Source organism: Providencia sp. UF-183 (assembly GCF_058246155.1).
Genome location: NZ_JBSICD010000015.1, coordinates 57,672 through 115,342 on the forward strand (window position 1 = coordinate 57,672; position 57,671 = coordinate 115,342).

Below are 57,671 nucleotides of genomic sequence, written 5' to 3' on the forward strand. Positions count from 1 at the left end.
CATTATTTTTCCTCTTTGTCACTAACATCCGCACGACGTTTTTCATCATCACGGATCACGTTTGACACTAAATTTGACATCCGCATACCGTCAACAAGGGAATTGTCATATTCAAACGTTAACTCAGGAATAATACGTAAACGCATTGCTTTCCCAATTAACGAGCGAATAAAACCGGCAGCTTCATTTAAGGCTTTAATGCCATCTGCGACCATTTCTTCTTCGCTTTTATCATTAGCGATATTGAAGAAGGTCACAAAGACTTTACCGTATGCAAGGTCGCGAGATAACTCAACGCCTGAAACGGTCGCCATGCCAATACGTGGGTCTTTAATCTCACGTTGTAAGATGATCGCAATTTCTTTTTGCATCTCTTGCCCAACGCGCTGAGAACGACTGAATTCTTTTGCCATCGTTATGTCTCCTGACAATAAAGGGGGCAATCGCCCCCTTATTAACACTATTTTGTAGTCACGATACTTCGTGGGCTCTCACAAAATTAACCGTCGATAGAACGTTTAACTTCAATGATTTCGAAGACTTCGATCATATCACCGACGCGAACGTCGTTGTAGTTCTTAACGCCGATACCACATTCCATACCGTTACGAACTTCATTGACGTCATCTTTAAAGCGACGCAGTGATTCTAACTCACCTTCGTAGATAACGACGTTATCACGCAGGACACGGATTGGGTTGTTACGTTTGATGGTACCTTCAGTAACCATACAACCAGCAACTGCACCGAATTTCGGTGATTTAAACACATCACGAACTTCTGCAAGTCCAATGATTTGTTGTTTGTATTCAGGTGCTAACATACCGCTCATTGCTTGTTTGATTTCATCAATCAGGCTATAGATGACCGAGTAGTAACGTAAATCAACGCTTTCGCTGTCAATAACACGACGAGCCGATGCATCAGCACGGACGTTAAAGCCAAGGATGATGGCGTTAGATGCCGCAGCCAGTGTTGCATCTGTTTCGGTGATACCACCAACGCCAGAACCGATGATTTTCACTTTAACTTCATCTGTTGACAGTTTCATCAGAGAGTCAGTGATCGCTTCACAAGTACCTTGGACGTCAGTTTTCAGTACGATATTCAGTTCAGAAACTTTACCTTCTTCCATGTTAGCAAACATGTTTTCCAGTTTAGATTTCTGCTGACGTGCTAATTTAACATCACGGAATTTACCTTGACGATACAGGGCAACTTCACGGGCTTTTTTCTCGTCACGAACAACGGTCGCTTCGTCACCTGCAGAAGGGACGCTAGACAGACCTAAAATCTCAACAGGCATTGATGGACCCGCAGATTGAACCTCTTTGCCCAATTCGTTGCGCATTGCACGAATACGGCCATATTCAAATCCACACAGTACGATGTCGCCTTTGTTCAGCGTACCTTCTTGAACAAGGATAGTTGCCACAGGGCCACGACCTTTGTCTAAGTAAGACTCAACAACCACGCCGCTTGCCATGCCTGTATAAACCGCTTTCAGTTCTAAAACTTCAGCTTGCAGTAACAGTGCATCAAGTAAATCGTCAATACCGGTACCCACTTTCGCAGATACACCGATAAATTGCGTATCACCGCCCCACTCTTCAGAAATAACACCGTACTGAGACAGCTCATTTCTAACACGGTCAATGTCCGCTTCTGGTTTATCAATTTTGTTCACAGCAACAACAATCGGCACACCCGCTGCTTTCGCATGCTGGATAGCTTCGATAGTTTGTGGCATTACGCCATCGTCCGCTGCAACAACCAGAACAACGATATCCGTTGCCTGAGCACCACGAGCACGCATCGATGTAAACGCGGCGTGACCTGGGGTGTCTAGGAAGGTAATCATACCTTTGTCAGTTTGAACGTGGTAAGCACCGATGTGCTGAGTAATACCACCCGCTTCACCTGATGCCACTTTCGTTGAACGAATATAGTCAAGTAAAGAGGTTTTACCGTGGTCAACGTGACCCATGATGGTGACAACAGGTGCACGTGGCTCTTGCGCCGCAGAGCCAGTATCACGGTCATTCATTACCGATTCTTCTAACTCGTTCTCACGACGCAGAATAACTTTATGGCCCATTTCTTCTGCAACTAGTTGTGCAGTTTCTTGGTCAATAACTTGGTTGATGGTTGCCATTGCGCCCATCTTCATCATCGTTTTGATGACTTGAGAACCTTTAACCGCCATTTTGTTAGCCAGTTCGCCAACAGTAATGGTTTCACCGATAACCACATCGCGGTTTACGGCAGCGGCTGGTTTAGTAAAGCTTTGCTGTAAAGAACTACCTTTACGCTGTTTACCTTTTGTACGGCCTGAACGACCTGCTGCACGCTCTTCTTCGCGGTCAGCTTTTTCAGACAGTTTGTTACCTTTTTTCTGACGAGGTGCTTTTGCTGTACGATTACGTGAGCGACGGCCTTCTTCTTTCTCATCACTTTCATCTTCAGCTGCACGAGCGTGCGTAGAAGTGGTGGTGTGATAATCGCTGTCTTCTTCAGTTTTCGTTTCAGCAGTCCATTTTTCGCCGTTTTCTTCAGCCATTTTACGAGCTTCTTCAGCAACGCGGCGCGCTTCTGCTTCAACTTTACGCTGAGTTTCTTCTTCCGCTTTGCGTTTTAATTCCGCAGCTTCGGCGTCACGGCGTTGTTTGTCGGCATTGCTTTCTGGCGCTTTGCCTGCTTTTTGTGGATTTTCGCTTGGTTTCACTTTTTCTCTTTCCGCTACTTCGCGCGTCGCTTTATCTGCTGCTTCACGTTTTGCTTTCTCTTGGGCATCACGTTTTGCCAATTCATCCGCTTCACGTTTTGCAGTTTCTTCTGCTAAACGCTTAGCTTGTGCTTCACGTTGTGCCAGTTCTTCAGCTTCGCGCTGTGCCTGCTCTTCCGCTTCACGCTGCGCCTGTTCTTCCGCTTTAGCTTCTTCAGCATCACGGTTCACATAAGTGCGTTTTTTGCGGACTTCAACATTTACCGATTTGCTTTTGCCACCGGTGACGGGGACGCTCAGCGTACTACGAGTTTTACGCTGTAGCGTCAATTTGCCTGGCTGACCCGCTGCTCCGCCTTGTTCGCGATTTAAGTGGTTCAGTAAAGCTTCTTTTTCTGACTGACTAACAGAGTCATTCTCACCTTTAGTGATCCCTGCTTCAGCAAATTGCTGTACCAGGCGATCAGCGGTGGTTTGAATTTCCGTTGCCAATGATTTTACAGTTTCTGTCATGCCGTTCCTTCCTGCTACAGTGTTTACGCATCGTTACCGAACCAGCAAATATTACGTGCGGCCATAATGAGCGTACCTGCTTTCTCATTATCCAGACCTTCGATATCAATCAGGTCGTCGATGCCCTGCTCAGCAAGATCTTCCAGTGTACAGATACCACGAGTTGCCAAATTATAGGCCAAGGTACGATCCATACCTTCAAGATTCAACAACTCTTCTGCTGGCTGATTATCACCGAGGCTCTCTTTTTGAGCCAATTCAATGGTGGTGAGGGCCGCTTTCGCTCTTTCACGTAGAACTTCAACGGTATCTTCATCAAGACCGTCAATTTCCAGAAGTTCATTAATAGGCACGTAAGCCAGTTCTTCTAACGTCGAGAAGCCTTCTTCTACAAGTGTAGTGGCGAACTCTTCATCAATATCAAGATGCTTGGTGAATGTTTCAATAGAAGCGTGCGCTTCTGCCTGATGTTTTGCATGCAGCTCTTCTGCGGTCATGACATTCAGTTCCCATTTGTCATCACCACGGTGTATTTTCAGCAACTGAGCGGCTAAACGTACGTTTTGTCCGTTACGTCCGATTGCTTGAGCTAAGTTGCTGCTTTCAACGGCAACATCCATCGTGCAGTTGTCTTCATCGACCACGATAGATGCAACATCAGCCGGAGCCATTGCATTAATAACGAATTGAGCTGGGTTATCATCCCATAACACAATATCAATTCTCTCGCCGCCTAATTCGCTCGAAACGGCTTGAACTCGCGCACCACGCATACCAACACAAGCACCCACTGGGTCAATACGCTTATCGTTGGTTTTTACTGCGATTTTGGCACGGGAACCTGGGTCACGGGCAGCAGCTTTGATTTCAATAATTTCTTCGCCAATTTCTGGCACTTCAATGCGGAATAATTCAACCAGCATTTCCGGGCGAGAACGCGTAACGAAAAGTTGTGCGCCACGAGCTTCAGGACGTACATCATACAGGACTCCGCGAATGCGGTCACCTGGACGGAAGTTTTCGCGTGGCAACATATCTTCACGCAGAATAACCGCTTCCGCATTGTTACCTAAGTCTAACGTGATGTTTTCGCGGTTAACTTTCTTCACTTGAGCAGTGATAATTTCACCTTGGTGCTCGCGGAATTGGTCAACAACCATCGCACGTTCTGCTTCACGTACTTTTTGTACGATAACTTGTTTTGCTGTTTGTGTTGTAATACGGTCAAACACAACAGATTCAATTTGATCTTCAACATAACCGCCTAATTGCAGTTCTGGATCTTCAAATTGTGCTGCTTCAAGCGTGATTTCACGCGTTGGCATTGTCACTTCGTCGACAATTAACCAACGGCGGAACGTATCGAAATCACCTGATTTGCGGTCAATTTCAACACGTACATCAATTTCTTGCTCGTATTTCTTTTTGGTCGCCGTCGCTAATGCAGTTTCCAGAGCCTCGAAGATTTTTTCACGAGGGAGGGATTTTTCGTTAGAAACCGCTTCTACAACAGCCAGAATTTCTTTATTCATCCTAGTTGCCTCATTGAACTTTATTAAAAGTGGGGTACCAAGTTAGCTTTCTGGATGTTGCCGAGGGCGAACACCTCATCCTTACCATCTACAGTAACCGTAATCATTTCACCGTCTACGGACTTGATAATACCTTGCCATCTACGGCGGTTCTGCATCGCTATACGTAAAGTCAGAGCCACCTCTTCACCCATAAAGCGCTCATAGTGAGCAACGGTGAATAAAGGACGTTCAAGCCCTGGTGACGATATTTCCAGGTTATAAATCACGGAGATTGGATCTTCGACGTCCAATACTGCGCTCACCTGATGGCTGACATCAGCACAATCATCAACAGTGATGCCTTCTTCACTATCGATGAAGACACGCAGTGTCGATGTGCGACCACGGATAAACTCTAAGCCAACGAATTCAAAGCCTAGCGCCTCCACCGGTGCTGAAATCATCTCTGTTAATTTCTGTTCTAATGTGGACAAGCCCACCCCCAGACATAAAAAAAGGGCATATAGCCCAGTTAATTCGATTGTCAAATAACAAAAAACCCCGAAATTCGGGGCTTTTGTAACTGGACCCTGTAGTGCACGGGTTCACCATGTTCTTATTATACCTGTAAAGTCTAGAGAAATCGATGAGAAATTTTGAGAGCTAGGTTTGATAATAAACCTGATTACTGCATCGGATAACTGCTATTGACTACGATAATGACAAGGTATGTAAATAAGAAATGGTTGCGGGAGCTGGATTTGAACCAACGACCTTCGGGTTATGAGCCCGACGAGCTACCAAGCTGCTCCATCCCGCGTTCGAAAACGTGACATATTCTACACAGATAACCTGTAGATCACAAGCCATCTAAAATAATGGTGCCGAGGACGGGACTTGAACCCGTACGCCCGTTTTGTAGGCACTACCACCTCAAGGTAGCGTGTATACCAATTTCACCACCTCGGCACTGAGGCGAAGTTATCAATGTAATATCAATAACCTCAAATTTTTAACTTCTCACTCATTTCTGAGCTTACTGCTTAATGATGGCATAACTGCCTTCATTCGGAATCTCTAACACTTAACGAGGAATGTCGCTCGTTGGTGTAGCTGGTGCTGCCGGAACGTCTGTTGGTTGCTCGACTTTAGTAGGTTCACTAATGTTTTCCCACTTACTACCACTACCAGTTCCATACTTATTTGCAGTCATATTGCCAAGTATTAAACTGATGATGAAAAACACCGCAGCCAAGATCCCAGTCATACGGGTCATGAAGTTACCTGAACCCGATGAACCAAACAGTGTTGCAGAAGCGCCCGCACCGAATGATGCACCCATGTCAGCACCTTTACCTTGCTGTAACATAATCAGACTAATCAGGCTGATAGCTGCTATCAAGAGGATAATTAAAAGAGCTACGTACATTTGAGTTACCTATTCAGTTGCGGTGCATAGCGTTTGCTATGACCTCTATTACTGCACACCCACTCATTCACTGCGATAAAGGGAAGCCCTTACAGGATTGAGCAGGTGCGAATACTAACCAAAGCTGAGCCGACAAGCAAGTCTATTTTGAGCTCATTTGTTTATTTGCAGAAAAAAACAACAAATGTTCGAAATATTGGCCCAGCTTTTACTTAACAGCAATTAACCCGCTGCTTTTACCGCGTCAGCAATGCGATTTGCCATCGCCGTTACGTCAGCTTCATTTTCGCCTTCAACCATGACACGAATTAATGGCTCAGTTCCTGATTTTCTCAGTAATACGCGGCCTTTACCTGCCAATTGTTTTTCAACTTCTTCATTAGCTGCAACCACCGCATCACTTTGCAGAGGGTCATGCTTACCTTTAAAGCGTACATTGACTAACACCTGTGGCAGTAATTTCATGCCGCTGCATAAGTCGTGAAGGCTCATGTGGTTACGAACCATTGCGCTTAACACTTGTAAGCCTGCAACAATCCCATCACCTGTGGTCGTTTTATCCAGCAAAATCACGTGGCCTGAATTTTCCGCACCCATGCGCCAGCTTTTTTCCTGTAATTTTTCCAGTACATAGCGGTCACCCACTTTTGCACGTTCAAATGGGATCCCAAGCTGCTTCAGAGCGATTTCTAACCCCATATTGCTCATCAGCGTACCAACAACGCCACCTTTTAATTGGCCTTGGCGCAGCGCTTCACGGGCAATAATATACAGAATTTGGTCGCCATCGACTTTTTCGCCAAGATGGTCAACCATGATGATACGGTCACCGTCACCATCAAACGCTAAGCCAACATGGGCTTTTTCTTCTAATACTTTTTGTTGTAACTGACGAACGTCTGTTGCGCCACATTCTTCGTTGATGTTGATACCGTTAGGATCGCAACCAATCGTGATAACTTCAGCACCTAGCTCACGAAATACGTTCGGGGCAATGTGGTAAGTTGCACCATTGGCGCAGTCGATAACAATTTTCAAGCTAGAGAGGCTTTGTTCGTTCGGGAATGTGCCTTTACAGAATTCGATATAACGCCCTGCCGCATCCACGATACGGTTTGCGCGGCCTAACTCTGCGGATTCAACGCAGGTAATTGGCTTTTCCATTTCGGCTTCGATTGCTTCTTCCACTTCATCTGGCAGTTTTGTGCCATCAATAGAGAAAAATTTGATGCCGTTGTCGTAGTAAGGGTTATGGGAAGCCGAAATGACGATGCCCGCTTCAGCACGGAAGGTACGAGTCAAATAAGCCACCGCAGGGGTTGGCATTGGGCCCGTAAAAGAGGCTGATAAACCTGCCGCAGCTAAGCCTGCTTCCAAGGAAGATTCCAACATATAGCCAGAAATACGCGTATCTTTACCGATGATAATCTTACGTGAACCGTGGCGAGCCAGCACTTTACCAGCCGCCCAACCTAATTTTAAAACAAAATCAGGGGTAATTGGGCTATCACCCACTTTGCCACGAATACCATCAGTACCAAAATATTTACGAGAGCTCATACGCTTATTTTTCCTTTTCTGACAGAGTCATCTGCACCACTTGCATCGCTTGTACGGTTTCTTTCACATCATGGACGCGAATGATATGAGCGCCTTGCATTGCTGCAATCACTGCACAAGAGAGGCTACCCGCGAGGCGTTCTTGCGGTGGAACATTCAATAATTGTCCAATCATAGATTTACGTGACATCCCTGCCAATAGCGGTAGTCCGAAATTATGAAATTGTTCTAAGTTTGCCAATAATTGGTAATTATGCGACAAGTTCTTCCCAAATCCAAAGCCTGGATCAAGGATTATTTGCTGCCGCTCAATACCCGCAGCCACACAACGGGTAATTTCGCCTTCAAGATAGGTTTGAACTTCGCGCACCACATTTTCATAATCTGGCGCTTCTTGCATGGTTCTTGGCTGGCCTTGCATGTGCATAATGCACACAGGCAAGCCCGTTTGCGCGGCCACGCTTAACGCATCGGGTTCATGGAGTGAACGAATATCATTGATGATATGCATACCGGCTTTCGCCGCTTCGGCCATCACCTGCGCTTTTGAAGTATCAACAGAAATCCACACATCAAACCGCTTAGCAATGGCTTCCACGACAGGCACAACACGGTCTAGCTCTTCACTCACTGAAACCTCAGCGGCACCAGGACGTGTTGATTCACCACCGATATCGATAATCGTCGCGCCTTCTTGCACCATCTTAGCGACATGCTCTAACGCATCATGATAACGATTATGAGTGCCACCATCTGAAAATGAATCAGGAGTGACATTCAAAATCCCCATCACTTGTGGGGTAGATAAGTCAAGGAGGCGGCCTCTGGCTTTGATATGCATATTTATTTTTCCTTAACGAAAAAAACCCCAGCGAACTGGGGCTTTATGATTTATTTTAACGACAGCTTATTGCGGCTTGTTATCGTTATTATCCGATGGATTAGATTCATCAGAAGTATTGCTTGGCTCTTCAGCACTGTTCTGAGGTTCTTCAGATTGAGGTTTTTCAGCTGTTTTCTCAACATTTGATGGACCTTTACCAAATGTTCCTGTCACATTGCTGACTTTTTTGTCCTCATCCCAACCCGCAGGTTCACGCACTGGACGACGATTCATTAAATCATCAATCATTGGCATATCGATAGTTTCATATTTCAGCAATGCATCTTTCGTTGCATGTAGAATATCGATATTGTCTTCCAGCGTTTTGTAAGCCAGTTGGTAACAGTGGTCTAAGATTTTCTTGATTTCTTCATCAACGATGCGTGCTGTTTCATCAGAAATTCCAGAACCATTACCAGAAGAACGACCTAAGAATGCAGGACCTTCTTCTTTCGAGTATTGCATTGGTCCTAAGCGGTCTGAGAAGCCCCACTGTGTCACCATGTTACGTGCTGTATTGGTTGCAAACTGAATATCGGAAGAAGCACCTGTAGTGACTTTTTCACGACCGTAAATCAGTTCTTCGGCAATACGACCTGCATATGCCGTTGCAATCATACCTTCGAGTTTCAAGCGGCTACGGCTCACTTCATCACCTTCTGGTAAGAAGAACGCCACACCCAATGCTTGACCACGAGGAACAATGGTAACTTTATGAACAGGGTCATGCTCTGGCATTAAGTGACCGATAATCATGTGGCCACCTTCGTGGTAAGCCGTTGATTCTTTTTGCTCTTCGGTCATCATCAGAGAACGACGCTCTGCACCCATCCAAATTTTGTCACGCGCTTTTTCAAATTCAACCATGGAAACGACACGCATATTTGCGCGAGCGGCAAACAGTGCAGCTTCGTTAACCAAGTTTGCTAATTCAGCACCTGAGAAACCAGGTGTTGCACGAGCAAGAATGAATGTGTCTACGCTTGGGTCGATAGGCACACGACGCATATGCACTTTCAGGATTTGTTCACGGCCACGTACGTCTGGTAAACCAACGACGACCTGACGGTCAAAACGGCCTGGACGTAATAACGCAGGGTCAAGAACGTCTGCACGGTTGGTTGCCGCGATAACAATAATCCCTTCGTTGCCTTCGAAACCGTCCATCTCAACCAGCATCTGGTTCAGGGTTTGCTCACGTTCATCGTGACCACCACCTAAACCGGCACCACGTTGGCGACCCACGGCATCGATTTCATCGATAAAGATGATACAAGGCGCTGCTTTTTTCGCTTGTTCGAACATATCACGAACACGCGAAGCACCCACACCCACAAACATTTCGACGAAGTCGGAACCCGAAATGGTGAAGAATGGCACTTTAGCTTCGCCTGCGATAGCTTTCGCAAGTAAGGTTTTACCCGTACCTGGAGGGCCTACCATCAGGACGCCTTTAGGAATTTTACCGCCAAGTTTTTGGAAGCGAGCCGGTTCGCGCAGGAACTCAACAATCTCACCTACTTCTTCTTTGGCTTCGTCACACCCAGCAACGTCTGCAAATGTTGTTTTGATCTGATCTTCTGTCAGCATGCGGGCTTTACTTTTGCCGAATGACATTGCCCCTTTGCCGCCGCCGCCTTGCATTTGGCGCATAAAGAAAATCCAGACACCAATCAACAGAAGCATTGGGAACCAGGAAATGAAAATAGATGTCAGTAAGCTAGGTTCTTCTGGTGGTTCACCAACGACAGTTACATGCTTGTTCAGCATGGTGTCTAACAGCTTCTCGTCCTGCATAGGAAGATAAGTTGTATAGCGGCTATTATCAGCCTTTCTGACGTTCAATTCACGACCTGTGATACGAACTTCACGTACCTGATCCTGGGCTAACTCATTGATAAACGTTGAATAATCAACTCTGCGACTATTCGAATCGCTTGGGCCAAAACTCTGGAACAAGGACATCAGAACAACTGCGATGACTAACCAGAGAATCAGGTTTTTCGCCATGTCACTCAAGGGATTAACCTCATATTACAACTGTGTTAACAAATAACGCTCAGGGTACTATAGTTTTAGTCCTGTCGCTACAATGTATACTTCACGCGATCGAGCCCGCGAAGATTCAGGTTTACGAACTTTTACTTTCGTAAACAGGGAACGGATATCCCTAAGGTAGTCGTCAAAGCCTTCTCCCTGAAACACTTTAACAATGAAACTTCCTCCAGGTGCCAATACTGCACGGCACATATCCAATGCTAATTCAACCAGATACATAGAGCGAGGTATATCAACAGCCGGTGTCCCACTCATATTTGGCGCCATGTCAGACATGACCACCTGTACTTTTTTGTCGCCTACTCGTTCTAGCAAAGCGGCGAGCACTGCTTCGTCACGAAAATCCCCTTGCAGGAAATCAACGCCAACGATTGGGTCCATCGGTAATAAGTCACATGCAATCACTCGACCATTATGACCTATTTGACTAACAACGTATTGTGACCAGCCCCCCGGGGCGGCACCTAAATCAACAACGGTCATACCTGGTTTAAAAATTTTATCACCTTGCTGGATTTCCTCCAGTTTAAACCATGCACGTGAGCGTAACCCTTTCTTTTGTGCTTGCTGAACATATTTATCACTAAAATGTTCTTGCAACCAGCGACTTGAGCTTGCCGAACGTTTTTTATTGGCCATTGTGCTTTCCAACTATACTAAAAGATCTACAACGATATTGCTGCTTCTTTACCATCGAACAGATATAATTGATGGTGATAGATATCAGATGGCGGTAGAATAAGCCATTTTCAATACTAACCAAGCAAAAAATCGATGAATCTTAATAAAAAACAAATTCAGCACCTAAAAAGTCTCGCTCACCACTTAAACCCTGTTGTTATGATTGGCAACAACGGCTTAACCGAAGGTGTCTTAGCCGAGATTGAACTTTCATTAGCCCATCATGAGCTTATCAAAGTCAAAATCGCAGGCGAAGATCGTGATACCAAAAATTTGATCGCTGATGCGATTGTTCGCGAAACTGGTGCAGTAAATGTACAAATTATTGGTAAAATTCTTGTCATCTATCGCTCGTCGGCAGATCGCAAAATCATTTTACCTAAATAATAACCCATCATTTATATAAAAATGCCATTGAAAGCACGTTTTATATGAAGAAAAAGGCCGCCTGCGGCCTTTTTCTTTAAATCAGGGAAATAATATAGCTAATTCAGGGAAATAGGAATCAGATATACTCAACTTTAAGAATTTCGAACTCGACATCTCCGCCTGGGGTTTTGATTGAGACCGCATCATCGACCTCTTTCCCAATCAAACCGCGCGCTATCGGCGAGTTAACAGAAATTAAATTCACTTTAATATCCGCTTCGTCATCACCCACAATACGATACGTCAGCTCTTCATCAGTATCAACATTCAATACCGTTACTGTTGCACCGAAAATCACGCGACCATTGTTGACCATTTTGGTCACATCAATAACTTGTGCGTGTGAAAGTTTCCCTTCGATTTCTTGAATACGGCCTTCACAAAAACCTTGCTGCTCACGAGCTGCATGATATTCCGCATTTTCTTTCAAATCACCGTGTTCACGCGCTTCGGCAATGGACGCAATGATTTCTGGGCGGCGGACAGATTTCAGGAACTCAAGTTCCTCTCTTAGTTTGTCCGCACCAAATACCGTCATCGGGATCTGTTTCATTAATAAATACCTCGGTTTCAATCCTATCTAAAAACAAGTATCTTCCTGATTTTGTAACAACAGTACACCGAACACCTCTGAAAATCAGGGGGGCTCTAAGTAAATAACTCAATCAGACTCATGTACTCATTTATCTTATCATAATGTACGTTATTTTAACTGAGACTTAATAACGGGTCATCGTTTACTTTATAAGGCATTACACTTTAGTATGTGCAGTATGTCCACTTTAATGCGTGAAATCTATGTCATTACTTAACTTAACCAGAAAATGGATACTCACTTTTGGGATTACCTTAGCCAGTAGCCAAGTTTTTGCTATCCCTATTGATGAGTACAAGCAACACTTGCCAGACGGCACTAACCTCGCTCTGGTCGCGCAGAAAGTGGGAAGTAATACCCCATTGATTGACTATAATGCACAACAAATGGCGCTCCCTGCAAGTACACAAAAAGTCGTTACTGCTCTCGCCGCGTTGCTGCAACTAGGGCCAGACTACCGTTTTGTCACCAATTTCGAAACCAGCGCCAAACTGAATAATAATACGCTATCGGGGGATTTAGTGATTCGCTTTAGTGGCGACCCAACCCTCACCCGCCAACAAATTCGTAATATGGCAAATGCGCTGAAGCAAATTGGTATCCACAAGGTCGAGGGTGACTTAATTGTCGATATTTCTGCCTTCGCCAGCCACGATAAAGCGCCTGGTTGGGTGTGGAATGATATGACCCAGTGCTTTAGTGCCCCACCAGCCGCTGCAATCATTGACCGAAATTGCTTTTCAGTTTCGCTTTATCCAGCCGAACGCGCTGGGGATATGGCGTTTATCAAAACCGCCAATTTTTACCCTGTGAATATGTTCAGCGAAGTTAAAACACTCGCGAAGGGCTCGCCAGAAGCACGTTACTGTGAATTAGACGTCGTGCCTGGGGAATTAAACCGCTATACCTTAACAGGCTGCTTGACCCAGCGCAGTGAACCGCTTCCTCTCGCTTTTGCAGTGCAAAATGGGGCGAGCTACTCAGGGGCGATTGTCAAAAATGAATTAAAAACTGCTGGCATTGAGCTCACTGGCAATGTCAAAAAACGCACACAGCCAACCGCACAATCACAAGTGTTGGTTAAAACAGAATCTAAACCACTCCATGACTTACTTAAAGTGATGCTGAAAAAATCCGACAACATGATTGCTGATACTGTTTTTCGGACAATTGGTCGTGAATATTATGGCGTTCCGGGAACTTGGCGATCAGGATCCGATGCTGTCCGGCAAGTGCTGAAACAAAAAGCGGGGATCGATCTTGGTAATACCGTAATGGTGGATGGATCTGGGCTTTCGCGCCACAACTTGATCACGCCAGCAACGATGATGGAGATCCTCCAGTTTATTGCCAAAAATGATCAACAGCTTGATTTCATTTCCATGCTCCCTCTCGCAGGTCACGATGGCACATTGCGCTACCGCGGTGGCTTCGACGAAGCGGGTGTAAATGGGAAAGTTTCAGCAAAAACAGGGGCATTGCAAGGGGTATATAACCTCGCAGGCTTTATTACCACCGCAAGCGGGCAACGCGTTGCATTCGTGCAGTTTATCTCTGCTTATGCGGTTCCACAAAGCCAACAACGTAGCCGCAGAGTACCCTTAGTTCGTTTCGAAAGTCGGTTATATAAAGACCTGTATAAAAACAACTAATTGCTAAGTTTCATTCATTAAAAAAGGCGCTTTTGCGCCTTTTTGTATTTCTAAGATAAATTATTTTTGGTAAATGATTTCGACACCTTCGTCGTCATCTTCATCCCAATCATCATCCCAGTCATCATCAACATCTTCAGCGCCAGAAAGTTGCTCTTTGTGGTAATCATCCCACATGAATTCAACTTTCTCTGGTTGCTGCATATCTTCAGTCGTTGCCATATCACGTGGTTGAGTATTCATAAACTCCATGATATCCCAGCACAGTGCTTTCACACCTTCATGGTTAACTGCTGAAATCATATAGAATTTATCTTCCCAGCCCATTGCTTTGGCAATCTCAGCTGCACGTGCCGCAGATTCTTCTTCGCCTAAGATATCAATCTTGTTGAAGACTAACCAACGTGGTTTCGCTGCCAATTTTTCACTGTATTTTTCTAATTCGCTGACAATGATCTTCGCATTTTCAACAGGATCAGATTCATCGATCGGGCAAATGTCGATCAGGTGCAGCAAGACGCGGCAACGTTCTAAGTGTTTCAGGAATTGGATCCCAAGACCTGCACCTTCCGCAGCCCCTTCGATCAACCCCGGGATATCCGCCACAACGAAGCTTTGCTCGTTGTCCATACGCACCACACCTAAGCTTGGCACTAATGTGGTAAACGGATAGTCTGCCACTTTGGGTTTTGCCGCAGAAACAGAACGAATGAAGGTGGATTTACCTGCATTAGGCATTCCCAACATCCCAACATCTGCTAACAGCATCAATTCTAACAGTATTTCGCGTGTCTCACCTTTCGTACCCATGGTACGTTGGCGCGGAGCACGGTTTACTGATGATTTAAAACGGGTATTTCCGAGGCCATGGAAACCGCCCTTAGCGACCATGTGGCGCTGTTCATGACGCGTCATGTCACAAAGTACTTCGTTAGTGCCAAGATCGCGTACACGCGTTCCTATCGGCACTTTAACCGTGATATCTTGACCACGTTTACCTGTACATTCACGGCTTTGGCCATTTTGACCACGTTCTGCACGGAATGATTTTTCAAAGCGGTAATCGATTAACGTGTTGAGGTTTTCGTCTGCTTGTAAGTAAACGTCCCCACCATCGCCACCGTCACCACCGTCAGGTCCCCCTTTCGGGATGTATTTTTCACGGCGGAAGCTGACACAACCATTGCCACCATCTCCTGCCACGACCAATATTTTGGCTTCATCTACAAATTTCATAATTCTCTCTCCGCTTCTGAGCCGCATAACGCTGGATGGCTGTTCTACTCAGAGATGGTGCATCTTTAATACGTGTGTAGTTCATTAAAGATCAAATATCTGAATATAAAAAGCCCCGCAAAAAGTTTTGCAGGGCTTTAAGTCTGAATTAAAGATCAGAAAACTTATTCAGCTTCGATGCTGATAAATTTACGATTGTTTGGACCTTTAACTTCAAATTTCACTTTACCATCCGCTAATGCGAACAGAGTGTGGTCACGGCCACAACCTACGTTGGTGCCTGCGTGGAACTTAGTACCACGTTGACGAACGATGATGCTACCTGCTAATACAGCTTCACCACCAAAACGTTTAACACCTAAACGTTTTGCTTCTGAGTCACGACCGTTACGAGTCGAACCACCAGCCTTTTTATGTGCCATTAATCTGCTCTCCTAAATCTTAAGCGATGACAGTGATCTTAACATCAGTGAACCACTGACGATGACCCTGTTGTTTACGGCTATGTTTACGACGACGGAATTTGACGATTTTAACTTTCTCGCCACGACCGTGTGCAACCACTTCCGCTTTCACTTTAACGCCTTCAACGACAGGAGCGCCGATTTGGATCTCATCGCCATTAGCAACCATTAAAACTTGATCAAATTCAACAGTTTCACCTGTTGCGATGTCCAGCTTTTCTAGGCGGACAGTTTGACCTTCGCTAACTCGGTGTTGTTTACCACCACTTTGGAAAACCGCGTACATATTAACTCCGCTTTCCGCGTACTCGCTAAATATTTCAATTCCAGAGCACGCTATAAAATATTCACAATAGGGCGCGAATTCTACGCAAAAAAGCATCAGAACACAAGCCAATAATGCGGTTAGATGACAAAAAATACGACTTTTTTCTCAACAACCTCTTTTTAGTACTGATTTAGTGCCAATAACTCAAATTGTTACTTATTTAAACATTTTTTGCATCACACCTGATAATCTTATTATTAATAATGTTATGCTAATGGTATAAGTGTTCTATTCGGTCTCCCATTTTACTATTCAGGGAATGAACCAAAAACTAATAATATGAATAAATTACGATGAATTTAGAATCTATTATTGAACTAACAACTGAGGATATGTCAGCGGTAAACGAAGCCATCCTCAGTCAATTGAATTCAGATGTTGCGCTAATTAACCAGCTTGGTTATTACATTGTCAGTGGTGGAGGCAAAAGGATCCGCCCAATGATCGCGATACTGGCTGGAAGATCCTTAGGCTACTCTGGGCATAAACATACCCAAGTTGCAGCCTTGATCGAATTCATCCATACCGCAACATTATTGCATGATGATGTTGTTGATGAATCGGACATGCGTCGTGGAAAACAAACCGCAAATGCGGTGTTTGGTAACGCTGCAAGTGTGCTAGTGGGTGACTTTATTTACACACGATCCTTCCAGATGATGACGGATCTTGATTCGATGCGCGTCCTCAAGCTCATGTCTGAAGCCACTAATGTGATCGCAGAAGGCGAAGTCTTACAGCTGATGAACTGTAATGATCCGAATATTACTGAAGAAAACTACATGCAAGTCATCTACAGTAAAACGGCACGTTTATTCGAAGCTGCGGCTCACGCATCCGCTATTTTAGCGAATGCAACGTCTGAGCAAGAAAAAGCATTACAGGATTATGGCCGTTACATTGGCACAGCCTTCCAATTAATTGACGATTTATTGGATTATGACGCTGATAACGCTCAGTTAGGTAAAAATACGGGCGATGACCTCGACGAAGGTAAGCCAACGCTTCCTCTTCTTCACGCCATGCAAAATGGAAATGAAGAAGAGTCTGCATTGATTCGCCAAGCTATTGAACAGGGCAATGGACGTCACTTGTTAGAGACTGTTTTAGCAACGATGAAACGGTGCGGTTCACTTGAGTACACCTATGCACGTGCACAGCAAGAAGCACAAAAAGCGATTGATGCATTAAATGCCATTGATGATTCTATTTATAAAGAAGCTTTAATTGGGCTTGCTCATATCGCTATCCAACGTCATTCCTAAAACTCGCTATAAACTGTTTAAGAAAAGGGGAAAGTTATTTTTCCCCTTTTTCGTCTTCCGCTATCTGTGCCAGAAGTGAAGATAGTCCGTAACGCAAAATGTATTTAACGATTTTATTGCGCTCGGTCTCTGTCAGTTGATAGTAAGCTTCAGACCAGATTTGTAATGCATCTGTTCGTTGGCTTTGATAAGGCACTGATGGCTCGTATAAGTTTAATTGGCCTTGAATTTCACTCGGTAGGCTTTCAATATAATACTCAACAGCTTTACCTTGAACGCCTCGCTTTCGTCGATTTTTCCAGCCTTCTCGTCTCGCCATGAGGTTAACTCCCTGTGGCGAGGTGGGGAGACCTTCTAGCCCTGCGAGCTCTTTCGCAGTGAACCACAATTTTTTCATATCTTCACTTTCACGCTTATATTATGAAATCTGCTGTTGCAGCTTTACCAAACTGTCATCTGTTAAAAAAAGATTTAGACTAAATATAATATTATTTTTATATAATTAATTATTTACAAATTAAGTATTTGTAAATGGCTTTTTATTAATTAAATCAATTAGTGCTAACGCCCCTTCGCGTATAATGAAGGCTAAAATCACCTCACGCTCATCATGGGAAAGTTGGTTGTAAGCTTCTTGCCAAATAAACGAATTGTCATTTCGTTTTACCTGATAAATTGGCGAAACTTCACTCACAAACTGGCCTTCAAAAATATCGATAGGTAGAGAACTAATGTGGTATTCCAGCGCCTTGCCTTGAACACCTTTTCTTTTGCGACAAGTCCAATTTTCACGCCTAGCCATGGCATTAATACCTTGAGTTGTCATAGGAAGCCCATGCAACCCAACTAACTCTTTTGCTGTTAGCCATTCCTTGTACATACTGACCCTCCTAGTCCTGATGACAATGTATTTATAGTTGCTGAAAACTATCTATATTTTCTTAAAAACCGTTAACCTATTCATTTTATTAATAACAGGAAATAATAATATACAAATGACATATGTTATTTGTGTTCTAATTTCTTTTAATAACAGATAATTAAATAATTTACTCGCTAATAATTTAAGTAATTTTATTGCGTAAATTAGTTATATTACCAATACAAGTAACGAGCGACAGTAAATACGTCCATCCCAATACTAACTCGAAAGAGTTAGTTTTATTTTCAAAGTTTTATCTTAATTCACAGTTATTAATTCTAGCTTTCTATTTGATTTCACAAAAACCACGACAGTTTCATAAAATAGGGTTTTAAGAAAAAATAAGAAATTATTTTGGGAAATTTCTGTTATTTTATTTCCTATAACAGGACGATTGTATTGAATGTATCACAATATCCCGTTACTCGTACCATTAACTCTACATGATTCTGAATGAAAAAAGGACTAAAAAATGATTTTACGGAAGTCAGACTGGCACCCAGCAGATATCATCGCAGCATTACGTAAGCGCGGGACGACTCTTGCGGCTATTTCACGTGAAGCAGGGCTGAGTTCTTCAACGCTTGCGAATGCCCTTTCACGTCCATGGCCTAAAGGAGAATGGATTATTGCCAATTTTTTAGGGATCCACCCATCTGAAATCTGGCCTAGCCGCTATTATGACCCGATTACTGGTGATTTATTAGAAAGAAAGGTAAGAGAAAAAACGACAGAGGAAGATTAAAACCAAATGAAAATAACTATAAAGCCGTGAATAAAAATGTATTTATTCACGGCTTTATCTTTTTATCATTATTCAATAAAGAGAATATTATTGCATACGCGCAAAACCGTCAGCCAAGTCTTGTTTTAAATCATCCAGATTTTCTAAACCAATTTGAAGTCGCAATGTAGGACCTCCCGGATCCCAATGGGTGACTGTGCGATATTCCGCGCAATTAAATGGAATAATTAAGCTTTCAAAACCGCCCCATGAATAACCCATACCAAAAATGGATAACCCATCAAGCATTTTTGCAATATCCGCTTGAGTATATTTCGGGTCTAACACGATAGAAAATAACCCTGATGACCCAGTGAAATCCCGTTTCCAAATTTCATGCCCCGGGCAATCAGGAAATGCAGGATGTAAAATTCGAATAACTTCAGGGCGCTCTTGTAGCCAGTGGGCTATGTCCAATGCTCTTTCTTGGGCTTCTTTTAAGCGAATCGGTAGCGTTCTCATGCCGCGTAAAGCCAGAAAACAGTCTTCCGCTCCCGGCAACATCGCCATGTAATCATACGTTTCACGTAGTTTTGGCCACCACGCTTGATTTGCAGAAACAATCCCCATCAGCAAGTCAGAATGTCCGCCTAAATATTTAGTTCCGGCTTCTAATGAAATATCACACCCCAGTTCATGGGCTTTAAAAAACAAAGGCGTCGCCCATGTGTTATCGATGATAGTGGCAATATTATGCCGCTTCGCAACGTTAACAATCGCTGGAACATCTTGAATTTCAAAACTTTGGGAACCCGGAGATTCTAAAAAAATGGTGCTGGTATTTGGCCGTACGAGTGTTTCAATCTCTGCACCTATCATCGGGTCATAATAAGTGGTCTCTATCCCCATTTTATCCAGTAACCCATGGCAAAATTTGCGGGTTGGCCGATAAACGCTATCAGGCATCAGTAAGTGGTCGCCCGTTTTCAGTGTCGTCAACAAGGCTAAGACAATTGCCCCTAACCCTGACGGTGATAACACTGTACCTTCTGCCCCAGCCAGTGCAGACCAAGCCTGTTCGAGCTGCTTGATGGTCGGCGTACCCGCAGTACCATAGTTAAATTCTGCTCTATCGTTGATTAAGGCATCAACCGTTGGGAACACCACCGTCGAACCACGATAAACGGGAGCGTTTACGAACCCAGCTTGTTTCGCTGGGTCTCTTCCAAGCTGGGTCACTTGTGTATCAACATGAAACTCAGAAACTGCTTTTTTCTTCATGAGATCCTCTCATCAACATCATTATTTATTCGAAAAACTTAAAGAATGGCGATAGGCATAACAGCACACCAAAGAAGATGATGAACCACACTGTTGGGCCTTTAAATTTGTGTAGTGCAGGCACTTTGTAAACAAGATAACAAGGGATTAGGCAAGAAACGATACCAAACAATGGGCCACCTAACTGCATAAAGAACAGGATGGAGAATCGTGTTGAAACCCAGAACCACAGCGCGATGATCACCCCTAAGCATACACCATAATGTAATACCGTTTGGTTAATACGCTCTTCAGGCATGAATCGAGTGAGGATATTCACCACGATGCCTTTTATCGCTTCTTGGAAGCCCAAGTAAATCCCTAAGAATGCCGTTAAGATAGCAAAAATATTCAGCAATGCCGTCATCACTTTCACCACGGCACCGGGTATAACCTGTGCGGCAATCGCTAATGCAGAGATATTTTGCTCAAAAGCAGAGACTGCTTGTTCATGGCTAATTGAGAAAGTAAAAGAAAACGCAAAGAACAAGACAGCAACCGCTAAAATAATATATGCCACTCGGTTAGCCCGTATTGCACGATACGTGGCAATACGTTTATCGCTTTCGACCTTACGATAGGCAATGTTCATTGGGCTTAAGATTTGTACAAATAATATAGAAAATAACGTAAATGGCAGCGTTAAGAAAACATCTCGCATAAATGAAAGAAAATCAGGAAATGCGGTGATATTGGCAAAGTTCCAATATGGCACCATTACAACACCAAGCAGCACAATGATACCAAATTTCACGATAACCATTGGGCCAGACACTTTAAACAGCAGTCTTTCCCCTTGAGCCGCTATCGCCACTAGTACCGTAATAATAATCAAACCATACCAAACCGAATCAGATAATAGCCCCTCGGTTAACCCAAAGGTTTTAATATACGAGGCGCTGTCGAAGGTCACAGCTAATGAATAAGAAAACATGCCGTGCAATAGCATTAAGAAATACGCTATCCCTAATGCTATCCCCCAGTTTTTACCTAAGTATTGTGTAATAACACTCGCATAGTCATTACATTCTTCAGACTCTGATAAGGTTCTGAGATATAAATTTTGTAGCCAATATATGGCGGGATAAGAAAGCATCGTGGCGGCAATAAACACCCAAATACCTTTAATACCGATTTGCACAGGCATAAATACAATTCCTGAGCCAATCGCCATTCCAATACATAAAACTACCCAACCCACATCATATTTTGTAAAAGGGATTTTTTTGGTATCAATCGGATTACCTGCACTTGCCTGAATACTATTAGACATAGTCTATTCCTCAACGTTATAGATTTAATTATTAAAAAAGTTAGGAACAACATTATTTGTCGGCGTTAATTCTATTATCGCCATTTTTTAATACTGGTGTGACGCGAGCAAACTGCGATAAATTCACAATTATAGTATGCTGGAATAAACGGGTTTGATAGGGCAGGACAATGCTAATAAATAAAAACACTTTTGCGTTCAAAGCAAAAATTGACAGCTACGCGATTTTTCGACATTTGGAGTTATTCATCAAAATCGTCGAATGTAATAGCTTTAGCCTAGCTGCAAAAAAGCTGAATGTAACGCCATCATCCGTCAGTCGAGGGCTACAGCAGCTAGAGGATCAACTGGGCGTCGTCTTGCTAAAGCGTACAACCCGAAATTTTATTTTAACCGATGCAGGGCGCTATTTATTGCAACGATCGCAAAATTTATTGGCTGATCTTGATGACTCACTAATTAATACCGCTAGCTTTTATCAACACGCTCAAGGGCAATTAAAGATCACTTGTTCCATTGCATTTGGTGTCTGCCATTTAATGCAAATATATAGCGAATACCGCGAAACAAATCCCAAAGTCAGTTTATCCGTTGATCTTAATGATGAGCTGATTAATTTGAATGAGGTGGATTTTGATATTGCGTTGCGTATTACCAGCCACCCACCTGAGAATTTCGCATTACGGAAAATTTGCAATATTAATTGGGTATATTGCGGTAGCCGAACCTATTTCGAGCGTTATGGCATTCCGCAATCCCCTGCCGATATCGCATCACATAATTGCTTAATTAACCCAAATATTCCTGACACATGGCGAATGACAGATAAAGACGGTAGCGCCTATCCTTTGGAAATAAATAATATGATTGAGGTGAACAGCAGCTTAGGCTTATTAGAAGCCGCGCGTTGCCATCAAGGTATCGTTTGTTTACCCACGTATATGTTAGGCAATTATATTGAAAATGGGGAACTGATCCCTGTTTTGCTGGATTACGACCCGAAATCAACCCCGTTTGCGCTGTACGCTTTATACCACCCTGCGCATACGCATTCACCGAAAATCAGAACGTTTATTGATTTTTTAGTGGAAAAAATACCATCAGACCCACATTGGGATCATTGGATGCGCCAGCACGCCTCATAGTCATGCTTCGTAATAATCGTGCAGAAACTAAAAAGGTTGAGTTTAATAAAAAACTCAACCTTTTCGATTAGGAAAAATTAATTGGCATTAGCCATTAATGAATTTTTCACCTAATTCGATATCCGCTTTCAGGACATCTAACATATCTTTCAGCGCTTTTTCTTCAAATGCACTTAATTTGCCGATTGGCAGGTGTTTTTCGATACCGTTTTTACCTAAAACAACTGGTTGTGCGAAGAAACGTGCATGTTGGCCTTCGCCTTCAGTGTAAACACACTCAACCACGTTGCTTTCACCTTGCAGACCACGAATTAAAGATAAACCTAAACGTGCTGCTGCTTGGCCCATAGACAGAGTCGCTGATCCGCCACCTGCTTTTGCTTCAACAACTTCAGTACCTGCGTTTTGGATACGTTTTGTCAGCGCTGCGATTTCGTCATCAGAGAAGCTTACGCCTTCAATTTGTGATAACAGAGGCAGAATTGTCACACCAGAGTGACCACCGATAACTGGCACTTCGACATCGTTGACGTTTTTGCCTTTTAATTCAGCAACAAAAGTATTAGAACGAATGATATCTAATGTGGTCACACCGAATAAACGGTTTTTGTCGTATACACCGGCTTTTTTCAGAACTTCAGCAGCGATTGCAACGGTGGTGTTCACTGGGTTAGTGATGATACCGATTAATGCTTTCGGGCAAGTTTCTGCAATTTGTTGAACCAGGTTACGAACGATGCCTGCGTTGATGTTAAACAGGTCTGAACGGTCCATGCCTGGTTTACGCGCAACACCCGCAGAGATAAGAACAATATCTGCACCTTTAAGAGCAGGTTTCGCATCTTCACCCGCAAAACCCGTCACTTTAACATCCGTTGGGATGTGACTTAAGTCAGCAGCAACACCTGGAGTAACCGGTGCGATGTCGTAGAGGGAGAGTTCTGAACCGGCTGGAAGCTGGTTTTTGAGAAGAAGGGCGAGAGCCTGACCGATACCACCTGCTGCACCTAGGACTGCAACTTTCATTCTGAAACTCCTTAATTTGTACTTTAAAAAGATATCACTTTATTTGTTTATACACTCAACACATTACGTATAAAAAACAATTTCTTAACAGATAGAGAGAGAGTTTAACGCTAGAGAATTTGTCGACTAATTGCCATCATTCTAAACAAATTCCTTATCTGTTAATGAGATAACGGGCACTTTTTTAACAAATAGTTTTTCTCACTATTGCTTTTCGCACAATAAGTGGTTTTTCCTGTTCATTATTCAAGCAAAAACCATTTTGTTAACAATAAAGTTACAACTTTTATAAGCTAAATTCATTGATCTATTATGCTAATGTTTAATACTAACTATTTAAGATAAATTAACCATTCACGCTGAAAACGGAATAACATAAAACCTTAAAGGTTCCGTTATCATTGATTATTAAATCATCATAACGCAATTTTGTTGCATAAAAATGCACTTTTACGGATAATACAACTTAGTTTAATGCCGATGAATGGGTTAATTATGCGCACTCCGTCTAAACAAGAAGACTTAGTTAAGGCTTTTAAAGCCCTACTCAAAGAAGAAAAATTTAGCTCTCAGGCTGAAATTGTCACGGCTTTGCAGGAAGAAGGCTACGAAAACATTAATCAATCTAAAATTTCCAGAATGCTCACCAAGTTTGGTGCCGTTCGCACTCGTAATGCGAAAATGGAAATGGTGTATTGCCTGCCAGCTGAGCCCGGTGTGCCGACAGCCACCAGCCCATTGAAAAACCTCGTTTTGGATATCGATTACAACCCATCGGTTGTGGTGATTCGAACCAGCCCAGGTGCAGCCCAATTAATTGCTCGCTTACTGGATTCATTAGGTAAAGCAGAAGGCATTTTAGGCAGTATTGCTGGGGATGATACAATATTCTCTACACCTGCGAATAACTTCACGACAAAAGAGCTATACGAAGCAATTTTAGCGTTGTTCGAACAAGAGCTCTAAGTTACATCAATCGCTTGATGTAACACTAAGGGGGAAAAGCATCGACTTTCCCTCTTTTTATTTAAGCCAAAGATTAGGGGCTCTACCGTGCTATTCGACATTTTTCGCAATATTGTGCATTACGGCTTTCATTTTTTGATGCCCATTTTGTTTGCATATCTGTTTTGGCGAAAAAACTGGAAGTTAGCTGCGTTGATTATGATTGCGACGATGGCGATCGATTTAGACCACTTACTAGCAACCCCTATTTTCGACCCTGAGCGTTGTGGTATTGGCTTCCACCCTCTTCATTCCGTCTGGGCTGCGATTGCCTATGTTATCTTACTGTTTATGCCATCGTGGAAACTCAAAGCAGTGGCGGTCGGGTGCTTGTTCCATCTTTTTACCGATTCCCTCGATTGCTATATGGGCAGCTTAAAAAAAGAAATGAATAACCCAGTGACATTAAGCTGGGTGATAGACCAATGCCCATTCAACACTTCAGACATAAAAAAACCCCAGCTATCTTAATGAACACTGGGGTCTACCTAGATCATTATCTGTAGGCTTAATTAGTCATCCACTTCAGTTTCTGCTTTGGCTTTTAAGCCTGCCAGCAATTTCCCATGGATACCTTCAAAACCACCGTTGCTCATCACGAGGATATGGTCACCGGGCTGCGCAGTCTCAATCACCATATTGGTTAGAGCCTCAATATCTGCACTCCAGCGAGCAGGTTGCACGCATTTCTCAGCGATGTCAGTCACCATCCACGGAATATTCGCCGGTTGGAATAAAAAGACTTCATCAGCACGGCCTAAAGCTGGGGCGATATCATTTTTATTCACGCCCAGTTTCATGGTATTGGAACGAGGCTCTAACACGGCAATAATGCGAGAAGTCCCTCCCACTTTACTGCGTAACGCTTCGAGTGTTGCCAAAATGGCGGTTGGATGATGCGCAAAATCATCATACACACTCACACCATTTTCCACACCACGTAGTTCAAGGCGGCGGCGTGCATTGATAAATTTATCCAATGCGATGCAAGCTTCTTTCGCAGGCACACCAACATGGTGAGCCGCAGCAATCGCCATCAAACCATTTTGGATATTGTGGTTGCCGACTTGCTGCCAAGAAACTTCACCCACTTTTTCTTGCTGATAATACACTTCAAAGTGGCTGCCATCGTGATTTAGCTTCACTGCTTGCCATTCGCCATGTTCACCGCCCACCAGCTCTTGCTCACTCCAACAACCCATGCCAATCACTTGTTTTAAATGATTGTCATTGTCTGGGGTGAAGATTTTGCCACTGGCAGGCACGATACGAACAAGGTGATGAAATTGTTTTTGGATTGCTTCAAGATTTTCGAAAATATCCGCATGGTCGAATTCAAGGTTGTTTAAGACCAACGTTTTCGGGCTGTAATGCACAAATTTCGAGCGTTTATCAAAGAAGGCACAATCATATTCATCGGCTTCAATGACAAAGAATGGGCTTTCGCCTAGCTTGGCGGACACATCAAAATTACCCGGTACACCACCAATCAAGAAGCCTGGTTTGTAGCCGCAATCTTCTAAAATCCACGCGAGCATTCCTGCGGTTGTGGTTTTACCGTGCGTTCCTGCCACAGCCAGTACCCAACGCTCAGGCAATACGTGGTCATGTAACCACTGAGGACCTGAAGTGTAAGGTAAACCTCGTTCTAATACAGCTTCAACACAGGGGTTACCGCGTGTCATGGCATTGCCAATCACGACCATATCTGGAATCGGTTCGAGCTGAGCCGGATCATAACCTTGAATAAGCTCAATACCTTGATTTTCAAGCAATGTGCTCATCGGTGGATAAACATTCGCATCCGAGCCCGTCACTTTATGGCCTAAAGATCGCGCCAATATCGCCAAGCTTCCCATAAAGGTACCGCATATACCTAAAATATGTATGTGCATTCTTTTTCATCCAATTAGCATGAGGTTTGTCACTATTCTACCCATCAATAGCAGGTTTATAAATGCATTAACCTATTAATCTTTTTTTTATTTAGTTAAACTCTCCCCCGCGCGGGGTATAATCGTCCCGCAAAACCTTTGTCAATTTTATTCAGGACCTTCGTCATGAAAACATTAGGCGAATTCATCGTCGAAAAGCAACAAGATTTTCCTCATGCAACAGGTGAGCTGACGTCATTACTGTCAGCGATTAAACTGGGCGCTAAAATTATCCATCGTGATATTAACAAAGCTGGACTCGTCGATATTCTTGGCACTAATGGTGTGTCGAATATTCAAGGTGAAGTCCAGATGAAGCTTGACCTGTATGCAAACGAAAAACTGAAAGCGGCCCTAAAAGCACGCGGAGAAGTCGCCGGTATCGCCTCTGAAGAAGAAGACGAAATTGTCATTTTCGAAGGAGACCGTGCAGAAAACGCAAAATATGTCGTATTAATGGACCCACTTGATGGTTCTTCGAATATTGATGTAAACGTTTCCGTCGGGACAATTTTCTCAATTTACCACCGTATTACGCCAATTGGCCAACCTGTGACTGAAGCAGACTTCCTGCAACCAGGTAACCGCCAAGTTGCTGCGGGTTACGTTGTTTACGGCTCATCAACCATGTTGGTTTATACCACAGGTGTTGGCGTACATGCGTTTACTTACGACCCATCTTTAGGCGTGTTCTGCTTATCTCATGAGAAAGTCATGTTCCCATCGGAAGGCAAAATGTATTCCATTAACGAAGGTAACTACATCAAGTTCCCTATGGGCGTTAAAAAGTACATTAAATACTGCCAAGAAGAAGATAAAGCAACAAACCGCCCTTATACCACACGCTATATTGGCTCTTTAGTGGCAGACTTCCACCGTAACTTGCTCAAAGGGGGTATCTACATCTACCCAAGCACGGCAAGTCACCCGAATGGAAAACTGCGTCTACTGTATGAGTGCAACCCAATTGCATTCTTAGCTGAACAAGCTGGCGGTAAAGCAAGCGATGGTGCGAACCGTATTTTAGACCTCATCCCAAGTGAATTACACCAGCGTGCCCCGTTCTTCGTCGGAACTGAGTCCATGGTGGAGAAAGCTGAATCATTCATGCGTGAATTCCCAGACGCTGAATAATCCAATTCACTGATGCTCAGGCGGGGTTTCCCGCCTTTTTTGTCCCTTTTTTTCGCCAACTAGTGAGTTTTGCCCCTTTTTGCGGCTATAATGTCCCCCACGCTATCTACCCGAAAAAGTGAGTGACTTGAAAGTCGATAACTAACACTATTTAATCAATGCGTTAATAGTCAGCGGGTAAATTCATTATTCACACAAAGGATGCATTTAAATGGGCCTGAACAATGTACCGGCAGGTAAAGATCTGCCAGAAGATATCTACGTTATCATCGAAATTCCAGCTAACGCAGATCCTATCAAATACGAAGTTGATAAAGAATCTGGCGCGCTGTTTGTAGACCGTTTCATGTCAACAGCGATGTTCTATCCGTGCAACTACGGTTATATCAACAACACACTGTCTTTAGATGGTGACCCAGTTGACGTGTTAGTCCCAACGCCATACCCATTACAACCAGGTTCAGTCATTCGTTGCCGCCCAGTTGGCGTCCTGAAAATGACCGACGAATCAGGTGAAGATGCAAAATTAGTGGCGGTTCCACACACTAAACTGAGCAAAGAATACGATCACATTAAAGATGTGAACGATATCCCTGAGTTACTGAAAGCTCAAATCACTCACTTCTTTGAACATTACAAAGATTTAGAAAAAGGTAAGTGGGTTAAAGTTGACGGTTGGGATAACGTAGAAGCTGCGAAAGCGGAAATCGTTGCCTCTTTCGAACGCGCTGCAAAAAAATAATTTCCTTTCAGGGAATATGATTGAAGGCTCTGGCTAACCCCAGAGCTTTTTTTATGCCTTTAAATGTAAAAACGCCGGCTATATTGCCGGCGTACTGCACATTGTCCACTCAACAAAATAGTGTGTGGTTATTTTTCTTCATCACGTTTGAGCCAGTCGCCGCTTTTAATTTGGCGCAGGCCATCAACCGAATGCTTATATAGATAAATCCAAGCATTGCCATATGGCGTTGGGATTAACTCTCTTACATAATCCTGAGAGTTTTTCTTAAGCTCATCTAGCTCGGTTAAAATCGATGGATTGATGCGATACACTTCGCACTCAATTGCGCCATCGCCTTTCACCACAGCGGGATAAAATCCAAGATCATACAGTTCATAGCCTTCTAGCTTATGCTCACCTAACAATTGAGCATAAGTCATCCAGTGATGATTTCCTTGCTTTTGTCTTAAGCTGCCATAAACAATTACACGCATAATCTAAAACTCAAATTGGTAAAGGAGATCCAAGGCCTGATTTACACCAGACACAGCTTCTAAATACAATTTTGGCATTAATCGATAACGTAGGGTTAACGTTGCCAAGGAGTCAAAGATACCAACACCATACTTCACTTGTAAATCATTAGTTATCTTACCGCTTACCACAACTTGGGAACCGTCTCCCACACCTTGCGTATCGAGCGCCAGATCAGAAACCCCAAATGTTTCACCGATTTTACCCACCAGTTGACCACTTTGAGCCACACCTAAGCCGATAATCATCGATGTCATTTGTGAGCCATTTGCATCACCACTTTCTAAGCCTTCCCCTCTTAACAGATAAGAAAGTGCTTCTTGTTGCGTCTTGGCTGGCTCAGAGAATATCTCGACTTTCGGTTTGTCTGCAAGCCCTGTGACCTTAACACCTGCGATGACATCATCCGCCGTGTTCTCTGGGTTACGAATCGCTTCTAAATTTAAGAACGGTTGGTCCGCCGGACCTGAGAACTGAATTTGCCCTTTACGGACAATCAAGTCCTGACCATAAGCACGGAAACGCCCTGCTGGAATGTCAATTTGACCATTCAAGCTCAGCCCTTGCTTATTCTGTAATACCTTCAGTAACCCTGTTAAGCGCGCTTTTAGGCCAAACGCATCTAACTGCACATCATTACCAATTTTAATATCCAAATTGGTTTGAATCGGAATCGAAGGCGCTTTTTCCTCAATCGGCTTCAAGTTACTGTCTAACATCACCACATCGGACGATGCGCTCACTGCTGACTCAGGTAACTCCTGAACCGTAATTCTCGCCCATGGGATAGTCACTGAACCACTTAGCGTCAAGAGCGATGGTGACGCATCAAACACGATATCGGGCTGCACATCAATTTTAATCATCGGTGGCATAGACACACGCAGGTTGTTCCCTCGTGCCATCACTTGCGCCCGCCATGCATTGATATTGCGCCAATCCGCATCACCATCAATGTTCAGGTAGCCTTCTGGTGTGTTGATCTGCCCCTTCATCACCGAGCTAGTACCATTGAAATTAACACCTAAATGACCACTTTTAATATCGAATGGGATCATCGCAGACTTAATTTCTAAACTGGAAAGCGATAAATTCCCATTTAGCAGCGGGTTATTGGCAGAACCCCCTAAGCGTAAATTGGCATTTAAACGCCCGTTAGCCACCTCTTTTTGGCCCAGTAACGGTTTGATTAAATCCAAGGTAATGGAATTGATTTCAACATTACCTGATAACAAACGGCGTTTTTCGATATCGGAAACTTGTAGGTTTCCGCGCATCTGCCCGTTATTGGCGAGGCCAAATAACCAATTAAGGTCGGCTTTGCCGTTTTTCAAGGCGGCGCTGAGTGTTAACGTATCAAATGCGATAGGTAAACGCGTTCCTTCAACAAACTGGGTCGCTTTGACATCATTACCACGTAAATCGACCTGCACTTGAGGCATGCTACCATCGGCTTTCCAGCTCGCATTCGCTTTACCACTAAATACACCGCTAACACGGGTATCTTTTGGCATAAACGGTTTTATCATCGCTAAGTCAAAGCGCTCTAACACAATATCTGCGCTGCCGCTTTTCCCTGCCTTAATTGGTTTTGGCACACATAAACGCGCGTTTGGATTCACCCAACAATGGCTGCCAATGGTCACTTCTTGCGTTTGATTGGCATAATTGAGTGACATGGCTTGATTTAAGCGCCATTCGCCCACTACCGTATCAAATAACGTATTTGATAACGTCCCTTTCCACACCTCAGTTTGGCGATCAAACCCGCCCGCTAACGCCAATTGGCCAGAAACAGGTTCGCCTTTCATGTTTAATTTCAGAGTATGCTGTTTTTCGCTACCTTTGGCATCTAACGTCAGGTTGCTAACGACTAAATCCCCTTGCCTTAACTGACGTAAAACAACGGATAAATCCCCTTTAATTTGCTCACCGGTCGCAACATTACCTTTGATAGCGACATTTTCGATAGCTAGGTCATTTTGCCATTTCACGCCTCGGGCAGTGAGGTCAACTAAGGCTTCTGGCGTCTGCAAATTACCGCGTAATTTCACATCCCCAGCAATCACCCCACCAAGCCCTGGCAATAAGCCATTGAGCGCAGGTGCACTAATTTTGGCATCAAGGTTCCATTTCTCAGCGAGAGAGCCCTTAACATCCACATTATTCTTGCCTAACGCTAAATTAAAATGCGGGATATCCCATTGGCCAGCGGCGTTACCTTTCGCCTGTCCACGCGCTTTGAGTAAGTTATTTTTAACATTACCATCGAGCATAATTTCAGGGATATCTAACTGCCAACTGCCACCGTATAAGCTACCGCGGGTGGCAATCTTACCGTCCACTTTTGCTGGCCATTCTGGGTACTGTTTTGCAGTATTGATCCCTGACAGTGTCAGAACCGCATTCCAGCTAATCGCCTTGCTCCAATCAGCCACACCAGTGATATCCGCATTTCCTTGCAACGCTGCAAGGCGTAAACGCGTTAAATTAATTTGCTCTTCATTACCTTTTGCATCCAGCATCAAGGTCGATGGCGGTAAGTCTTGCCCCGTGATAGCTGAACGCAACGATAAATCATAGGCCGATGGACGACCATTTAAGCGCAAGCGCGTACCATCTAATTGATACTGCGCATCGCCGACTAGTGGCCATGCTAGTTTATCGCTTTCAAGAGTGAGTAAAATCGGCAAATCGGCTTGGGATAAGTCCGTTTCAGCATCAAGCGTGGCATTAATTGGCCCTTGTAAATTGAGCGCTAACTTCAATTCATCAATCAAACCGCCTTTGAGGGATAAATCGACTTTCTGCCCATCTAAATCCTCTAAACGACTTTCCCCAATCACCGACAATGAAACGGGCCATTTATCTTGCAGTGTTGCGGTCCCAGATAACGATACATTACCTTGCGGTGCATCCACTTTAAGCTGTTTAACCAACACTTGTTGCCCTTGATTGGACAAACTAAGGTGCAATTGGTTGATTTTAACGTCAGTACCGCCCGTTAATTGGAAATTCGAGGCATTGATCCCTTCCACATTTAAATCAACAGGGAGAATGACTTCTGGCAACTCGGCTAATAATGGTTTCGAAAATAATGCCTTAAGCTCATCACCAAGGGATTTTTGCGCATTGATTGGTGTCGAGTCTGGCTGCTTTTCTTCAACAGGCTGTGCTTGTGGGTCTTCAGGCAAGTTTATTGCTAAATCAATAATATCCGTCGGCGTAAGGGTAATCGCTTTCCCTTCCCACGTCGCCCCAGTGGTAAATTTCGCCAAATCGATAGCCATACCATCTACAGTGACATGCGTTTCCACCAATGACAGCTGGTTTAAACGAATCGTTAAAGGCGCTTTTAGCTCTGCCAGGGGCTCAGAAGGCGGGGTCTCTTCCGATGGCGGAAATTGTGAGGTATCAACGTTAACGGTGACATTTTCCGTGCCTAATGCATTAATACACAGTTCACGGCTGGTTAAACACCTTAATTTCAGTGCCAGATGCAGTTTCCCTGCATTCACATCTACACCCGGCATTTGGTATTTCACACCCGTTAAGGTGAGATCTCGAATATCACCATCAATTCCATCAATGGCTAATTCAGGGACAAACCGTGTTACTGAATTTAAGGCAAAGTGAAAACCTGATTTCGTGCCAATTACCCAACTAAGCGCACCAATCACCAGAACCAGAATCAATAAAATGGCAAGGCTGACCCATTTTAACCACTTCAACCACCTCATAACTCTGTCCCCAAACCGATATAAAACTGAATTTTGTCATTATTGGAATCACCAATCGGTGTTGCTAGGTCAAATTTAATTGGCCCAACAGGGGAAACCCAACGCACACCAACACCTGCACCCGTTTTGAAGTCACTGGTTTTAATATCATTGACGGCTTCACCGCTATCTACGAAGGTCGCTCCCCACCAGTTTCCGGTGAAATTATATTGGTATTCAACTGAGCCAACAGCCAGCTTTGAGGCCCCTGTGAGCTTACCACGGCTATCCTCTGGCGAGATTTTTTGATAACCATAACCGCGCACGCTACCATCGCCCCCTGCGAAGAAACGCAAGTCAGGTGGGACTTTGTCAAAAGCGTTGGTTTCAATCCAGCCGACGTTACCACGCACAATGAAACGATGACCTTCCCACGGCGTTCTGATCCACACATTTTTGGCTTGTAAAACCGCAAAGTCGATATCAGAACCCCAAATTTTATTTGAGTAGTCAATGGAGTAGCGCTGGCTGTCTCCCCACGTTGGCATCACACCACCACGTTGGCGGATACGGCTGACATAAGCCCCCGGATATAACAGCATCGTGGTATTCGTGACGTTCGCTTGGGTAAAGTTACTCAACATCCAACGCATATTGACGCCATATTGCCAACCCGATGAGTATTCCCAGTTACGAGACACATTCAGCGTTGTTGTATTTGCTTGGGTATCATTCAAGTCAGTACGCTTAAACCCGCCTTGTACCGCATAATATTGCTCTAGCGGATTCGCTTTTAAGGGAATCTTATAACTTGCATCAATCACTTGCTCTGGTTGAGACAGGCTGATGCTAGACGTTAAGCTTTGGCCTCGCGAATTCACCCACGGTTTGTTCCATGTCGCTTTCACGCGAGGGCCCACATCCGTTGCGTAACCACCACCAAGCTCGATAAAGTTCCTCGCCCGTGGCACCATCACCCCTTCCATTGGTAGTACGTCTGTACCGTCACCACGTGCTTTAGCAATATTTGGCGTCACAATCGCGGAAGAGAACCAACCAGTTTCCGCTAAACGGCGGTTAAACTCGGCAAGCTGTTCTGACGTGTAATACTCCCCTTCTTTAAAAGGAGCGAGGTTATTGAGGTAATCTGAGCGAATTTGTGAACCTTGATAAGAAATGGAGCCGAACCGATAACGTTCGCCACTATTAAAATCAAAATCCCAATAGGCAGCGTGGTGCTCAAGCGAAATCCCTAGCTGGCTTTTCTCCATCACCGCGTCAAAATAGCCTTTACGGATTGCTAAGCTACCAAAGCGGCCTTTAAAATCTTCATAGTGACCATCGTTTTGCACGATATCGAGCCTTGGCGTAAATTTCCACACCATCTCTTTAAAATCTGGATCTGTTTTTGCCCCACCTTGAAGTTCAACCTTCACGCCTTTTAGTAAGATAGGCTCACCCGGGTTCACCTTTGCCGTTAATATCGAGCGTGCGGGTGGTGTTTTTTCTTCATAGCTAAATTCAACAGTCGGTTCGTAATAACCCAGCGGCTTTAAACCTTCTTGAATTGCTTTCTCGACACGCGCTCTAAAACGGCCATTGGGCACCACTTCGTCTTGAGATATATTAGAAAGCTGTACTCGAACGTTTTGATTAAGTTGTCCTTCAAGTCCTTCTATATTAAGACGAAGATTAGCTGCATGCACAACCGGCACAGCCGCAGTTAAGCAGAGAAAACAGATTAGAGGGTATTTCGACACGCCTGCTCCTAAGGTGGTAAAAAGATTGACTAAAGGCTTCATATCAATTTATTTTGAGTAAAATTAGCGCGAGACACAAGTTTTTATCCTAATTTTTAGCTTATTTGTGTGGTCAAGACCAATAGGAATCATTATGCCTTTTAATAAATTTCACTCTGCAAATATTTCACAGCCTCTGCCTGGCAGAACCAGCGCACTTTCTTATTCACCATATCACGCTGTTAGCCATCATTCGATTGAGATTATTCCTAAGAATATGGAAATTGCTTATTTTGCAATGGGTTGTTTTTGGGGAGTAGAACGATTATTTTGGCAGCAACCGGGGGTTTATACTACTTCTGCGGGTTATTGCGGTGGTGTAACACCTAACCCAACCTATGAAGAAGTTTGTTCAGGCCGAACAGGCCACGCAGAAGCTGTACGCGTTGTCTTTGACCCACAAGTTATCAGTTACGCTCAACTATTAACGCTATTTTGGGAAAACCACGACCCCGCCCAAGGCATGCGCCAAGGGGGCGATATCGGTAGTCAGTACCGTTCAGGCATTTATACACTAACAGAAGAACAAGACCAGCAAGCGATGAAAACGTTGCAGGCCTACCAAGAAGCCATGAAGGCACAAAACGATATTCGCCCAATCACTACAGAAATCACGCCATTGGAAACCTTTTATTTTGCTGAGGATTACCACCAGCAGTATCTGTATAAAAATCCAAATGGCTACTGCGGCTTAGGCGGTATCGGTGTTTGCATGCCACCGTCTTTAACTATTTAGCACATAACTGATTTATCTTTTATTTATTCTTTAATTAATATTTCAGAAATAAATATATTCAAAATTATTTGTGCTGTAGGTAGGCGGCAAAGAAAACTATCCCAATGAGCATACACAAGTATGTGATTTGGGAAGTTTTATGAAGCCAACACCCCTACAGCGCGAAGAATGAAGAATATTGACCCGAGTAGCTGAGAGAAGCCACCCCCCTACAGCGCGAAGAATGAAGAATATTGACGAATATCTCGCCACCCATCTATACTAACGACACATATCAACAATTTGCGCATGTTGCGCACCGTATATTTGCTTACTCAATATATTTAATATTCGAGACTATGCCTTTAAAGATTTTTGAATTTAATAAATTCACCCTTTGAAAGGCTGGATAACTTATGCTCAACAGTTTACTGATCGTCCTTTTATTATGTGCTATTAGTGCATTTTTCTCTTTGTCAGAAATTTCACTGGCAGCTTCCCGCCGCATAAAACTCAAGCTAATGGCCGATGAAGGCAATATTAACGCGGCTCGTGTTCTGAAATTACAAGAAATGCCCGGTATGTTTTTTACCGTGGTACAAATTGGTTTAAATGCCGTTGCCATCCTTGCGGGTATTGTCGGCGAGTCAGCCTTTTCCCCGGCTTTATATGATGTTTTCATTCAGTTTTTATCCCCTGAGTGGGCGCAAAAAATCGCGTTTGTTCTCTCATTTACCATTGTAACGAGCTTATTTATTTTAGTGGCTGACTTAACGCCAAAACGCGTTGGTATGGTGAAGCCTGAGGCTATTGCTATCCGTATCGTTAATCCAATGCGCTTTTGTTTAGTGGTATTAAGCCCTCTTGTTTGGTTCTTTAATGGCCTTGCCAACCTATTTTTTAAACTATTCAAATTACCTGTCTCTCGTAATGAAGATATTACTTCTGATGATATTTTTGCGGTGGTAGAAGCGGGAGCCGTTGCGGGTGTTTTACGTAAACAAGAACATGAATTAATTGAAAATGTATTCGAATTAGAGTCACGTACTGTACCTTCTGCAATGACACCGCGTGAAAGCATTATTTATTTTGATAAAACCGAATCAGAAGACAGTATTAAACATAAAATTTCCACTCAGCCACACTCCAAATTCCTCGTTTGTGAAGGGGATATTGACCATGTTATTGGTTATGTTGATTCCAAAGAATTACTGAATCGCGTGCTGAATGGGCAAAGTTTAAGCTTAACTGACGGTGTGCATATCCGTAGTACTCTGATGGTGCCAGATACACTTTCGCTATCGGATACGTTGGAAGCGTTTAAAAACAACGGTGTCGATTTTGCCGTCATCCTCAACGAATACGCCTTAGTAATGGGGGTCATCACCATCAATGACGTTATGATTACTCTAATGGGTGATTTAGTCGGTTCAGGACAGGAAGAGCAAATTGTCGTACGCGATGAAAACTCGTGGCTCGTTGACGGTGGAACACCTATCGAAGATGTACAACGTATTTTAGATATCGATGATTTCCCAGACTTTAGCAACTATGAAACTATCGCTGGCTTTATGATGTACCGCTTGAGAAGAATGCCAAAACGTACAGATTACGTGAAATACGCTGGCTATAAGTTTGAAGTGGTGGATATCGACAACTATAAAATTGACCAGTTGCTTGTTACACGGATTACTGCTGCACCTTCACCAGTTGTTGTACAGCCAGGTAAAAATGCCATTGAAACGGCTGACGCAAAACAGCAAACAAAAGATACTGAACATTAGTGCTTGCTAGCGAAGCCGTTTCTTTCAATGCGCCACCCTGTGTGGCGCGTTATTAATCAAAACTCAATGTTGATTAACCTACCCTAATTCAGCCTGTAGCAATAAAACTTGTTTGTTAACTTCGCTCATCACACTGTAATGGCGTTTATCACTGACTTTTGGTGGTAAAATCTTCCCATAATTAAACTCAAATGCCCCAAAATCCTTTATATAGAGCCGACCACTGAAAAGTGTTTTAACATAAAGAGCAATTTTAGATGGGTTATAACGGTTAAAAATTTTCATTCGAACTTATCCTCCCCTTTGTTCTTACGTACGGCACCTCATAAAGCATACCGTACAATAATCATAGACCAGAAATTTCGACTTTGGTTCTAAAATTGCAGTTTTATTCAATTTGCTGACATAACATGACACTGTCAACTAACTGTTAAATTACTGCTAAACAGTGTATTTATTCTGAATTTTAAAAAAATGTTAAATTCCCTATTGAAACTCATCCGATGAGCTATGCTATAAATACACGGAGAAACAAATAATCTTCGGGCTCATATATTCACAGTACAATTCAAGGGGCTTTTATGTTTAGAAACGTCTTCATCTCCATTTGCTTACTCAGCTTATCCGCGATGGCAACTGCTGCTAATATTCAAATTAATCAATCTGTTCCTGCGGTTTCCGTCTCTGATAAAGGCGAGTTAATCCTCAATAAAGACAATAAACTCGATTACCAACCATGGAAAAGCCAGCAATTAGTCGGAAAAGTACGCACTATCCAACATATTGCGGGGCGTTCATCTGCAAAAGAGCTCAATGCCCCACTGATCGAAGCCATTAAAAGCGCTAGATTCCCGCATGATACCTATCAAACCACCACAATTATTAATACGGATGATGCGATTTTTGGGACAGGGGTTTTTGTTAAAAACAGCGTTGAGGACAGCAAAAAAGAGTTTCCTTACTCACAGTTTATTGTCGATAGTGATGGCGTAGTAAAAGCAGCGTGGGGGTTAAAACCTGAAAGCTCTGCGATTATCGTACTGGATAACCAAGGAAAAGTACTATTTTTCAAAGATGGCGAGCTAAATTCACAAGAGATTGAAAAAGTCATTGGCTTACTCATTTCCACTTTAAAATAGTTGCGCCATCAATCCCTTCATTTAATTAGCCACAAATGAGGGGATTAACTTATCGCAGTATTTTTCAAAAATAGTGAGTTATTCTAAAATTCCCTTATTGTAAATATGCATAATTATCTCTATTTTGCTAATAAACAATCACGGTTGTTAAGGGTATTTAGTGTGACCAAATAATATTGACGCAAAAGCCGCCTGTATCGCCATGGCTAAAAACCACTTGCAGGTTATGTAGTTCAGCAATGCGTTTAACAATAGACAGTCCCAATCCACTGCCTGTTTTCTCTTGCCCCGGAGGGCGATAAAAACGCTCCCCTAAACGCTGTAATACATCTGGCGTTACACCCTCACCATTATCTTGGATTTCAAGGTGTTCCGTATACAATGTAATTTTTACTTCACCCTTTTCTTTACCATAACGAATGGCATTGTGAAGTAAATTGCGCAATAACACGCTAAGGAGCAGTGCTTGTCCTTGAAAAGGCTTTGGTGTTGAAACAACGGTTTGAATAATGGTCGTTTGTTGGCTTATCGCCTCTGGCTCAATCTCTTTCACAGCCGCATTAATCAAGCCTTCCCACGTCAATTCACTGGTATCCTCCAACTGTGCTGAAGACTCTAATCGTGATAATGTCAGTAATTGGTCAACAAGTCGGGTTGCCCTATCGATACCTTCCGTTAAATTTGCGACTGCATGGCAGCGAATTTCACGGTCATCTCCTGCAATTTGAACAACTTCCGCCTGCACTTTTAATGCCGCAAGGGGGCTACGTAACTCATGGGCAGCATCAGACGTAAATTGCCTTTCACGCACAAACATTTGGTTAATGCGACCAAATAGCCCATTAACAGAGTCGATAATAGGCCTCGCTTCACTGGGGATCCGTGTCACTCGTATTGGTGTTAACTCATTGGGCTTTCGACGATACAGCTGGTTTGCAACATCTTTAAGGGGGCGTAATGCACGAGTTAATAACCATAAAAATATCAATAGCATCACGGGTAAAGCCACCAGCCATGGCATAAATTGCGCGACCATAATATCTGTCGCCATTTCTTGGCGATATTCCCACTCCTGCCCGACTGCAATCACATACTGCCCATCCTGAGACTTTAGCCAGACAAACCGCCAAGGGTCATCGCTCCCCTTCATCATGCCATCTGCAAAGCCTTCTCGCGTAAACTCAAAACCAATATCACGGCCATTATCGCCATCATTGAGCACCATTTCCCCTTCTGGGGTAAATACGGCAAACGCGAGTGCATCATCGTCCTGATGGCCACGGTTCTTACGTAATAATTTTTTTGTTTTGGTGAGTGAGGGTTTCGTTAACTCAAGATCTGAAGGCAATACCGACAATCGCTTAGCAAAAGCCATCTGCTGCGTATCAAATAACTCATTGATAGTCTTATAGGTTTGGTACCATGCTAATGAGCTGGCAATTCCCCACGTCAGCAACGCAAGCAATAATAATGTTAAGGTGAGCTTTAGCCGCAAACTAAACGTTTTCATTGTTCATTATCACCGAGTCGATAACCCACACCGTGGATTGTCCGAATAAATTTATTCCCCAATTTGCGCCTTAAATGGTGAATATGCACCTCGACAGAATTGCTTGAGACTTCCTCGTCCCAGTTATAAAGCTTTTCTTCAATCAGCGCGCGGGATAATACTTTGTTTGGGTTGTGCAAAAATAGGGAGAGTAACGCTAATTCTTTACCTTTGAGTTGAACAGGCTCGCCGTGTACCGTCACTGTCATCGCGACAGGATCCATTTCAACCTCGCCATGGCTGAGTTTGGGAGTGAGCTGCCCACTTCTACGGCGGATCAACGCTTGCAAACGAGCCATCACTTCCATCAATGCAAAAGGTTTACACAAGTAGTCATCTGCGCCTTGTTGTAAGCCTTGCACTCGTTGATCGAGGGCATCTCGCGCCGTCAAAATTAACACAGGTTCATCACGCCCTTCTGTGCGCCAGTGCTTTAAAATATCCATACCATCAATATTTGGTAGGGATAAATCCAGAACGACTGCATCATAGGGCGCATCAAATAATGCACGCTGCCCCTGTTTACCATCCATAAACCAGTCGACAGTAAACCCAAGCTGCGTTAAACCGACTTTTAATCCGTCACCAATCAGTCTGTCATCTTCAATTAATAAAATACGCATAATCCCCCCATATCGGAATATTATTATATTTATCTTATACTCGATAAGATGACTAGCTATTATTAAGCAAATTAAAAATATAATGCATTATGCGAGTTTCTTAAGATCCTGTTAAGATTTACCTGTTTTAATACCCTCCATACGAACCCGTTCATGTTTTATTTGGAGATAACGACGATGAAAAAATTACCTTTAATTGCTTTAGTTGCCGCCCTTGCTTCCGCGCCAGTTTTTGCTGCTAATGGCGGTTTTGATGGCCCAGGTGCTGTTGCCAATACAACAACACAAAATACCCAAGCTGGCGGTTTTATTGGTCCAAATAGTGGTGAAATGACCGTCGCAAAAGCACTTGATATGTCAGATGATAGCTGGGTTATCTTGCGTGGTAATATTGTTAAACAGCTTGATCATAAGCATTATGAATTTACTGACGGTACAGGCACCATTAACCTAGAGATCAGCGAGAAACGCTGGAATGGTATTAATGTCACACCAAAAGATAAAATCGAAATTCGCGGTAAAATCGATAAAGATTGGAATTCAAGAGAAGTTGAAGTTAAACAAATTCAGTTAATCAAATAATTAAGCCCAGCGGTTATATCGCCAGCTTTCAGCCCTTAGTAGAAAGCTGGCTTTCCTCAAAATCTTATTTCTTGCTGTTTTTAACGGTGCTAAATTAGCCTTAAATATACTTGTTCGCTAAGGCCATGCAATGACTGTTAAACAACCGAAACTGCGTAATATCCAAGAAAAACTTCTCTCCGATAATTGGTATATTTTAAAGAAATATACCTACGAACTACAAAGGCGCGATGGCAGTTGGCAACAACAAGAGCGCGAAGTGTATGACAGGGGAAACGGCGCCGTTATTTTGTTGTACAACAAAGCTAAAAACAGCATTATTCTCATCCGTCAATTTCGCATGCCAATGTATGTGAGTGGTTACCCTCACTTTTTAATTGAAGCAGCAGCAGGCCTACTTGAAAATGCTTCACCAGAGGCACGAATTATTGCCGAAGCCGAAGAAGAAACAGGCTTCAAGGTGGATAAACTGGAAAAAGTGTTTGAAGCCTTTATGAGCCCTGGCTCTGTCACAGAAAAACTGCATTTTTATATCGCTGAATATAACGATAATAACCGCAGCAATGTAGGGGGCGGGCTTGCAGAAGAAGGTGAAGATATTGAAGTGTTAGAGTGGGCATTCCCTAAAGCACTTGAAGCTATCAAAACAGGGGAAATTGCCGATGGTAAGACAATTATGTTAATACAGCACCTTGCCTTACATTCAATTCTGAAAAGCTAATGCCCTTTATCAGCTCACCACAATTTAAATACATTGCTGTGAGCTTCATCTTATCTTTCTTTATTTTTATGCCGTGATTGCTTATATATTTCACTCATTAAAAGAGGTGTTTAGTTTAAGCCAATCAACAAACGACAATCGAAACTCGATTGAAATAAATCTTATAATTCAATTAAATACAAATGCACCGTCTTTATTATAAATAAAGGTACTTTCACTTTGACCTGCCCCTTAAAAAACCTTAGATTAAAAACATTATATTCTCGCCATTTTAATATTGTCATTTTACGAACCCTATTTTTATCACTAATGAATCTAAATTAATTTTCAAGCTATGCCATTTTCATTAAGGAGCTAAATAAGATGATACGTTGTGTTCGTATGTGGACAGGTGAAGATGGAAATTCCCTGTTTGAAGAAGGCACGCTGGAACTCGATAGTGTTGCCCGTGGAGATAGTCAAACCCCAGCCATTTCAGTCAGCGAACTGACTTTCCGTGAAACCGTGTCAGGTGGATCATGGGATTGGCATAAAGATCCCGTTCCTCGTTATGTGATCACGCTCACTGGCACCTTAGAATTTGAAACCAAAGATGGTTCTAAATTTATAATTAATCCAGGTGATATTTTACTCGCTCAAGATAATACCGGAACAGGCCATAAGTGGCGGTTGATCGGTGATGACCCATGGCGGCGTGCTTATGTTGTCTATCAAGAAGGCACTGATCTGTGCTTCACACCGACCAAAAAATAGAGGCTTTTTTATGACTAAACCTATAGCAGAAAATGTTGATATTGCGCTGATCGGTGCAGGGATCATGAGTGCGACACTCGGTACGTTCTTAAAAGAACTTGAACCATCGCTGACGGTTGCCGTTTTTGAACGCTTAAATGATTGCGCGCAAGAAAGCTCACATCCGTGGAATAACGCAGGAACAGGTCACGCAGCCAACTGTGAGATGAACTACACCCCGCCAAACCCTGATGGCACTGTCGATATCAGCAAAGCCCTTGAAGTAAATACAGAATTTGATTTATCCCGCCAGTTATGGTCATACCTTGTCATAAAAGGGAAAATCAAAAATCCACGAGATTTTATTCACCCTTGCCCCCATATGAGCTTTGTTTGGGGCGCCGACAATGTCAAATTCTTACAACAGCGCTTTAAGCAAATGTCCGCTCACCACTGCTATCACAATATGGAATACAGTGATGATCCAAAACAAATCAATGATTGGGCACCGTTGTTAATGGAAGGTCGTGAAGACGACAAAAATATTGCCGTCACGCGTGTGGTAACAGGTGCGGACGTTGATTATGGTGCACTAACGCACTTATTGATGGCGCAACTCAGTGAACAGTCAGGTTTTTCACTTCACTATAAGCATGAAGTCGTTGATGTCACACAAACCCCTGATGGCCGTTGGAATGTGGAAGTCAAAAACTTACTGACCCACGAAAAACACATTACATCGGCAAAATTTGTGTTTGTTGGCGCTGGTGGGCGCGCTATTGAATTATTGCAAAAATCAGGTATCCCCGAAGGAAAAGGCTATGGTGGCTTCCCTGTCAGTGGTATTTGGCTACGCTGTGATGATGAAAAAGTCGCGGCTCGACATCATGCAAAAGTGTATGGAAAAGCCGACAAAGGTTCTCCACCAATGTCAGTTCCACATTTAGATACGCGAATTATTGGCGGAAAACGTTCCTTACTGTTTGGCCCATATGCTGGTTTTTCCAGTAAATTTTTAAAACATGGCTCTTATTTAGACCTGTTTGAATCTATTCGCCTCAACAATATTGAGCCAATGCTGGCTATTGCAAAAGATAACTGGTCACTCGCGGAATACCTCGTAGGGCAAGTACTGCAAACCTCCGCACACCAATTTGCTACATTGCAAAAGTTCTACCCAGATGCACAGCATGAAGATTGGAAAGAAGTTGTCGCTGGCCAACGTGTGCAAATTATCAAGCCAGATCACGATAAAAAAGGGGTTTTGGAGTTTGGTACCGAGCTGATTACCAGCGCAGATAAATCATTCACTGTACTGATGGGCGCATCTCCAGGCGCATCAACCGCAGCCTTTATTGCCTTAAACGTACTCAAAGACTGTTTTGCGGATCAGCTTAAAGCTGATGGCTGGGAAGCGAAGCTAAAAGCGATTATTCCAACTTATGGTATTGATTTAAAACAAGATGCAAAAGCATGTTTAGATATTCGTACTGCAACCGCTAAAGTGCTGCAATTAGATAATTAAACATTGATAAGGTTGGGAAATCACTTCCCAACCTTTATCGAGTATTAGAACAAAATTACGCGAAAGCCCGGGTTCAAGAATGACTCCCTCGGTGTGTAATCTAACGTTTTTCCGTTCCAATCAACCACTTTCGCCCCCGCACCAATCGCAACTGCATGACCTGCGGCGGTATCCCAAATATTCGTCGGTCCAAACCGTGGGTAAAGCTGCGCTTTTCCTTCCGCGACAAGGCAGAACTTGAGTGATGAACCAATTTCAGCGGTCGTGTGCTCCCCCATTTGCGCTAAATAATCCATTAACTCGCTATCTTGATGGGAACGGCTGATGACAATCACGGGCGGTTTCCCGTCATACACATGGATTTGCTGCTTATGCCCACCTTCTTCTTTCCATGCTTGGTTTCCCTCTGCATAGTAAAGTAACCCTTTTGCGGGGGCATATACGACCCCCATAACTGGGACACCGTTTTCAATTAGCGCAATATTGACGGTAAAGTCCCCATTTCGGTTAATGAATTCTTTGGTTCCATCAAGGGGGTCAATCAACCAATAGCGTTGCCAATGCTGCCTAATTGACCACTCCGGGGGATCTTCTTCTGAAAGCTGTGGAATATCAGGGGCAATGCGTGTTAGACCAGCGGCAATAATATGGTGTGCGGCAATATCCGCCTCCGTGACAGGGGAGTTGTCACTTTTATGATCAACCCGCAATGGCTCTTGTGCATTGTAAGTTTCCATAATGGCATAACCCGCTTCTTGAGCCAGTTCGCAAATTTGTTGTAGCATGTTATTCACCTCTCTCCCGTTGACCTTTACAGCAAGAGTAGCAAGTGCATAAAATTTACGCCATAAAAAATGCCTTGGCGCAGAAAAACACCAAGGCATCAATTCAAATAGTGATTAAAATCGCTATTCTTATAAAATTTCTAACAGTTCAACTTCAAAAACAAGTGTGCTAAATGGTGGAATTGATGCACCTGCACCGCGCTCACCATAAGCTAATTCATGAGGGATATACAGTTCCCATTTAGAACCAACAGGCATCAGCGTCAGTGCTTCGATCCAACCTGGGATCACGCCGCTGACTGGGAATTCAGCTGGCTGACCACGTTGAACGGAGCTATCAAACACAGAGCCATCAATTAAACGGCCAGTGTAATGAACACGAACACGGTCAGAGCGAGATGGGATAGCGCCTTCGCCTTGGTTGATCACAGAGAATTGCAAACCAGATTCAGTTGTTGAAACGCCTTCGCGTTTTTGGTTTTCATCGAGGAATTTCTGGCCTTCTTCCGCCATTGCAGCTTGGCGAGCAACACGAACTTCATCTGCACGTTCATGAATTTCACGTAATGCTTTGTGCAAGGTTTCAACAGGCACAGATGGCATGTTGCCTTCTAATGCATCAACCAGACCTGCTAAAATTGCGTTTGGTACTAAACCTTCTAGACCAGACTCTAATAATTGCTGCCCAACTTGTAGGCCAATACCGTAGCTTGCTTGAGCTTCTACTGAATCAAAATTTTGGTTTGCCATGAAAATACCCATATGGTTTTTGATAAAAAAACAAGAATAGCAGCCCCCCTGCTATGGGTAAACCCAAACCGTCAATCTAAATAATAAAACGTCTGTGTGGCGCATGAATTTGCTCAGTGTTCTCCGAAAAATCGTATCAAGCGCTTAAATTACGCAAAAACAGTGTTAGTATGCGTATAAATACGCCTTAATTAGTTCATTACCTCGTCAAGGAGGAGTGATGGTTAAACTATCGAAATTTCATCTCTATAGCATTGCTGTATTAGCGTTGATTGTTGTGGTTGCCCTGTTTTGGCCAACGGGTGATAAGCCGTTGAATAACGCGCCACAAAACCAGCCGATCGTCATTCCACCCCCAACAACACCCGATATCACACCTGATCCTATTCAAGAGCCTGAGGGTAATGTAGAGGGAATACCAACAGAACCTGAAATTGTGCCGGAGCCCATAGAGCCTGCACCAACTGAACCGCCAACGGTAACACCACCAACACAGCCGCAAGAGCCGCAAGTCACGCGCCCATCGGCAAATGAGTGGCAAAATTACCGCGTTCAAAAAGGGAAAACTCTAGCGCAATTATTCCGTGATAATAATTTACAAGCTAACGATGCCTTTATCATGGCCCGCGTCGAAGGGGCTGAAAAACCGTTGAGTAATTTACGTCAGGGGCAAAAAGTTCGCTTAAAAGCCAATGGGAAAGGGGAAGTTCAGTTGCTGGAAACTACAGCTTCTGATGGAAAAACCTATAGTTTTGCAAGGCTCAGCGATGGGAGTTACTACCGTACACCGTAGTCACTAATGGATCGCCAATATGGAATGTCAGAAAATAAAAAACACCGGACTTAGCCGGTGTTTTTTTGTTGGCACCATCGATAAATCGACAGCACCTATCATCATTATTGATTACTCAGCAACGATGATAACGTTCAGCTCTGCGAAAACATCGCTGTGTAACTGGAAGTGAACTTCGTGGTCACCAGTAGTACGCAGAACGCCGTTTGGCAGGCGAACTTCGCTTTTCGCGATTTTAACGCCAGCTGCAGTTACTGCATCAGCGATATCACGAGTACCGATTGAACCGAACAGTTTACCTTCGTCACCAGCTTTAGAAGCTAAAGTTACAGAACCCAGAGCAGTAACAGCTGCTGCACGAGCCTGTGCTGCTGCCAGAACGTCAGCTAATTTAGCTTCCAGTTCAGCGCGGCGTGCTTCGAAGAATTCGATGTTTTTCTTAGTCGCAGGAACAGCTTTGCCCTGTGGAACTAAGAAGTTACGAGCATAGCCCGATTTAACGTTAACCTGATCACCCAGGCTACCTAGGTTAGCTACTTTATCAAGCAGAATAACTTGCATTACCTTATCCTCTATTAGTCGTTAATGGACTGTACCAATTACTGATGACGATCAGTATATGGTAACAGAGACAGGTAGCGAGCGCGCTTGATAGCACGAGCGAGCTGGCGTTGATATTTTGCACGAGTACCGGTGATACGGCTTGGTACAATTTTACCACTTTCAGTGATATAGTTTTTCAGCGTTGCGATATCTTTATAGTCGATCTCTTGAACGCCTTCCGCTGTGAAACGGCAGAACTTGCGACGACGGAAATAACGTGCCATATGGCTAGTCTCCAGAATCTATCAAATCAATCTGCTCGGCATGGAGGACTATCTTGCTGATCCCATTGCGCCCTTGATGGGTACTAATGAAACCGCTTACTGTAATCCAACTGCCGACCGTTAAACTGTGAGTATGAGCTTGTAAGGTTTGCCCGCTAGCAATTATGGGCATTCTGCACCATGCTTGCCTTGACAATCCCGCTTCCTGTTGTTGTGAACGATGTTCTAAAACAAACTGGCAGTGAGGGATGCCTGACGGACTCACTTTTCGAATCAATGCTTTACAGACTGTGCCTGTCAGCACCAAACGATTAGTGGACACCTGCGCAATTACTCTTCAGAATCCCCAGTTTCTTCTACTTCTTCATCCTGATAATCATCAGAAAGGTCACGGCCACGACGTTCGTCTTTAGCTTTAACCATTGGAGAAGCTTCTGTTACTGCGTGTTTTAAGCGCATAACCATGCTGCGGATAACGGCATCGTTGAAGCGGAAGTTAGTTTCCAGCTCATCAATCGCTTCCTGCGGTGCTTCTACGTTCAGAAGAACATAGTGAGCTTTGTGCAGTTTGTTGATTGGGTAAGCCAGTTGACGGCGGCCCCAGTCTTCCAGACGGTGAATCTGACCTTGTGCGTTAGTGATTACTGCACTGTAACGCTCGATCATGCCCGGAACCTGTTCGCTTTGGTCAGGATGGACCATAAAAACGATTTCGTAATGACGCATTAGTAGTTGCTCCTTACGGATTATTAGCCTCCTGTCTGGGTTAACCGCGGCCCGCGGAGGCAAGGAACTTGTTGAGTGCGGCTAAAAAATTGACGCGTAACTATACCCATCCCTGAGATAAAACTCAAGAGATGGATGCAGTTTTACACAAATATTATTTTTCGCCCGAAACAGGCAAGCGCTGGCGCACGGCTTCAAATAAGCAAACGCCTGTCGCTACTGACACATTCAGTGAAGAGACTGAACCGGCCATCGGGATGCTGATTAATTCGTCGCAATGTTCACGCGTTAAACGGCGCATGCCCTCGCCTTCAGCGCCCATCACTAATGCAACAGAGCCCGTCAGTTTGCTTTGATATAAATTATGGTCAGCCTCACCCGCCGTGCCCACAATCCAAACATTGTATTCTTGTAATAAGCGCAATGTTCTGGCCAGATTCGTGACACGGATCAGCGGCACATTTTCTGCGGCGCCACACGCTACTTTTTTCGCGGTTGCATTCAATTGCGCCGATTTGTCTTTCGGTACAATCACTGCATGCACACCTGCGGCATCTGCGCTACGCAAGCAAGCGCCTAAATTGTGCGGATCTGTCACGCCATCAAGTACCAGTAAGAATGGTGATGGAGTGCTTTCGAGCAAATCAGGTAAATCACCTTCTTGATACTGCTTACCCGGTAAAACTTTCGCGATGATCCCTTGGTGGACTGCCCCTTCAGTTTGGCTATCCATCCACTGGCGATTTGCAACTTGGACAACAACGCCTAACGCTTCAATTTCATGCACGATAGGCATTAATCGGCGATCTTCACGACCTTTTAGGATATACACTTCTTTAATGCGTTGCGGTGAACGCTCAAGCAAGGCTTTCACTGCGTGAATGCCGTAAATAATTTCGCTCATAACAGTCTTATGTCTTAGTCAAAATGAGAAAAGTGGCGTTCTTACGCCACTTTCGTTAATTAACAATGCATTACGCTAATAAAAAAGATTATCCCTCTTGTTTTGAGGATTTCTTCGCCACGCGTTTTGCTTTTATTTTTGCCGTAATTTTCTTGGTTTTATCGGAAGGTTTTTTTCCCTTTCCTTTACCTTTTGCATCGGGTTTTGCTTCGCTGTTTTTCCCTTTTTTCTCGGAACGGCGAAATGCAGAATCTGGCTCGAAGTTTTTATCTTTGCTCGCTTGCGCTTTTCGGCGGGCTGGGCGCGCTGCATTTTTTACTTCTTGCTTCATTTTATCCCGTGCAGTTTTACCCGGTGCTTTCGCTTTACGGGTAGTTGAAATTAACGCGAAATCAATGGTGCGTTCATCCATATGCACCGCTTCCACCCGAATTTCCACTTCATCACCAAGACGATAAGTTGTGCCTGATGATTCACCGATTAAGCGTTGGCCAACCGCATCATAACGATAATAATCGTTATCAAGAGTAGAAATATGCACTAAACCATCAATAAATAAATCATTGAGGCGAACAAAGAAGCCAAAACCAGTCACGCTAGTAATCAAGCCTTTGAAGACTTGCCCGACTTGGTCTTGCATAAAGTCACACTTCAACCAGTCAGCGACATCCCGCGTTGCTTCATCCGCGCGGCGTTCCGTCATCGAACAGTGCTCACCCAGTTGCAGCATGCTGTCCATGTCGGAGTGCCAGCCACCCGTTTCTGTCCAACGCTTATCTGAATGACCGTATTCTTTTGCCAACAGGTATTTAATACCACGGTGCAGCGTTAAGTCAGGGTAACGACGGATTGGCGAGGTAAAGTGCGCGTATGATTTCAGCCCTAAACCAAAGTGACCACGGTTTTCAGGGTCATAAATCGCTTGTTTCATCGAACGCAAGATCATGGTTTGCAGTAATTCATGATCAGGGCGCTCAGCCACTTCATTCATGACTTGAGCATAATCTTTTGGCTCAGGCTTCATACCACCTGGCAATGTCAGTCCTAACTCACTGAAGACTGAGCGTAAATTCATTACGCTTTCTTCTTTTGGACGGTCATGCACACGGTACAATGCAGGCTCTTCGTTTTTCTCAACAAACCTTGCAGCCGCAATGTTAGCTAAAATCATGCATTCTTCAATTAATTTGTGTGCATCATTTCGCTCGACGGGCTCGATGCTTTCAATACGACGCTCAGCATTAAAAATAAATTTCGCTTCTTCCGATTCAAAAGAAATCGCACCGCGCTCAATGCGCGCCGCATCTAACGCTTTGTACAACTGATGTAAATGTTCAATGTGAGGAACCAGCGCTTTATAATGTTCACGCAGTTCTTCATCACCTTCCAAGATTTTCCAGACTTTTGTATAGGTCAACCTTGCATGGGAATTCATCACCGCTTCATAGAATTTATATGAAGACAGCTTCCCTGAAGCTGATACCGTCATTTCGCACACCATACACAGGCGGTCTACCCCTGGGTTCAATGAGCAAAGGCCATTAGAAAGGACTTCTGGCAACATCGGTACAACTTGAGATGGGAAATACACTGAGTTACCGCGGCCGCGTGCCTCAGAATCCAGCGCTGTTTGTGGGCGCACATAATAGCTCACATCCGCAATGGCAACCCATAAACGCCAACCACCACCTTTTTTCGGCGCACAGTGAACAGCATCATCAAAGTCACGGGCATCTTCACCATCGATAGTCACGAGTGGCAAATCGCGTAAATCCATACGCCCTTTTTTCGCTGACTCCGGCACATGTTCACTTAAATCAGCGACTTGTTTTTCAACTTGCGGCGGCCAAGAGTGCGGAATTTCATGAGTACGCAGGGCGATTTCAACCGCCATGCCCGTTCCCATGGTTTCCCCAAGCACTTCAATGATATTTCCCACCGCTTGAGAACGGCGCTGTGGACGAGTGACTAACTCAACAACCACGACGTTACCCATGCGAGCACCGCAAATGCGGTCTTTCGGGATCAAGATATCAAAGCTAAGGCGGCTATCATCTGGCACCACAAACCCCATGCCTGATTCAATAAAATAGCGGCCGACAATTTGGTTGTTTCTTGGCTCAAGTACGCGAACTACACGCACTTCAGTACGACCTTTACGGTCTTGCCCGTACGGCTGCGCTAAAATTACGTCACCGTGCAGTGCGCGTTTCATCTCATCTTGAGATAAATAATAATCTTCTTTTTTACCCTCAACACGCAGGAAACCATAGCCATCACGGTGGCCAATCACTTTCCCTTTTAATAAATCCAAACGCTCTGGCAATGCATAGCATTGGCGGCGTGTAAATACGAGTTGACCATCACGTTCCATGGCTCTTAATCGACGGCGTAAAGCTTCTAATTCATCTTCCGTAGAAAGATTGAGTAACTGAGCGATTTCTTCGCGATTGGCTGGGGCAGTACGCTTCGAGATTAAGTCGAGAATGAATTCTCTACTTGGAATTGGGGACTCGTATTTTTCTGCTTCTCTTTCCTGAAAAGGATCTTGTGACATCGTTACCTCCGTTGTCATCAGAATTCATAATCACTGCGAATATTAATCAAGCAGCAATTGATAGAGCGGGCTGTTATCTTTCACCATGTCCGCCAGCGTATATTGATCAAGTTCTTGTAAAAACTGCTGTATTGCTTGGTGTAGCACACCTTTTAAACGACACGCAGGTGTTATGTGGCAAAATTCACCACTACAATTAACAAGGGTTAGGGGTTCTAATGCTCTAACAACATCCCCTATACGAATTGATTCTGCTGGTTGCCCTAGTGTAATCCCGCCATTTTTGCCACGAGTGGCTTTTATATAACCTAAATGACTGAGCTGATTGATGATTTTAACCATGTGGTTACGCGAAACGCCATAAACGTCCGTCACCTCTGTAATACTGGTCATCTTCCCTTCACCCAGAGAAGCCAGATAAATAAGAGCTCGTAATCCATAGTCGGTAAAACTCGTCAGTTGCACAATCACCTCAAAATTTTGGCTTTTACTCATACGACCAAAAATGAGTTGGTCGAAAATTTTCTCACGTATTTTAAAATGCAAATAACCTAATTTGAACCTAAATTCCGCTAGGTTATGCACAAAATATAGCATGCAAATAAATTATGTGTTCATAAATACAGTTTAGCGTATTACGTATCGCAAATATGCATATCATTGCACAGAATCTGCACACAAAAGTGACTTAGTTCAATCATTATGGGGAATTTTGACTGTTTTATCAAAGAAGTTGCATCACGGAGGGAGGTAAAGCAGTAAAAAAACTGCGCCTGTATTAGGCGCAGTCAGTATTATTACTCAACGTCAAACGGGTCACGCAGGATCATTGTTTCAGAACGATCTGGACCGGTTGAAATAATATCAACAGGGATACCCGTTAATTCTTCAACACGTTTGATGTAGTTCAGAGCTGCTTGTGGTAGTAATTCTCTTTGTTTCACACCAAAAGTGGTTTCTTTCCAACCTGGCATTGATTCGTAATCTGGCTCTAAACCATCCCACTCATCCGCAGCTAAAGGCGTTGTTTCAAGTATTTTGCCATCTGGACGACGGTAGCCCACACAGATTTTCACTTCTTCTAAACCGTCTAAAACATCCAGTTTAGTCATGCAGAAACCTGAAAGTGAGTTGATTTGCACCGCGCGCTTGATTGCAACAATATCTAACCAACCAGTACGACGTTTACGACCTGTGGTAGCACCAAACTCTTGACCTTTCTCACGCAGGAATTCACCCACTTCGTCAAACAGTTCAGTTGGGAATGGACCCGCACCAACACGTGTTGAGTAAGCTTTGATGATACCCAGTACGTAGTTAACATAACGTGGACCTAAACCAGAACCTGTTGCAACACCACCCGCAGTGGTATTTGAAGAGGTTACATACGGATAAGTACCGTGGTCGATGTCCAGTAATGTGCCTTGTGCACCTTCAAACATCACGAATTCGTTGTTCTGGCTTGCTTTGTACAGCAGATCAGATACATCGATTACCATGCCAGTCAGGATATCGGCAACAGCCATGATATCGTCTAGCGTTTTTTGGTAATCAACAGCAGGTTCTTTATAGTAATTAACGAGTTGGAAGTTATGGTATTCGACGATTTCTTTTAATTTTTCTGCAAAAGTTGCTTTATCGAATAAATCACCAACACGTAAGCCACGACGAGCAACTTTGTCTTCGTAAGCAGGACCAATACCACGACCAGTTGTTCCGATTGCTTTGGAACCACGTGCTTTTTCACGCGCATTATCTAATGCAACATGATAAGGCAGGATCAGAGGGCATGCTTCTGAAAGACGTAAACGTTCGCGAACAGGAACACCGCGGTCTTCCAATTCTTTCATCTCTTTCATTAATGCGTCTGGCGCAAGAACAACACCATTAGCGATGATGCTGATGACATTTTCACGAAGAATACCGGATGGAATTAAGTGGAGAACGGTTTTTTCACCGTTTACAACAAGCGTATGGCCAGCATTATGGCCGCCCTGATAGCGAACTACATATTTAGCGCGCTCTGTCAGCAAGTCGACGATCTTGCCCTTCCCTTCGTCACCCCATTGGGTGCCCAGTACGACAACGTTCTTACCCATTTCGAAATACACTCGGTTGCTTAAAAATGAATTCTACCATCAAAAATGAACTGTTCCAGTGATATTTTGGCATTGCTAAAATTTTTTTCTGGAAAGCAAGTTAAATGGTATTTTTATTTCTGCCGTAAACCCAAAATGAATGTAATCAGTTGAGCAGCTTAAATTTTCCCTGAAAAATCCTATACTTAAAACGACAGGCGAAAAAAAGCCCACCGAAGCGGGCTTTTCTTTAATAGATTAACAGTTATTTTGCTAGGTTGCACGCAACTTAGTCTGATTATTTATTAATCTGTTGCACGAAGCTTAGTTGGTGCTTTCATGAAGCGGAAGAAGTCAGTGTCTGGGCTTAATACCATCACGTCTTCACCACTCTTGAAGCTTTGCTCATAGGCACGTAAGCTACGAATAAACGCATAGAACTCTGGATCTTGGTTGAATGCATCAGCAAACAATTTTGTTGCCATCGCATCACCTTCACCTCGGTAAGTCAGTGCAGTACGCTCTGCTTCTGCCAGTGTTTCAGTTACAGTTTTATCTGCAACCGCACGGATCTTAGTCGCTTCTTCTTGACCTTGTGAACGGTGCTGACGAGCAACCGCTTCACGCTCTGCACGCATACGTGCATAGATAGCCTCAGAAACTTCGTTTGGCAGTTCAATACGTTTAATACGCACGTCGACAACTTCGATACCTAACGCCGCCATACTGTTTGCATTCACAACCAGTGGCTTCAAGTTAGTTTCTTTTTCAACACGTGCTGCCGCATCAGCAATCGCTGCATCCGCTTCTTTTGTTGCGTCGTCAATTGCAGTACCTTTGTTCAAGGCATCGCGCACATCAACGGTTAAACGACCACGTGAATCCGTGATGATGTCTTTAACGCTTAAACGACCAAACTCAGAACGTAAACGGTCACTAAACTTACGTTTTAACAGGGTTTCCGCTTGATATGGATTACCACCACCCGTTGCCACATAGTAGCGACTGAAGTCAGTAACACGCCATTTCAGGTAGGAGTCCACCATTAAGTCTTTGTTTTCGCTTGTCAGATAACGGTCAGCTTGGATTTCCAGTGTCTGAATACGTGCATCTAGCATTTTTACAGTTTCAATAAATGGAACTTTAAAATGCAGACCCGGCTCATAAATGATCGGTTTGTTTTCAGAATCACGCAGAACCTTACCAAAACGCAATACGATACCGCGGTCAGTTTGAGGAACAATAAAGATAGATGCGTATGCAACTGCCAAGATGGCAATAACGATAACAATTAGCGATTTACGCATGATTATTGTCTCCCTACTCTAACAGCATCACCACGAACAGCGCTGTTTGGCTGTGCTGGCGTTGCAGCAGAAGATGACGCACTGTTACTTGGCGTCGCCATTCTTGCTGACGGATTAACTTTTGACGTTGAAGCCGCATCTGAGTTTGTACCGCGCATGATTTGGTCAAGCGGTAGCACTAACATGCTGTTGCTCTTATCATTCGCAATCACTTTACGTGTATTACTTAACACACGCTCCATCGTATCGATGTAAAGACGCTCACGCGTAATTTCTGGCGCTGCACGGTATTCAGGTAACATTTTCGCAAAGCTTGCTACCTCACCCTCTGCTTTGAAGACCACACTCGCTTTATACGCTTCGGCTTCTTCAATCAGGCGTTGTGCGTTACCTTTTGCCAGTGGAAGAACTTCATTTCGGTAAGCATGCGCTTCACGAATCGTTTTTTGTTCTTCTTCCCTTGCTGAAATTACGTCATCGAATGCCGCTTTAACATCTTCAGGTGGACGCGCCGCTTGGAAGTTGACGTCCAGCAGTGTGATACCCATTTTGTATGGTGCGATTGTCGCTTCGAGCTCTTTTTGTGTCACATCACGGATAAAGGCACGATTCGTAGTCAATACTTGCTCCATGGCTGATTGACCAATAACACCACGCACAGCACTATCTAACGCCTGACGCAGACTGTTGTCTGGGTTGGTCACGCTAAATAAGTATTGAGCAGGGTCTGTCACACGATATTGAACGTTCATTTCAACGCGGATCACGTTTTCATCTGACGTCAACATCATGCCGTTAGTTGCTTGTTCACGTACAGTTTCTACGTTGACAGGCACGACTCTATCAATGAATGTTGGTTTCCAGTTCAAACCAGGTCCAACAACACCACTGTATTCACCAAAACGTAACACTACGCCGCGGTCACTTTCTTTGATGGTGTAGAAGCCTGAACCTGCCCAGACAACTACGATAGCGGCAAGTGCTAGCATACCTAAACGACCGCTGATTTGTGAAGGCTGTTTGTTCTCGCCATCACCACCATTGCCGCCTTTATTTCCGCCCAGCTTGCTGCCTATTTTACGAAAGAGATCGTCGAGATCATAAGCCCCACGTTTTCGACCACCTTTGTTCCCGCCAGAGTTGCCGCCTTTATTGCCGCTTCCCCACGGATCGCGGTCTTGTCCGTCATTACCGGGCTGATTCCACGCCATGTTTTAGCTCCATTCTTTATGATTGATTTTCAGGGCTAAGAGCTCCACTCAGCGCACTAAAAGTATGCTAAGTTTGTGTGTCTCTTAATATCAATTCCATTGCCTAACGACGCTGTTAAACCACGTAGTCAGGTAATTGCTGCTCTTGTTTGCACAAACGTCGCCAATCCACCATTGGCATACGCACCTCAAGGCCGATTGAGCCGTCATCTTCCAACCATTCACGTTCGATTGACTGGAGTTGATAAAAACGACTACGCAAACGACCTTCATTTGGTGGTAAACGCAATTCATAATGTGCGATTTCACCAGAAAGGCGTTCCGTCAATGCTTGTAACAGCAATGGGATACCTTCACCTGTTTGCGCTGAAACCCAAACGCGAACGGGTTTGTTATCCTCATCTCTGTCAATACGCGGGACAAAATCCTCCAGCATATCAACTTTGTTCATCACTAAAAGTGCTGGTATTTCATCCGCTTCAATTTCTTCCAACACGCTTTCAACTGCATGGATATTTTCATCCAAGCGAGCATCTGCTGCATCGATAACGTGCAGCAATAACGTTGCTTCACGTGTTTCTTGCAGGGTTGCTTTAAATGCAGCAACCAAATCATGTGGCAAGTGACGGATAAAACCCACGGTATCCGCCAAAACGACAACACCGACATCCTCAACATTAATACGACGAAGCGTCGGGTCGAGTGTCGCAAATAGCTGATCTGCAGCATAAACATCCGCAGACGTCATACGGTTAAATAAACTCGATTTACCCGCATTGGTGTAACCCACGAGAGAAATTGTCGGAATATCCGCTTTACTTCTCGCTTGACGCCCTTGTTCACGCTGTTTTTCTACTCGGCTAAGACGCAATAAAATCTGTTTGATTTTATCCCTTAATAACCGACGGTCTGTTTCAAGCTGAGTTTCACCAGGACCACGTAAACCAATCCCGCCTTTTTGGCGCTCAAGGTGTGTCCATCCTCTCACTAAGCGAGTGGATAAATGACGTAACTGTGCCAATTCAACTTGAAGCTTGCCTTCGTGCGTACGCGCGCGTTGAGCAAATATATCTAAAATTACCCCTGTACGGTCAACCACCTTACATTGGCAAATCCTTTCGAGATTACGTTCTTGAGCAGGGCTTAGCGTATGGTTAAACAACACCACATCTGCGCCACTTTCCTCAACGGCTTGGGCTATCTCTTCAGCTTTACCTTCCCCAACAAAAAACTTTGGGTGAGGCGCCTTACGACTGCCTGTGACTATTTGTACGGGTTTTACTCCAGCAGATGTCACGAGTGACTCAAATTCTGCCAGATTATCAACGTCTTTTTCTTGAGAAAAAAAGACATGGACTAACACAGCAAGTTCACCGCCTTCATACCTATCAAACAAGGTGCAACCTCTTAGGCTAAACAATAATTGCAAAGGAAAAACACAGGTACAGTCTCCCTACCCATGCTTTCCTTGTCTTTTAGCGTACAAACTTACTCAGTAGCTTCGCCATCCTGCGATGCAGGAGCACCAGAATGGTAATTACCATTGCCTGTGCTACCACCCGGTGTACCACTGTGGTGAGAAACAGGGCGTGCAGGGACGACAGTAGAGATAGCGTGTTTATAAACCATCTGACTAACTGTGTTTTTTAATAAAATGACAAATTGGTCAAAAGATTCAATTTGCCCCTGCAATTTGATGCCATTAACGAGATAAATAGAGACCGGAACCCTTTCACGACGTAATGCGTTCAGGAACGGATCTTGCAAAGATT

The 57,671-nt window shown here is 43.8% G+C and carries 57 protein-coding genes and 2 tRNA genes (2 of these 59 cut by a window edge); 17 read left to right on the forward strand and 42 right to left on the reverse strand.

Annotation, left to right across the window (positions count from 1 at the left end; translation table 11 throughout):
• The 12 genes from truB to rlmE all read right to left on the reverse strand — a co-directional run.
• A protein-coding gene (gene truB / locus AC4IFT_RS14480; protein ID WP_219244875.1) for a tRNA pseudouridine(55) synthase TruB crosses the window boundary here: on the reverse strand, positions 1–3 show its 5' portion. It extends 951 nt beyond the left edge of the window; 3 of the gene's 954 nt are visible here — the first part of the coding sequence; the start codon lies at positions 1–3; the stop codon falls past the left edge of the window.
• Entirely contained in the window at positions 3–413 is a 411-nt protein-coding gene (rbfA, locus tag AC4IFT_RS14485; RefSeq protein ID WP_219244876.1) for a 30S ribosome-binding factor RbfA, read from the reverse strand. Before rbfA ends, truB begins: the two co-directional genes overlap by 1 nt.
• Before the next feature lie 86 nt (positions 414–499).
• A complete protein-coding gene (gene infB, locus AC4IFT_RS14490) occupies positions 500–3,238 on the reverse strand; it encodes a translation initiation factor IF-2 (RefSeq protein WP_490751678.1) in 2,739 nt (912 codons plus the stop codon).
• 23 nt (positions 3,239–3,261) lie between these two features.
• The gene (gene nusA / locus AC4IFT_RS14495) at positions 3,262–4,770 is read right to left on the reverse strand and encodes a transcription termination factor NusA (RefSeq protein WP_273803440.1); all 1,509 of its coding nucleotides are present in this window, start codon (positions 4,768–4,770) and stop codon (positions 3,262–3,264) included.
• A gap of 23 nt (positions 4,771–4,793) precedes the next feature.
• Positions 4,794–5,246 (reverse strand): ribosome maturation factor RimP, encoded by a 453-nt coding sequence (gene rimP, locus AC4IFT_RS14500; protein ID WP_219244879.1) that lies wholly within the window; start codon positions 5,244–5,246, stop codon positions 4,794–4,796.
• A gap of 249 nt (positions 5,247–5,495) precedes the next feature.
• Positions 5,496–5,572 (reverse strand) — tRNA-Met (locus AC4IFT_RS14505).
• 59 nt (positions 5,573–5,631) lie between these two features.
• A tRNA-Leu gene (locus AC4IFT_RS14510) sits at positions 5,632–5,721 on the reverse strand.
• A gap of 115 nt (positions 5,722–5,836) precedes the next feature.
• The gene (gene secG, locus AC4IFT_RS14515; protein ID WP_047755886.1) at positions 5,837–6,181 is read right to left on the reverse strand and encodes a preprotein translocase subunit SecG; all 345 of its coding nucleotides are present in this window, start codon (positions 6,179–6,181) and stop codon (positions 5,837–5,839) included.
• Positions 6,182–6,403: 222 nt separating this feature from the next.
• Complete coding sequence (gene glmM / locus AC4IFT_RS14520) at positions 6,404–7,741, reverse strand: phosphoglucosamine mutase (protein ID WP_353244069.1); 1,338 nt, start codon at positions 7,739–7,741, stop codon at positions 6,404–6,406.
• Positions 7,742–7,745: 4 nt separating this feature from the next.
• The gene (folP, locus tag AC4IFT_RS14525; RefSeq protein WP_490735723.1) at positions 7,746–8,582 is read right to left on the reverse strand and encodes a dihydropteroate synthase; all 837 of its coding nucleotides are present in this window, start codon (positions 8,580–8,582) and stop codon (positions 7,746–7,748) included.
• 66 nt (positions 8,583–8,648) lie between these two features.
• Entirely contained in the window at positions 8,649–10,634 is a 1,986-nt protein-coding gene (gene ftsH, locus AC4IFT_RS14530) for an ATP-dependent zinc metalloprotease FtsH (RefSeq protein WP_490751710.1), read from the reverse strand.
• Between the two features lie 57 nt (positions 10,635–10,691).
• On the reverse strand, positions 10,692–11,321 hold the full coding sequence (gene rlmE, locus AC4IFT_RS14535) for a 23S rRNA (uridine(2552)-2'-O)-methyltransferase RlmE (RefSeq protein WP_004905912.1): 630 nt from the start codon (positions 11,319–11,321) through the stop codon (positions 10,692–10,694).
• Between the two features lie 135 nt (positions 11,322–11,456).
• Here rlmE and yhbY point away from each other — a divergent pair, with 135 nt between their 5' ends.
• Entirely contained in the window at positions 11,457–11,750 is a 294-nt protein-coding gene (yhbY, locus tag AC4IFT_RS14540; protein WP_490751680.1) for a ribosome assembly RNA-binding protein YhbY, read from the forward strand.
• 118 nt (positions 11,751–11,868) lie between these two features.
• On the opposite strand, the gene greA is transcribed toward yhbY, so the two are convergent.
• On the reverse strand, positions 11,869–12,345 hold the full coding sequence (gene greA / locus AC4IFT_RS14545) for a transcription elongation factor GreA (protein WP_219244883.1): 477 nt from the start codon (positions 12,343–12,345) through the stop codon (positions 11,869–11,871).
• 245 nt (positions 12,346–12,590) lie between these two features.
• Here greA and dacB point away from each other — a divergent pair, with 245 nt between their 5' ends.
• Positions 12,591–14,039 (forward strand): serine-type D-Ala-D-Ala carboxypeptidase, encoded by a 1,449-nt coding sequence (gene dacB, locus AC4IFT_RS14550; RefSeq protein ID WP_490735720.1) that lies wholly within the window; start codon positions 12,591–12,593, stop codon positions 14,037–14,039.
• Positions 14,040–14,099: 60 nt separating this feature from the next.
• Here dacB and cgtA read toward each other — a convergent pair whose 3' ends face one another.
• From cgtA to rplU, 3 genes are all read right to left on the reverse strand, one after another.
• Positions 14,100–15,275: an Obg family GTPase CgtA gene (cgtA, locus tag AC4IFT_RS14555; protein ID WP_490751681.1), complete on the reverse strand. Its 1,176-nt coding sequence runs from the start codon at positions 15,273–15,275 to the stop codon at positions 14,100–14,102.
• Between the two features lie 164 nt (positions 15,276–15,439).
• On the reverse strand, positions 15,440–15,697 hold the full coding sequence (rpmA, locus tag AC4IFT_RS14560; RefSeq protein WP_004246250.1) for a 50S ribosomal protein L27: 258 nt from the start codon (positions 15,695–15,697) through the stop codon (positions 15,440–15,442).
• Between the two features lie 19 nt (positions 15,698–15,716).
• Positions 15,717–16,025: a 50S ribosomal protein L21 gene (gene rplU, locus AC4IFT_RS14565; protein WP_004905925.1), complete on the reverse strand. Its 309-nt coding sequence runs from the start codon at positions 16,023–16,025 to the stop codon at positions 15,717–15,719.
• Between the two features lie 335 nt (positions 16,026–16,360).
• On the opposite strand from rplU, the gene ispB reads away from it, so the two are divergent.
• A complete protein-coding gene (gene ispB / locus AC4IFT_RS14570) occupies positions 16,361–17,332 on the forward strand; it encodes an octaprenyl diphosphate synthase (RefSeq protein WP_490735716.1) in 972 nt (323 codons plus the stop codon).
• Positions 17,333–17,366: 34 nt separating this feature from the next.
• Here the strand turns inward: ispB and AC4IFT_RS14575 are convergent, their stop codons facing one another.
• Positions 17,367–17,729, reverse strand: a complete 363-nt coding sequence (locus AC4IFT_RS14575) for a DNA-binding protein (protein WP_490735714.1) — start codon at positions 17,727–17,729, stop codon at positions 17,367–17,369.
• Positions 17,730–17,849: 120 nt separating this feature from the next.
• The gene (locus AC4IFT_RS14580) at positions 17,850–18,212 is read right to left on the reverse strand and encodes a DNA-binding protein (RefSeq protein ID WP_490735712.1); all 363 of its coding nucleotides are present in this window, start codon (positions 18,210–18,212) and stop codon (positions 17,850–17,852) included.
• A gap of 514 nt (positions 18,213–18,726) precedes the next feature.
• Here AC4IFT_RS14580 and AC4IFT_RS14585 point away from each other — a divergent pair.
• Complete coding sequence (locus tag AC4IFT_RS14585; RefSeq protein WP_490735710.1) at positions 18,727–18,999, forward strand: helix-turn-helix domain-containing protein; 273 nt, start codon at positions 18,727–18,729, stop codon at positions 18,997–18,999.
• 87 nt (positions 19,000–19,086) lie between these two features.
• On the opposite strand, the gene metC is transcribed toward AC4IFT_RS14585, so the two are convergent.
• Together metC and AC4IFT_RS14595 are read right to left on the reverse strand one after the other, a co-directional pair.
• Complete coding sequence (gene metC / locus AC4IFT_RS14590; RefSeq protein ID WP_490751682.1) at positions 19,087–20,259, reverse strand: cystathionine beta-lyase; 1,173 nt, start codon at positions 20,257–20,259, stop codon at positions 19,087–19,089.
• Between the two features lie 25 nt (positions 20,260–20,284).
• Positions 20,285–21,571, reverse strand: a complete 1,287-nt coding sequence (locus AC4IFT_RS14595) for an amino acid permease (protein WP_490751684.1) — start codon at positions 21,569–21,571, stop codon at positions 20,285–20,287.
• Positions 21,572–21,741: 170 nt separating this feature from the next.
• Between AC4IFT_RS14595 and AC4IFT_RS14600 the strand changes: the two genes are divergently transcribed.
• A complete protein-coding gene (locus tag AC4IFT_RS14600) occupies positions 21,742–22,716 on the forward strand; it encodes a LysR family transcriptional regulator (protein ID WP_225820571.1) in 975 nt (324 codons plus the stop codon).
• A gap of 87 nt (positions 22,717–22,803) precedes the next feature.
• On the opposite strand, the gene mdh is transcribed toward AC4IFT_RS14600, so the two are convergent.
• A complete protein-coding gene (mdh, locus tag AC4IFT_RS14605; protein ID WP_273827108.1) occupies positions 22,804–23,742 on the reverse strand; it encodes a malate dehydrogenase in 939 nt (312 codons plus the stop codon).
• Positions 23,743–24,237: 495 nt separating this feature from the next.
• Here mdh and argR point away from each other — a divergent pair, with 495 nt between their 5' ends.
• Both argR and AC4IFT_RS14615 read left to right on the forward strand, forming a co-directional pair.
• Complete coding sequence (argR, locus tag AC4IFT_RS14610) at positions 24,238–24,708, forward strand: transcriptional regulator ArgR (RefSeq protein ID WP_369309029.1); 471 nt, start codon at positions 24,238–24,240, stop codon at positions 24,706–24,708.
• Positions 24,709–24,795: 87 nt separating this feature from the next.
• Positions 24,796–25,218, forward strand: a complete 423-nt coding sequence (locus AC4IFT_RS14615; protein WP_490751686.1) for a DUF6122 family protein — start codon at positions 24,796–24,798, stop codon at positions 25,216–25,218.
• A 41-nt stretch (positions 25,219–25,259) separates the two neighbouring features.
• On the opposite strand, the gene mpl is transcribed toward AC4IFT_RS14615, so the two are convergent.
• Positions 25,260–26,642, reverse strand: a complete 1,383-nt coding sequence (mpl, locus tag AC4IFT_RS14620) for a UDP-N-acetylmuramate:L-alanyl-gamma-D-glutamyl-meso-diaminopimelate ligase (RefSeq protein ID WP_490751688.1) — start codon at positions 26,640–26,642, stop codon at positions 25,260–25,262.
• Positions 26,643–26,807: 165 nt separating this feature from the next.
• On the opposite strand from mpl, the gene fbp reads away from it, so the two are divergent.
• Both fbp and ppa read left to right on the forward strand, forming a co-directional pair.
• Positions 26,808–27,815, forward strand: coding sequence for a class 1 fructose-bisphosphatase (gene fbp, locus AC4IFT_RS14625; protein ID WP_490735699.1), 1,008 nt, complete (start codon positions 26,808–26,810; stop codon positions 27,813–27,815).
• Between the two features lie 211 nt (positions 27,816–28,026).
• A complete protein-coding gene (gene ppa, locus AC4IFT_RS14630) occupies positions 28,027–28,557 on the forward strand; it encodes an inorganic diphosphatase (protein ID WP_353244079.1) in 531 nt (176 codons plus the stop codon).
• A gap of 128 nt (positions 28,558–28,685) precedes the next feature.
• Here the strand turns inward: ppa and AC4IFT_RS14635 are convergent, their stop codons facing one another.
• The 3 genes from AC4IFT_RS14635 to tamA are packed head-to-tail and all read right to left on the reverse strand — an operon-like array spanning position 28,686 to position 34,552.
• Positions 28,686–29,033, reverse strand: coding sequence for a gamma-glutamylcyclotransferase family protein (locus AC4IFT_RS14635; protein WP_206083200.1), 348 nt, complete (start codon positions 29,031–29,033; stop codon positions 28,686–28,688).
• A gap of 3 nt (positions 29,034–29,036) precedes the next feature.
• The gene (gene tamB / locus AC4IFT_RS14640) at positions 29,037–32,813 is read right to left on the reverse strand and encodes an autotransporter assembly complex protein TamB (protein ID WP_490751690.1); all 3,777 of its coding nucleotides are present in this window, start codon (positions 32,811–32,813) and stop codon (positions 29,037–29,039) included.
• Positions 32,810–34,552 carry an autotransporter assembly complex protein TamA gene (tamA, locus tag AC4IFT_RS14645; RefSeq protein WP_490735694.1) on the reverse strand — a complete coding sequence of 581 codons (1,743 nt, stop codon included), beginning with the start codon at positions 34,550–34,552 and terminating at the stop codon, positions 32,810–32,812. The genes tamB and tamA overlap by 4 nt, the downstream gene beginning before the upstream one ends.
• Positions 34,553–34,685: 133 nt before the next feature.
• Here tamA and msrA point away from each other — a divergent pair, with 133 nt between their 5' ends.
• Together msrA and paeA are read left to right on the forward strand one after the other, a co-directional pair.
• Complete coding sequence (msrA, locus tag AC4IFT_RS14650; RefSeq protein WP_490751691.1) at positions 34,686–35,327, forward strand: peptide-methionine (S)-S-oxide reductase MsrA; 642 nt, start codon at positions 34,686–34,688, stop codon at positions 35,325–35,327.
• A 395-nt stretch (positions 35,328–35,722) separates the two neighbouring features.
• Positions 35,723–37,090 carry a polyamine export protein PaeA gene (gene paeA, locus AC4IFT_RS14655; protein WP_490751692.1) on the forward strand — a complete coding sequence of 456 codons (1,368 nt, stop codon included), beginning with the start codon at positions 35,723–35,725 and terminating at the stop codon, positions 37,088–37,090.
• A gap of 78 nt (positions 37,091–37,168) precedes the next feature.
• Here the strand turns inward: paeA and AC4IFT_RS14660 are convergent, their stop codons facing one another.
• Entirely contained in the window at positions 37,169–37,375 is a 207-nt protein-coding gene (locus AC4IFT_RS14660; protein ID WP_219244903.1) for a DUF1107 domain-containing protein, read from the reverse strand.
• A gap of 296 nt (positions 37,376–37,671) precedes the next feature.
• Here AC4IFT_RS14660 and AC4IFT_RS14665 point away from each other — a divergent pair, with 296 nt between their 5' ends.
• Positions 37,672–38,229: a YtfJ family protein gene (locus tag AC4IFT_RS14665; RefSeq protein ID WP_490735687.1), complete on the forward strand. Its 558-nt coding sequence runs from the start codon at positions 37,672–37,674 to the stop codon at positions 38,227–38,229.
• A gap of 157 nt (positions 38,230–38,386) precedes the next feature.
• On the opposite strand, the gene qseC is transcribed toward AC4IFT_RS14665, so the two are convergent.
• Positions 38,387–39,739 (reverse strand): quorum sensing histidine kinase QseC, encoded by a 1,353-nt coding sequence (gene qseC / locus AC4IFT_RS14670; protein ID WP_490751694.1) that lies wholly within the window; start codon positions 39,737–39,739, stop codon positions 38,387–38,389.
• Entirely contained in the window at positions 39,736–40,401 is a 666-nt protein-coding gene (qseB, locus tag AC4IFT_RS14675; protein WP_490735683.1) for a quorum sensing response regulator transcription factor QseB, read from the reverse strand. Before qseB ends, qseC begins: the two co-directional genes overlap by 4 nt.
• A 177-nt stretch (positions 40,402–40,578) precedes the next feature.
• Here qseB and AC4IFT_RS14680 point away from each other — a divergent pair, with 177 nt between their 5' ends.
• The 4 genes from AC4IFT_RS14680 to mqo all read left to right on the forward strand — a co-directional run bounded on the left by AC4IFT_RS14680 (position 40,579) and on the right by mqo (position 43,961).
• Positions 40,579–40,983: a YgiW/YdeI family stress tolerance OB fold protein gene (locus AC4IFT_RS14680; RefSeq protein ID WP_225820583.1), complete on the forward strand. Its 405-nt coding sequence runs from the start codon at positions 40,579–40,581 to the stop codon at positions 40,981–40,983.
• A gap of 130 nt (positions 40,984–41,113) precedes the next feature.
• Positions 41,114–41,704, forward strand: a complete 591-nt coding sequence (locus AC4IFT_RS14685; protein WP_490751696.1) for a GDP-mannose pyrophosphatase — start codon at positions 41,114–41,116, stop codon at positions 41,702–41,704.
• Between the two features lie 363 nt (positions 41,705–42,067).
• A complete protein-coding gene (locus tag AC4IFT_RS14690; RefSeq protein ID WP_272573907.1) occupies positions 42,068–42,457 on the forward strand; it encodes a cupin domain-containing protein in 390 nt (129 codons plus the stop codon).
• A 10-nt stretch (positions 42,458–42,467) separates the two neighbouring features.
• Positions 42,468–43,961 carry a malate dehydrogenase (quinone) gene (mqo, locus tag AC4IFT_RS14695; RefSeq protein WP_490751697.1) on the forward strand — a complete coding sequence of 498 codons (1,494 nt, stop codon included), beginning with the start codon at positions 42,468–42,470 and terminating at the stop codon, positions 43,959–43,961.
• 44 nt (positions 43,962–44,005) lie between these two features.
• Here mqo and cysQ read toward each other — a convergent pair whose 3' ends face one another.
• Entirely contained in the window at positions 44,006–44,746 is a 741-nt protein-coding gene (gene cysQ, locus AC4IFT_RS14700; protein WP_490751698.1) for a 3'(2'),5'-bisphosphate nucleotidase CysQ, read from the reverse strand.
• A gap of 129 nt (positions 44,747–44,875) precedes the next feature.
• Positions 44,876–45,496 (reverse strand): BamJ family beta-barrel-assembly machinery protein, encoded by a 621-nt coding sequence (gene bamJ / locus AC4IFT_RS14705; protein WP_490735674.1) that lies wholly within the window; start codon positions 45,494–45,496, stop codon positions 44,876–44,878.
• Positions 45,497–45,716: 220 nt separating this feature from the next.
• On the opposite strand from bamJ, the gene AC4IFT_RS14710 reads away from it, so the two are divergent.
• Positions 45,717–46,289 carry a LysM-like peptidoglycan-binding domain-containing protein gene (locus tag AC4IFT_RS14710; RefSeq protein WP_490751700.1) on the forward strand — a complete coding sequence of 191 codons (573 nt, stop codon included), beginning with the start codon at positions 45,717–45,719 and terminating at the stop codon, positions 46,287–46,289.
• A 111-nt stretch (positions 46,290–46,400) separates the two neighbouring features.
• Here AC4IFT_RS14710 and rplI read toward each other — a convergent pair whose 3' ends face one another.
• From rplI to hfq, 12 genes are all read right to left on the reverse strand, one after another.
• Positions 46,401–46,850 carry a 50S ribosomal protein L9 gene (gene rplI, locus AC4IFT_RS14715; RefSeq protein WP_206083173.1) on the reverse strand — a complete coding sequence of 150 codons (450 nt, stop codon included), beginning with the start codon at positions 46,848–46,850 and terminating at the stop codon, positions 46,401–46,403.
• Between the two features lie 38 nt (positions 46,851–46,888).
• Positions 46,889–47,116 carry a 30S ribosomal protein S18 gene (gene rpsR, locus AC4IFT_RS14720; protein WP_000135199.1) on the reverse strand — a complete coding sequence of 76 codons (228 nt, stop codon included), beginning with the start codon at positions 47,114–47,116 and terminating at the stop codon, positions 46,889–46,891.
• 4 nt (positions 47,117–47,120) lie between these two features.
• The gene (gene priB, locus AC4IFT_RS14725; protein ID WP_219244914.1) at positions 47,121–47,438 is read right to left on the reverse strand and encodes a primosomal replication protein N; all 318 of its coding nucleotides are present in this window, start codon (positions 47,436–47,438) and stop codon (positions 47,121–47,123) included.
• Positions 47,439–47,446: 8 nt separating this feature from the next.
• Positions 47,447–47,842, reverse strand: a complete 396-nt coding sequence (rpsF, locus tag AC4IFT_RS14730; protein ID WP_219249534.1) for a 30S ribosomal protein S6 — start codon at positions 47,840–47,842, stop codon at positions 47,447–47,449.
• A 154-nt stretch (positions 47,843–47,996) separates the two neighbouring features.
• Positions 47,997–48,746 (reverse strand): 23S rRNA (guanosine(2251)-2'-O)-methyltransferase RlmB, encoded by a 750-nt coding sequence (gene rlmB, locus AC4IFT_RS14735; protein ID WP_219244915.1) that lies wholly within the window; start codon positions 48,744–48,746, stop codon positions 47,997–47,999.
• Positions 48,747–48,834: 88 nt separating this feature from the next.
• Positions 48,835–51,303 carry a ribonuclease R gene (gene rnr / locus AC4IFT_RS14740; RefSeq protein WP_490735669.1) on the reverse strand — a complete coding sequence of 823 codons (2,469 nt, stop codon included), beginning with the start codon at positions 51,301–51,303 and terminating at the stop codon, positions 48,835–48,837.
• A 42-nt stretch (positions 51,304–51,345) separates the two neighbouring features.
• Positions 51,346–51,768, reverse strand: coding sequence for a nitric oxide-sensing transcriptional repressor NsrR (nsrR, locus tag AC4IFT_RS14745; RefSeq protein WP_219244917.1), 423 nt, complete (start codon positions 51,766–51,768; stop codon positions 51,346–51,348).
• Positions 51,769–52,100: 332 nt separating this feature from the next.
• On the reverse strand, positions 52,101–53,402 hold the full coding sequence (locus tag AC4IFT_RS14750) for an adenylosuccinate synthase (protein ID WP_490735666.1): 1,302 nt from the start codon (positions 53,400–53,402) through the stop codon (positions 52,101–52,103).
• A gap of 284 nt (positions 53,403–53,686) precedes the next feature.
• Positions 53,687–54,688: a protease modulator HflC gene (gene hflC, locus AC4IFT_RS14755; RefSeq protein ID WP_225820591.1), complete on the reverse strand. Its 1,002-nt coding sequence runs from the start codon at positions 54,686–54,688 to the stop codon at positions 53,687–53,689.
• Between the two features lie 2 nt (positions 54,689–54,690).
• Positions 54,691–55,899, reverse strand: a complete 1,209-nt coding sequence (hflK, locus tag AC4IFT_RS14760) for an FtsH protease activity modulator HflK (RefSeq protein WP_219244920.1) — start codon at positions 55,897–55,899, stop codon at positions 54,691–54,693.
• A gap of 115 nt (positions 55,900–56,014) precedes the next feature.
• A complete protein-coding gene (gene hflX, locus AC4IFT_RS14765; protein WP_490751701.1) occupies positions 56,015–57,295 on the reverse strand; it encodes a ribosome rescue GTPase HflX in 1,281 nt (426 codons plus the stop codon).
• Positions 57,296–57,387: 92 nt separating this feature from the next.
• A protein-coding gene (hfq, locus tag AC4IFT_RS14770) for an RNA chaperone Hfq (RefSeq protein ID WP_490735663.1) crosses the window boundary here: on the reverse strand, positions 57,388–57,671 show its 3' portion. The gene runs 13 nt beyond the window's last position; the window shows 284 of its 297 coding nt (coding positions 14–297); its start codon lies beyond the right edge, outside the window — the gene reads right to left on this strand; its stop codon occupies positions 57,388–57,390.

What these genes read in the sequence shown, in the direction of transcription:
- AC4IFT_RS14575 (WP_490735714.1), bottom strand. Translation starts at nt 17,729, where the DNA reads ATGAAAAAATTGTGGTTCACTGCGAAAGAGCTCGCAGGGCTAGAAGGT.
- yhbY (WP_490751680.1), top strand. Translation starts at nt 11,457, where the DNA reads ATGAATCTTAATAAAAAACAAATTCAGCACCTAAAAAGTCTCGCTCAC.
- rlmE (WP_004905912.1), bottom strand. Translation starts at nt 11,321, where the DNA reads ATGGCCAATAAAAAACGTTCGGCAAGCTCAAGTCGCTGGTTGCAAGAA.
- infB (WP_490751678.1), bottom strand. Translation starts at nt 3,238, where the DNA reads ATGACAGAAACTGTAAAATCATTGGCAACGGAAATTCAAACCACCGCT.
- secG (WP_047755886.1), bottom strand. Translation starts at nt 6,181, where the DNA reads ATGTACGTAGCTCTTTTAATTATCCTCTTGATAGCAGCTATCAGCCTG.
- mdh (WP_273827108.1), bottom strand. Translation starts at nt 23,742, where the DNA reads ATGAAAGTTGCAGTCCTAGGTGCAGCAGGTGGTATCGGTCAGGCTCTC.
- AC4IFT_RS14680 (WP_225820583.1), top strand. Translation starts at nt 40,579, where the DNA reads ATGAAAAAATTACCTTTAATTGCTTTAGTTGCCGCCCTTGCTTCCGCG.
- mpl (WP_490751688.1), bottom strand. Translation starts at nt 26,642, where the DNA reads ATGCACATACATATTTTAGGTATATGCGGTACCTTTATGGGAAGCTTG.
- fbp (WP_490735699.1), top strand. Translation starts at nt 26,808, where the DNA reads ATGAAAACATTAGGCGAATTCATCGTCGAAAAGCAACAAGATTTTCCT.
- metC (WP_490751682.1), bottom strand. Translation starts at nt 20,259, where the DNA reads ATGAAGAAAAAAGCAGTTTCTGAGTTTCATGTTGATACACAAGTGACC.
- tamB (WP_490751690.1), bottom strand. Translation starts at nt 32,813, where the DNA reads ATGAGGTGGTTGAAGTGGTTAAAATGGGTCAGCCTTGCCATTTTATTG.
- AC4IFT_RS14600 (WP_225820571.1), top strand. Translation starts at nt 21,742, where the DNA reads ATGCTAATAAATAAAAACACTTTTGCGTTCAAAGCAAAAATTGACAGC.
- qseB (WP_490735683.1), bottom strand. Translation starts at nt 40,401, where the DNA reads ATGCGTATTTTATTAATTGAAGATGACAGACTGATTGGTGACGGATTA.
- rbfA (WP_219244876.1), bottom strand. Translation starts at nt 413, where the DNA reads ATGGCAAAAGAATTCAGTCGTTCTCAGCGCGTTGGGCAAGAGATGCAA.
- AC4IFT_RS14665 (WP_490735687.1), top strand. Translation starts at nt 37,672, where the DNA reads ATGTTTAGAAACGTCTTCATCTCCATTTGCTTACTCAGCTTATCCGCG.
- AC4IFT_RS14710 (WP_490751700.1), top strand. Translation starts at nt 45,717, where the DNA reads ATGGTTAAACTATCGAAATTTCATCTCTATAGCATTGCTGTATTAGCG.
- AC4IFT_RS14595 (WP_490751684.1), bottom strand. Translation starts at nt 21,571, where the DNA reads ATGTCTAATAGTATTCAGGCAAGTGCAGGTAATCCGATTGATACCAAA.
- rnr (WP_490735669.1), bottom strand. Translation starts at nt 51,303, where the DNA reads ATGTCACAAGATCCTTTTCAGGAAAGAGAAGCAGAAAAATACGAGTCC.
- folP (WP_490735723.1), bottom strand. Translation starts at nt 8,582, where the DNA reads ATGCATATCAAAGCCAGAGGCCGCCTCCTTGACTTATCTACCCCACAA.
- nusA (WP_273803440.1), bottom strand. Translation starts at nt 4,770, where the DNA reads ATGAATAAAGAAATTCTGGCTGTTGTAGAAGCGGTTTCTAACGAAAAA.
- greA (WP_219244883.1), bottom strand. Translation starts at nt 12,345, where the DNA reads ATGAAACAGATCCCGATGACGGTATTTGGTGCGGACAAACTAAGAGAG.
- rlmB (WP_219244915.1), bottom strand. Translation starts at nt 48,746, where the DNA reads ATGAGCGAAATTATTTACGGCATTCACGCAGTGAAAGCCTTGCTTGAG.
- rpsF (WP_219249534.1), bottom strand. Translation starts at nt 47,842, where the DNA reads ATGCGTCATTACGAAATCGTTTTTATGGTCCATCCTGACCAAAGCGAA.
- argR (WP_369309029.1), top strand. Translation starts at nt 24,238, where the DNA reads ATGCGCACTCCGTCTAAACAAGAAGACTTAGTTAAGGCTTTTAAAGCC.
- mqo (WP_490751697.1), top strand. Translation starts at nt 42,468, where the DNA reads ATGACTAAACCTATAGCAGAAAATGTTGATATTGCGCTGATCGGTGCA.
- AC4IFT_RS14635 (WP_206083200.1), bottom strand. Translation starts at nt 29,033, where the DNA reads ATGCGTGTAATTGTTTATGGCAGCTTAAGACAAAAGCAAGGAAATCAT.
- dacB (WP_490735720.1), top strand. Translation starts at nt 12,591, where the DNA reads ATGTCATTACTTAACTTAACCAGAAAATGGATACTCACTTTTGGGATT.
- rplU (WP_004905925.1), bottom strand. Translation starts at nt 16,025, where the DNA reads ATGTACGCGGTTTTCCAAAGTGGTGGTAAACAACACCGAGTTAGCGAA.
- AC4IFT_RS14750 (WP_490735666.1), bottom strand. Translation starts at nt 53,402, where the DNA reads ATGGGTAAGAACGTTGTCGTACTGGGCACCCAATGGGGTGACGAAGGG.
- rplI (WP_206083173.1), bottom strand. Translation starts at nt 46,850, where the DNA reads ATGCAAGTTATTCTGCTTGATAAAGTAGCTAACCTAGGTAGCCTGGGT.
- hflC (WP_225820591.1), bottom strand. Translation starts at nt 54,688, where the DNA reads ATGCGTAAATCGCTAATTGTTATCGTTATTGCCATCTTGGCAGTTGCA.
- ispB (WP_490735716.1), top strand. Translation starts at nt 16,361, where the DNA reads ATGAATTTAGAATCTATTATTGAACTAACAACTGAGGATATGTCAGCG.
- cgtA (WP_490751681.1), bottom strand. Translation starts at nt 15,275, where the DNA reads ATGAAATTTGTAGATGAAGCCAAAATATTGGTCGTGGCAGGAGATGGT.
- ppa (WP_353244079.1), top strand. Translation starts at nt 28,027, where the DNA reads ATGGGCCTGAACAATGTACCGGCAGGTAAAGATCTGCCAGAAGATATC.
- cysQ (WP_490751698.1), bottom strand. Translation starts at nt 44,746, where the DNA reads ATGCTACAACAAATTTGCGAACTGGCTCAAGAAGCGGGTTATGCCATT.
- ftsH (WP_490751710.1), bottom strand. Translation starts at nt 10,634, where the DNA reads ATGGCGAAAAACCTGATTCTCTGGTTAGTCATCGCAGTTGTTCTGATG.
- msrA (WP_490751691.1), top strand. Translation starts at nt 34,686, where the DNA reads ATGCCTTTTAATAAATTTCACTCTGCAAATATTTCACAGCCTCTGCCT.
- AC4IFT_RS14580 (WP_490735712.1), bottom strand. Translation starts at nt 18,212, where the DNA reads ATGTACAAGGAATGGCTAACAGCAAAAGAGTTAGTTGGGTTGCATGGG.
- bamJ (WP_490735674.1), bottom strand. Translation starts at nt 45,496, where the DNA reads ATGGCAAACCAAAATTTTGATTCAGTAGAAGCTCAAGCAAGCTACGGT.
- paeA (WP_490751692.1), top strand. Translation starts at nt 35,723, where the DNA reads ATGCTCAACAGTTTACTGATCGTCCTTTTATTATGTGCTATTAGTGCA.
- AC4IFT_RS14660 (WP_219244903.1), bottom strand. Translation starts at nt 37,375, where the DNA reads ATGAAAATTTTTAACCGTTATAACCCATCTAAAATTGCTCTTTATGTT.
- AC4IFT_RS14685 (WP_490751696.1), top strand. Translation starts at nt 41,114, where the DNA reads ATGACTGTTAAACAACCGAAACTGCGTAATATCCAAGAAAAACTTCTC.
- qseC (WP_490751694.1), bottom strand. Translation starts at nt 39,739, where the DNA reads ATGAAAACGTTTAGTTTGCGGCTAAAGCTCACCTTAACATTATTATTG.
- glmM (WP_353244069.1), bottom strand. Translation starts at nt 7,741, where the DNA reads ATGAGCTCTCGTAAATATTTTGGTACTGATGGTATTCGTGGCAAAGTG.
- rpmA (WP_004246250.1), bottom strand. Translation starts at nt 15,697, where the DNA reads ATGGCACATAAAAAGGCTGGTGGTTCGACTCGTAACGGTCGTGACTCA.
- AC4IFT_RS14690 (WP_272573907.1), top strand. Translation starts at nt 42,068, where the DNA reads ATGATACGTTGTGTTCGTATGTGGACAGGTGAAGATGGAAATTCCCTG.
- AC4IFT_RS14585 (WP_490735710.1), top strand. Translation starts at nt 18,727, where the DNA reads ATGATTTTACGGAAGTCAGACTGGCACCCAGCAGATATCATCGCAGCA.
- rpsR (WP_000135199.1), bottom strand. Translation starts at nt 47,116, where the DNA reads ATGGCACGTTATTTCCGTCGTCGCAAGTTCTGCCGTTTCACAGCGGAA.
- hflK (WP_219244920.1), bottom strand. Translation starts at nt 55,899, where the DNA reads ATGGCGTGGAATCAGCCCGGTAATGACGGACAAGACCGCGATCCGTGG.